Source organism: Leptotrichia shahii (assembly GCF_008327825.1).
GTDB classification, from domain to species: Bacteria; Fusobacteriota; Fusobacteriia; order Fusobacteriales; family Leptotrichiaceae; genus Leptotrichia; species Leptotrichia shahii.
This window is the reverse complement of record NZ_AP019827.1, coordinates 865,073-922,743: the sequence shown is the minus strand read 5'-3', so window position 1 is coordinate 922,743 and position 57,671 is coordinate 865,073. Positions and strand designations below refer to the sequence as shown.

51 protein-coding genes (2 of these 51 running past the window's edge) are annotated in these 57,671 nt (G+C 28.8%); 17 read left to right on the top strand and 34 right to left on the bottom strand.

Annotation, left to right across the window (positions count from 1 at the left end; genetic code table 11):
- The 12 genes from lepB to F1564_RS04260 form a co-directional block, all read right to left on the bottom strand.
- Positions 1-451 carry the beginning of a signal peptidase I gene (gene lepB, locus F1564_RS04315; protein ID WP_018450163.1) on the bottom strand. It extends 1,226 nt beyond the left edge of the window, so only the first 451 of its 1,677 coding nucleotides appear in the window; its start codon is at positions 449-451; its stop codon lies beyond the left edge, outside the window.
- A 189-nt stretch (positions 452-640) separates the two neighbouring features.
- The gene (rplS, locus tag F1564_RS04310; protein WP_018450164.1) at positions 641-991 is read right to left on the bottom strand and encodes a 50S ribosomal protein L19; all 351 of its coding nucleotides are present in this window, start codon (positions 989-991) and stop codon (positions 641-643) included.
- A 214-nt stretch (positions 992-1,205) separates the two neighbouring features.
- Positions 1,206-1,559 carry an arsenate reductase family protein gene (locus F1564_RS04305; RefSeq protein ID WP_018450165.1) on the bottom strand — a complete coding sequence of 118 codons (354 nt, stop codon included), beginning with the start codon at positions 1,557-1,559 and terminating at the stop codon, positions 1,206-1,208.
- 69 nt (positions 1,560-1,628) lie between these two features.
- Entirely contained in the window at positions 1,629-2,837 is a 1,209-nt protein-coding gene (locus F1564_RS04300) for a Fic family protein (RefSeq protein ID WP_018450166.1), read from the bottom strand.
- A gap of 98 nt (positions 2,838-2,935) precedes the next feature.
- Positions 2,936-3,361, bottom strand: coding sequence for a hypothetical protein (locus F1564_RS04295; protein ID WP_232053396.1), 426 nt, complete (start codon positions 3,359-3,361; stop codon positions 2,936-2,938).
- Positions 3,362-3,383: 22 nt separating this feature from the next.
- Positions 3,384-5,030, bottom strand: coding sequence for a signal peptide peptidase SppA (gene sppA, locus F1564_RS04290; RefSeq protein WP_018450168.1), 1,647 nt, complete (start codon positions 5,028-5,030; stop codon positions 3,384-3,386).
- A gap of 103 nt (positions 5,031-5,133) precedes the next feature.
- Positions 5,134-5,319 (bottom strand): hypothetical protein, encoded by a 186-nt coding sequence (locus F1564_RS04285; RefSeq protein ID WP_018450169.1) that lies wholly within the window; start codon positions 5,317-5,319, stop codon positions 5,134-5,136.
- A gap of 426 nt (positions 5,320-5,745) precedes the next feature.
- Entirely contained in the window at positions 5,746-7,719 is a 1,974-nt protein-coding gene (uvrB, locus tag F1564_RS04280) for an excinuclease ABC subunit UvrB (protein ID WP_018450170.1), read from the bottom strand.
- A 189-nt stretch (positions 7,720-7,908) separates the two neighbouring features.
- Positions 7,909-8,793, bottom strand: coding sequence for a GTPase Era (gene era / locus F1564_RS04275; protein ID WP_018450171.1), 885 nt, complete (start codon positions 8,791-8,793; stop codon positions 7,909-7,911).
- Positions 8,794-8,813: 20 nt separating this feature from the next.
- Positions 8,814-9,149 carry a zinc ribbon domain-containing protein YjdM gene (locus tag F1564_RS04270; protein WP_018450172.1) on the bottom strand — a complete coding sequence of 112 codons (336 nt, stop codon included), beginning with the start codon at positions 9,147-9,149 and terminating at the stop codon, positions 8,814-8,816.
- Positions 9,150-9,255: 106 nt separating this feature from the next.
- The gene (locus F1564_RS04265; protein ID WP_018450173.1) at positions 9,256-10,845 is read right to left on the bottom strand and encodes a ComEC/Rec2 family competence protein; all 1,590 of its coding nucleotides are present in this window, start codon (positions 10,843-10,845) and stop codon (positions 9,256-9,258) included.
- 1 nt (position 10,846) lies between these two features.
- A complete protein-coding gene (locus F1564_RS04260; RefSeq protein ID WP_018450174.1) occupies positions 10,847-11,392 on the bottom strand; it encodes a type II secretion system protein in 546 nt (181 codons plus the stop codon).
- A gap of 390 nt (positions 11,393-11,782) precedes the next feature.
- Between F1564_RS04260 and F1564_RS04255 the strand changes: the two genes are divergently transcribed.
- From F1564_RS04255 to F1564_RS04240, 4 genes are all read left to right on the top strand, one after another.
- Positions 11,783-12,445 (top strand): hypothetical protein, encoded by a 663-nt coding sequence (locus tag F1564_RS04255; protein WP_018450175.1) that lies wholly within the window; start codon positions 11,783-11,785, stop codon positions 12,443-12,445.
- Positions 12,446-12,737: 292 nt separating this feature from the next.
- Positions 12,738-13,811: a DKNYY domain-containing protein gene (locus tag F1564_RS04250; protein ID WP_018450176.1), complete on the top strand. Its 1,074-nt coding sequence runs from the start codon at positions 12,738-12,740 to the stop codon at positions 13,809-13,811.
- Between the two features lie 32 nt (positions 13,812-13,843).
- Complete coding sequence (locus F1564_RS04245) at positions 13,844-17,086, top strand: DKNYY domain-containing protein (protein ID WP_018450177.1); 3,243 nt, start codon at positions 13,844-13,846, stop codon at positions 17,084-17,086.
- A 27-nt stretch (positions 17,087-17,113) separates the two neighbouring features.
- Positions 17,114-18,805 (top strand): AAA family ATPase, encoded by a 1,692-nt coding sequence (locus F1564_RS04240; protein ID WP_018450178.1) that lies wholly within the window; start codon positions 17,114-17,116, stop codon positions 18,803-18,805.
- A gap of 293 nt (positions 18,806-19,098) precedes the next feature.
- On the opposite strand, the gene F1564_RS04235 is transcribed toward F1564_RS04240, so the two are convergent.
- On the bottom strand, positions 19,099-19,797 hold the full coding sequence (locus F1564_RS04235) for an esterase (RefSeq protein ID WP_018450179.1): 699 nt from the start codon (positions 19,795-19,797) through the stop codon (positions 19,099-19,101).
- Between the two features lie 462 nt (positions 19,798-20,259).
- Between F1564_RS04235 and F1564_RS04230 the strand changes: the two genes are divergently transcribed.
- The 6 genes from F1564_RS04230 (at position 20,260) to F1564_RS04205 (ending at position 26,197) form a co-directional block, all read left to right on the top strand.
- Positions 20,260-21,474 (top strand): M20 metallopeptidase family protein, encoded by a 1,215-nt coding sequence (locus F1564_RS04230; protein WP_018450180.1) that lies wholly within the window; start codon positions 20,260-20,262, stop codon positions 21,472-21,474.
- 12 nt (positions 21,475-21,486) lie between these two features.
- Positions 21,487-22,890 carry a 23S rRNA (uracil(1939)-C(5))-methyltransferase RlmD gene (rlmD, locus tag F1564_RS04225; protein ID WP_018450181.1) on the top strand — a complete coding sequence of 468 codons (1,404 nt, stop codon included), beginning with the start codon at positions 21,487-21,489 and terminating at the stop codon, positions 22,888-22,890.
- Positions 22,891-22,992: 102 nt separating this feature from the next.
- Positions 22,993-23,541, top strand: a complete 549-nt coding sequence (locus F1564_RS04220; protein WP_018450182.1) for a hypothetical protein — start codon at positions 22,993-22,995, stop codon at positions 23,539-23,541.
- Between the two features lie 55 nt (positions 23,542-23,596).
- Positions 23,597-24,184, top strand: a complete 588-nt coding sequence (locus F1564_RS04215; protein ID WP_018450183.1) for a cob(I)yrinic acid a,c-diamide adenosyltransferase — start codon at positions 23,597-23,599, stop codon at positions 24,182-24,184.
- Positions 24,185-24,203: 19 nt separating this feature from the next.
- On the top strand, positions 24,204-25,007 hold the full coding sequence (gene proC / locus F1564_RS04210; protein ID WP_018450184.1) for a pyrroline-5-carboxylate reductase: 804 nt from the start codon (positions 24,204-24,206) through the stop codon (positions 25,005-25,007).
- Positions 25,008-25,252: 245 nt separating this feature from the next.
- Entirely contained in the window at positions 25,253-26,197 is a 945-nt protein-coding gene (locus F1564_RS04205) for an ROK family protein (RefSeq protein WP_018450185.1), read from the top strand.
- 211 nt (positions 26,198-26,408) lie between these two features.
- Here F1564_RS04205 and F1564_RS04200 read toward each other — a convergent pair whose 3' ends face one another.
- From F1564_RS04200 to F1564_RS04160, 9 genes are all read right to left on the bottom strand, one after another.
- The gene (locus F1564_RS04200) at positions 26,409-26,765 is read right to left on the bottom strand and encodes a PepSY domain-containing protein (protein ID WP_018450186.1); all 357 of its coding nucleotides are present in this window, start codon (positions 26,763-26,765) and stop codon (positions 26,409-26,411) included.
- Positions 26,766-26,788: 23 nt separating this feature from the next.
- Entirely contained in the window at positions 26,789-27,076 is a 288-nt protein-coding gene (locus tag F1564_RS04195; RefSeq protein WP_018450187.1) for a PepSY domain-containing protein, read from the bottom strand.
- Between the two features lie 385 nt (positions 27,077-27,461).
- Positions 27,462-28,823: a sensor histidine kinase gene (locus F1564_RS04190; RefSeq protein ID WP_018450188.1), complete on the bottom strand. Its 1,362-nt coding sequence runs from the start codon at positions 28,821-28,823 to the stop codon at positions 27,462-27,464.
- A gap of 41 nt (positions 28,824-28,864) precedes the next feature.
- Positions 28,865-29,548, bottom strand: a complete 684-nt coding sequence (locus F1564_RS04185; RefSeq protein ID WP_018450189.1) for a response regulator transcription factor — start codon at positions 29,546-29,548, stop codon at positions 28,865-28,867.
- Positions 29,549-29,562: 14 nt separating this feature from the next.
- Entirely contained in the window at positions 29,563-30,267 is a 705-nt protein-coding gene (locus F1564_RS04180; protein ID WP_018450190.1) for a UTRA domain-containing protein, read from the bottom strand.
- A gap of 141 nt (positions 30,268-30,408) precedes the next feature.
- Complete coding sequence (locus F1564_RS04175) at positions 30,409-31,740, bottom strand: citrate/2-methylcitrate synthase (protein WP_018450191.1); 1,332 nt, start codon at positions 31,738-31,740, stop codon at positions 30,409-30,411.
- A gap of 15 nt (positions 31,741-31,755) precedes the next feature.
- Entirely contained in the window at positions 31,756-32,757 is a 1,002-nt protein-coding gene (locus tag F1564_RS04170) for an isocitrate/isopropylmalate dehydrogenase family protein (RefSeq protein WP_018450192.1), read from the bottom strand.
- A gap of 60 nt (positions 32,758-32,817) precedes the next feature.
- Positions 32,818-34,770, bottom strand: a complete 1,953-nt coding sequence (locus F1564_RS04165; RefSeq protein ID WP_018450193.1) for an aconitate hydratase — start codon at positions 34,768-34,770, stop codon at positions 32,818-32,820.
- Between the two features lie 273 nt (positions 34,771-35,043).
- Positions 35,044-35,577, bottom strand: a complete 534-nt coding sequence (locus tag F1564_RS04160; RefSeq protein ID WP_408610475.1) for a phosphatase PAP2 family protein — start codon at positions 35,575-35,577, stop codon at positions 35,044-35,046.
- 536 nt (positions 35,578-36,113) lie between these two features.
- Between F1564_RS04160 and F1564_RS04155 the strand changes: the two genes are divergently transcribed.
- The 4 genes from F1564_RS04155 (at position 36,114) to bioB (ending at position 40,074) form a co-directional block, all read left to right on the top strand.
- On the top strand, positions 36,114-36,761 hold the full coding sequence (locus F1564_RS04155; RefSeq protein WP_018450195.1) for a response regulator transcription factor: 648 nt from the start codon (positions 36,114-36,116) through the stop codon (positions 36,759-36,761).
- A complete protein-coding gene (locus F1564_RS04150) occupies positions 36,758-38,071 on the top strand; it encodes a HAMP domain-containing sensor histidine kinase (RefSeq protein ID WP_018450196.1) in 1,314 nt (437 codons plus the stop codon). The genes F1564_RS04155 and F1564_RS04150 overlap by 4 nt, the downstream gene beginning before the upstream one ends.
- A 298-nt stretch (positions 38,072-38,369) precedes the next feature.
- Positions 38,370-38,945, top strand: a complete 576-nt coding sequence (locus tag F1564_RS04145) for a biotin transporter BioY (protein WP_018450197.1) — start codon at positions 38,370-38,372, stop codon at positions 38,943-38,945.
- A 112-nt stretch (positions 38,946-39,057) separates the two neighbouring features.
- Positions 39,058-40,074 (top strand): biotin synthase BioB, encoded by a 1,017-nt coding sequence (gene bioB, locus F1564_RS04140; RefSeq protein WP_018450198.1) that lies wholly within the window; start codon positions 39,058-39,060, stop codon positions 40,072-40,074.
- A 92-nt stretch (positions 40,075-40,166) separates the two neighbouring features.
- On the opposite strand, the gene F1564_RS04135 is transcribed toward bioB, so the two are convergent.
- The 4 genes from F1564_RS04135 to pnp all read right to left on the bottom strand — a co-directional run bounded on the left by F1564_RS04135 (position 40,167) and on the right by pnp (position 44,642).
- Entirely contained in the window at positions 40,167-41,303 is a 1,137-nt protein-coding gene (locus tag F1564_RS04135) for a S1C family serine protease (protein WP_018450199.1), read from the bottom strand.
- A 114-nt stretch (positions 41,304-41,417) separates the two neighbouring features.
- Positions 41,418-41,687 (bottom strand): YggT family protein, encoded by a 270-nt coding sequence (locus tag F1564_RS04130; protein WP_018450200.1) that lies wholly within the window; start codon positions 41,685-41,687, stop codon positions 41,418-41,420.
- 40 nt (positions 41,688-41,727) lie between these two features.
- Positions 41,728-42,276, bottom strand: coding sequence for a CDP-diacylglycerol--glycerol-3-phosphate 3-phosphatidyltransferase (pgsA, locus tag F1564_RS04125; protein WP_026231219.1), 549 nt, complete (start codon positions 42,274-42,276; stop codon positions 41,728-41,730).
- Between the two features lie 266 nt (positions 42,277-42,542).
- Positions 42,543-44,642 (bottom strand): polyribonucleotide nucleotidyltransferase, encoded by a 2,100-nt coding sequence (pnp, locus tag F1564_RS04120; protein WP_018450202.1) that lies wholly within the window; start codon positions 44,640-44,642, stop codon positions 42,543-42,545.
- 400 nt (positions 44,643-45,042) lie between these two features.
- Here pnp and F1564_RS04115 point away from each other — a divergent pair, with 400 nt between their 5' ends.
- From F1564_RS04115 to F1564_RS04105, 3 genes are all read left to right on the top strand, one after another.
- Entirely contained in the window at positions 45,043-45,369 is a 327-nt protein-coding gene (locus F1564_RS04115; RefSeq protein ID WP_018450203.1) for a PTS lactose/cellobiose transporter subunit IIA, read from the top strand.
- Between the two features lie 152 nt (positions 45,370-45,521).
- Complete coding sequence (locus tag F1564_RS04110) at positions 45,522-46,874, top strand: hemolysin family protein (RefSeq protein WP_018450204.1); 1,353 nt, start codon at positions 45,522-45,524, stop codon at positions 46,872-46,874.
- Between the two features lie 45 nt (positions 46,875-46,919).
- A complete protein-coding gene (locus tag F1564_RS04105) occupies positions 46,920-48,302 on the top strand; it encodes an NCS2 family permease (protein WP_018450205.1) in 1,383 nt (460 codons plus the stop codon).
- A 101-nt stretch (positions 48,303-48,403) separates the two neighbouring features.
- Here F1564_RS04105 and F1564_RS04100 read toward each other — a convergent pair whose 3' ends face one another.
- From F1564_RS04100 to F1564_RS04065, 8 genes are all read right to left on the bottom strand, one after another.
- On the bottom strand, positions 48,404-50,449 hold the full coding sequence (locus F1564_RS04100) for a transglycosylase domain-containing protein (RefSeq protein ID WP_018450206.1): 2,046 nt from the start codon (positions 50,447-50,449) through the stop codon (positions 48,404-48,406).
- Positions 50,450-50,548: 99 nt separating this feature from the next.
- Positions 50,549-51,661 (bottom strand): 23S rRNA (adenine(2503)-C(2))-methyltransferase RlmN, encoded by a 1,113-nt coding sequence (gene rlmN, locus F1564_RS04095; protein WP_083917094.1) that lies wholly within the window; start codon positions 51,659-51,661, stop codon positions 50,549-50,551.
- Positions 51,662-52,055: 394 nt separating this feature from the next.
- The gene (locus F1564_RS04090) at positions 52,056-52,631 is read right to left on the bottom strand and encodes a hypothetical protein (protein ID WP_018450208.1); all 576 of its coding nucleotides are present in this window, start codon (positions 52,629-52,631) and stop codon (positions 52,056-52,058) included.
- A 28-nt stretch (positions 52,632-52,659) separates the two neighbouring features.
- Positions 52,660-53,154, bottom strand: a complete 495-nt coding sequence (locus F1564_RS04085) for a hypothetical protein (RefSeq protein ID WP_018450209.1) — start codon at positions 53,152-53,154, stop codon at positions 52,660-52,662.
- 167 nt (positions 53,155-53,321) lie between these two features.
- On the bottom strand, positions 53,322-54,842 hold the full coding sequence (gene gltX, locus F1564_RS04080; protein WP_018450210.1) for a glutamate--tRNA ligase: 1,521 nt from the start codon (positions 54,840-54,842) through the stop codon (positions 53,322-53,324).
- 86 nt (positions 54,843-54,928) lie between these two features.
- On the bottom strand, positions 54,929-56,245 hold the full coding sequence (locus F1564_RS04075) for a hydroxymethylglutaryl-CoA reductase, degradative (RefSeq protein ID WP_018450211.1): 1,317 nt from the start codon (positions 56,243-56,245) through the stop codon (positions 54,929-54,931).
- Between the two features lie 98 nt (positions 56,246-56,343).
- Complete coding sequence (locus F1564_RS04070) at positions 56,344-56,934, bottom strand: sugar O-acetyltransferase (protein WP_018450212.1); 591 nt, start codon at positions 56,932-56,934, stop codon at positions 56,344-56,346.
- A 27-nt stretch (positions 56,935-56,961) separates the two neighbouring features.
- A protein-coding gene (locus F1564_RS04065) for a hydroxymethylglutaryl-CoA synthase (RefSeq protein WP_026231221.1) crosses the window boundary here: on the bottom strand, positions 56,962-57,671 show its 3' portion. It continues 502 nt past the right edge of the window; 710 of the gene's 1,212 nt are visible here — the last part of the coding sequence; its start codon lies off the right edge, out of view; its stop codon occupies positions 56,962-56,964.

Sequence of the window (57,671 nt, the reverse complement as noted above, 5' to 3'; positions counted from 1 at the left end):
ATAAATCTCTAAATAAATAAATAAGAATCAATGAAATTACAACATTTATTATCAAATAAATATAAAAATTTGAATCTAAAATATTAAACATCAATTTCCCTAAAAATAACATAATAAGATTTAGCAGAAATATCCATTCATGCTGTTTTCTAAGCACATAAACTACAATATTCAAACCAAATACTCCATAAATTCCCCAAACCTTTATCCATATATTTGGATCCTTACTTTTATCTACAATCACGAAAAATACCGCTGTAACAACTAATGCAACTATTGTCAGTACATTTCCAGCCATAAAATTTTTGTCACTTTTTTCAAGCGAAACTTTTTTCAATGTTTCATCCTCTTTCATTCTTATCCACTGAATAACTTGCTTCTCTCTAATAAAGAAATATAGCAAAAACAGCGTCGCAATAATATAGAAAGCTCCCCATAATAATATATTCATAATTTTTCCCTCTCCTAATTTAAATTTTAAAATTTTCAGTTTTATAACAAAACTAATTTAAAACCGAACTCAAAAGTATGACTATTTTACTCAAACTCTAAGTTTATGTGATTTTTAACAGTTCAATTTTGAATGGGTTCGAGTATATGCCATAAAAAAGAAAAAGCTAGCATTTTGCTAGCCTTGAAGCTACTTTCTAATTTCTTTAATTCTAGCAGCTTTTCCTGATAAGTTTCTCAAGTAGTATAATTTAGATCTTCTTACTTTACCAATTCTCTTAACTTCGATTTTTTCTACTAATGGAGAATTTAAAGGAATGATTCTTTCTACACCAATTCCTTGCGATACTTTTCTAACTGTGAAGTTTTTAGCAACACTTCCACCAGAAACTCTAATAACTACACCTTCAAAAATCTGTATTCTTTCTTTGTTTCCTTCTTTTACTTTGTAGTGAACAGCAACTGTATCCCCTGCTTTAAATTGAGGTACGTCAGCTTTCAAGTAATTTTTTTCTACTAATTCGATTAATTTCTCTTTCAAGAAATTCACTCCCTTCTTTTTAAGACATTCTTTTTATCTATACCAGCCTTACCAATTTAAAAACTTTTTTTGCTTATAAATTTTATTCCTGAACTGGTAGCAACAATAAAAGCGGAATATCCCTTTATTCAATAACTTATTAAGTTTACCATATTTTCAATTAATTTTCAATACAATTATAAAAATTTTTTCAACTTTTTTAAAATTTTTTGAATTATTTCAATTTTTCAGCCCACTCAGCTTCCTTAAATCCAACCAGCACAAAATCCTTCCCTACTAAAAGCGGTCTTTTCAACACCATCCCATTGCTTGCAAGAAGCTCAAACTGCTCATTTTCTGACATTTCAGCTAATTTTTCCTTCAAGTTCATCTCTTTATAAACATTCCCGCTCGTATTAAAAAATCTTTTTAATGGCAATCCACTTTCCTTGTAATACCTCTTAATATCCTCCTTCGATGGAGTTTCCTCCACAATATGCTTATATTCATATTCAATGCCATTTTCATCTAACCATTTTATAGCTTTTTTACAAGTTGTACATCTTGGATAACAATATACTTTGTTCATTTTTTTATCTCCTTTCATAAATTTTAAAAATTCAAATTTTATTAAATGATTAATAAACTGTTGACCTTTTCAATCAAGAACTTCCTTCAATCCATCATCTATAACATGAATCATTGGATTCTTAGATATTTCTACCAAATAACCCTTTTTAATCAAGTTTTCTATATGGATTTTCAATTTAGTTCTGCTTATTTCCAATATTTTTGACAGCTCCTTATCTTTTAGAGGAAATTCAGAAAAAATATTATTTTGAATATAGATACACATTATTTTCTTTTCAGGATCATTTAATTCTAAATTACCCAAATAATCACGTGAAAAGTTTAATTTTTCTATTTTATTTTCCAGCATTTCCTTTATGCTTTTTTGTCCTTTTTTTATAAATTCCATCATTCCTTTTATAAAAAATGTCACTTCTCCAAAGTTTTTAGAACTGGAAGTGTTTAAAAATAATTTTGAATATTTTTCCTTTTCCGAAAAAATGGCATATGACAATGAAAGTCCTGTAAATATATCTAGTTTTCTAGCTAAATACATTGAAAAAATCATTCTTCCGCATCTTCCATTTCCATCATAAAAAGGATGAATGTATTTAAAATAATAATGTGCAATACAAGCCTTAAATAAAAAACTTATATCTTTCCTATTTGAAAATTTTATTAAATCTTCTATATGTTTTAAGATTATTTCTTCTGTCAAATCCCCCAAATGTATATTTTTAAATCCGTCTGTAATAAACACCGAATTTTTTCTAAATAACTTCCCGTCTAATCTATTTTCAGGATTAATCAGAATTTCTTCACCAAAAATTTCATCATATATTCTACGTATTTCCTTAGCTGAATCAATTTTTTCTATTTTTTTCTCAGTAATTTGCTTGTATTTTTTTATAATTCCAGATAACCTGTCTATTTTTGTGGAGTTCATACTGTTATACACATCTTTTTTTGTAGTATGAACCCCTTCAATTCCTTCACTTTTTGTTATCTCATTAATCATAATTTCTCTTATACAATATTTTTGAGCTATTTTTGGCAATTCACCAGATAATTTCAAAATTTCCTTACTATTTTGCATAATCTCATCTTGCAACATCAAAATATCATTTATTGGCAAAAAAAATAATTCAACTTCCTTTAAAACTCTTTCCCCACGTAAAATTGGCAAAATATACAACGAAGTTTTATATACACAAGGATTTTCAAGCCTTCTCCTTAACTCCTCCTCTATATTCACCTTCTGATAATATAATTTTGACAATTCTGAATAATTATTCATAAAAAAACTCCTATTTTACATTTTTTTACATTATATATCATTTTTGAAAAAAAATATATTATTTTTTTTATAAATTCAAAATTATTACAAATACTTTTTTATAAAAAATACCTATTCTTTTTTATTTTTTTCTTCCACAATAATCCTATCGAAAGAAATACATGACTCACTATAATAAATACATATCTTTCTTTTTCAGTTGGAGCAAAAAATGTACTATTGCTATCAGAAAAAATATATTTTATAACAAAATATGTAAATATCATTATCATCACAGGTATATTAATTTTAGGATATTTAAGTATTCTTTGTGCCAAAATTCCTGAATAGAATATTAATATTAAAGCCAAAATTAATATTAATGCAAAAATAATATATCCAGATGGATGTATTACTATTGCAAAAATCAATGCAATTCTTGTTAGCATTAGAGGATTTAAAAACTCTTGAATTAATACATATCCTAATATTAGAATAATAGCAACTAATCCTTTCAATAAAAAACTCGATATTCTATTTTTCATTTTAATTTTGCTCCTTAAACTTTTAAAGTTCAAAATCATTTTCATAATACAGAATCTGATTCATATTCCCTTGCAAAAATTCAATCTTTTCCCTAATTTCCTCAGATACAAACGGCATTTTTATATCTGACAGAGTTTCTTTTAAAGTTTGTGTTAACTCCACTATTTGCACTTTATATTTGTCCAGCTTCAAATCATTTGCCATTGCTTTTATACAATCTTCAAGAGTTCCGATTTCATCAACTAAATTAATATTTTTAGCCTCGCTTCCAAGCCACACTCTTCCCTGCGCAATTTTCTCAAGCTCATCTTCGTTCATTCCTCTAGCTGCCATTACGTGTTCTTTAAACTCGCTGTAAACTTCATTCATATTATAAATTATCTTTTCTTTTGAATCTTTACCCAATGTTTCTAACGGATTTAACATATCAAATCCTGCACCTTTTCCAAAGCCTTCCAAATTAATATCCAATTTTTTTATTGTTCCTGCAACTTCAGGATACATCATAACAACACCGATTGAACCTGTCAAAGTGAAGTTATTTGCAAATAATTTTTTTCCAGTTGTAGCAATGTAATAACCTCCACTTGCACACAAATCTCCCATTGAAACATATATCGGCACAGTCAATTTTTTTAATTTCTTGTATATTTTTTCAGAAACTAAAGCACTTCCACCAGGTGAATTTATTCTTAATACCAGCCCTTTCAAATTCTTTATTTCTTTTAATTCCTCAAGTTTTTCACAAACATTATCATAAGTAATATTTTTGTTGGGATTTTTCATATCAATAACGCCCTCAAGATTTATCACAGCAATTGTATCTTTCGCCTTTTCCTTCTTATTTTTTGACATTATAATGTAATCTTCAATTGAAACAGTGTCTTCCTTATAATTTATCCCAATCTCATCATAATCAGCAACACCGTCAATCAATTTATATTCCAAAGCCTTTTTCTTCCCAGCAAATATCAAATTCCCGCTCAATATTTTATTTTCAATATCTGTTCCTCTTTTACTTTTTACCAGTTCCACAAAATCTTTAAAAACTTTATCTTTTATATTTTTAATTGATTCCTTTTTCTCTTCCGACATTTGGTTATGGCTATATTTTTCTCCAGCCACCTTGTAATCACCAATATGAAGTACATTCATTCTTATCCCAAACTTTTCCAGAAATGACTTCAAATAAAATTCCTTATGCAAATATCCCCTAAAAATAATAGTTGACTGCCTTGTATCAAACATATAAATCTTATCCGCAAGTAAAGCCTGTCTATATCGGCTTTCCTCAAAAAGCGTCCCTATTGCCACAACTTCCTTATTTTTCCTAATCTTATCAAAAACTTTAGAAACTTCTTCCAGTTGTGAAAGTGTTAAATTTAACTTATCCACATCAATAATCACTTTTTTTATATTTTTATCTTCCAAAAGATTATTTAATCCTTGCAATATTTGATAATATGATAATTTCTCTTTCCCTTTTAATGCCGACATAGCCACATCTTCCTTTAATTTTTTCACATCAAATACAACAGTTTTTACCTTTTTTAAAGGCAATTTCTTCTTATTTTTTACTCTAAGAATCTTCTTCACAAGAATTAAATTTAAAATTACACACAAAATAATCATTATTACTATTTCTAACAACATTTTCAAAATAAACATCATATCAACTCCTTTTTTTTACTTTTAAACTATTTCACTGGTAATCCCAATCCAAATGCAATACAACATCTTATTAACAATAACAATTCTTTCGTATTGAAAATTAATATTGAAAAAATATTGCCAATTCAAAAAAATGAAGCAAAAATACTAATATCGGACTAGCACTATTAATTTCTATTATCACTTTCCTTGTATACAAAGCTATCGGATACAATACTAATTGTGAAATAAAAAACGGAAACAACGACATCCAATCTGGAAATTTTATTTTTTTGTTTTTATTCAATTTATTACTCCTATCAAAAATTTCAATACTTTATTTTAAATATTTTTTTAACAAAAAATTTTTTTTAAATCAATTAATTAAGCTACATACTACAATTAAATTAAACATGTCGTGATTTTTTGGGAATAAAAACTACTGTTTGAGCTTTTTCAAAAGATTAAAATTACAACCGTCTAAAGAGTTAGCAAAAACTCTTATTAAAAAGCGAGTTTAGTTTTTATTTCAAAAAAATTCTTAGACAAGCTGGGATTAGTGCGTAGCACTTTCGCCTATATCTAAAAATATTATAATTTGAAGAAATTAAAATAACTAATATTGCGAAATAAAAGGGGATGGCGACTGTTCCCCTTTGATTTATAAAAAAAAAATTAATAAAAATCATTAATCCAAAATTCTTAAATATGTATTTCTTATAAAAATAAAAAATTACAGTTCAATTAACAACTTCTTCAATTCATTCATTTTATCCCTCAATTTAATTGCTTCTTCAAAATTAAGCTCCTCAGCCAGTTTTTTAATCTGCTTATCAAGTTTTTTAATTTCCTTTTCCACGTCTTTTTCGCTCTTATACTGCTTGATTGCTTTGTTCGCTTCATTTTCTTTTTCAATTTCATAGTCTACGATTGACTCTGCGATTTCTCTTACGATTGATTTTGGATTAATGTTGTTTTCCAAGTTGTATTTTTCCTGAACTTCACGCCGTCTGTTTACTTCGTCAATGGCTTCCTGCATAGAGCCTGTTATTCTGTCGGCATATAGGATAATATGTCCTTCCACGTTTCTTGCGGCACGTCCCATTGTCTGAATTAAAGATCTTCTGGAACGCAAATATCCTTCCTTGTCTGCTTCCAAAATTGCCACTAATGAAACTTCTGGAATATCCAGCCCTTCCCGCAGCAAGTTTATTCCAACCAGAACATCAAATTCTCCTTTCCTCAAGCCTCTTATTATCTCTGTTCTTTCTAGCGTGTCAATGTCAGAGTGCATATATTTTACTTTTATTCCATATTCCAAATAGTAATCTGTCAGTTCTTCTGCCATTTTTTTGGTTAAAGTTGTAACTAAAATACGTTCTTTTCTTGCTGTTCTAGTTTTTATTTCATCCATCAAATCATCAATTTGATTTTTTGTTTCACGAATGTCGATACTTGGCTCTACAATTCCTGTTGGACGGACAAGCTGCTCTACAATTTCACCATTTGAATGTTCTAGCTCGTAATCGCTTGGAGTGGCTGAAATATACACAGCTTGTGGAACTTTTTCAAAAAATTCCTCAAATTTCAACGGACGGTTATCATAAGCGCTTGGAAGCCTAAATCCATTGTCAATTAAAGACTGCTTTCTTGCCCTATCTCCCTTATACATCCCATTTATCTGTGGAACTGAAATGTGCGACTCGTCCAGAAATACGACTAAATCCTCTGGAAAATAGTCAATTAATGTATCAGGTGCTTCTCCTTCACTCTTCCCAGTCAAATACCTAGAATAGTTTTCCACTCCTTTACAATACCCGATTTCCTCAATCATTTCCAAATCATACTTTGTTCTTTGCTCAATTCTTTGTGCTTCCAGCAATTTTCCTTCTTTCTGGAAAAAATGCACTCTTTCTTCCATTTCCTTTTTTATTGCCTCAAACATCACTTTTGTATCTTCATTTGTCAAATAGTGAGTTGCGGGCATTATTGTGATTCTTTTTATATTTCTAATTTTCTGTCCAGTAAGCGTATTAATCTCTGAAATGCTTTCCAAATCATCTCCAAAAAATTCAAAACGGTACCCTGTATCCTGATAAGACGGATGTAAATCAAGAATATCCCCTTTCACACGGAATTTTCCACGCTCAAAGGCAATGTCATTTCTCTCATATCTAAGTGAAATCAGCCTTTTTATAAGCTCATTTCTCTCAAACCCTGTCTCTACATCAATCGGAATTGATCTCTTTTTATATGCCTCTGGCGACCCCAATCCATAAATTGCCGAAACCGAAGCCACAATAATAACATCTCTTCTGTTCAAAAGTGCCGCTGTTGCCGCATGCCGCAATTTATCAATCTCATCATTAATTGAAGAGTCTTTTTCAATATACGTATCAGTTTGCATAATATACGCTTCAGGCTGATAATAATCGTAATAAGACACAAAATATTCAACAGCATTTTCAGGAAAAAACTGCTTATATTCATTGTAAAGCTGTGCTGCGAGTGTCTTGTTTGGTGCCATTATCAAAGCTGGACGATTTATTTTTTCAATAACATTCGCAACTGTAAATGTCTTTCCTGAACCCGTAACCCCAAGCAAAATCTGATCTGTAATACCATCTTCCAAGTTTTCTACAATTTTTTGGATAGCCTGAGGCTGATCTCCAGTCGGCTGAAATTTTGAATGTATTTTAAAATCCATCTCTACTTTTCCTTCTTTCTTATATAGTATTAGTCATTTGTAAAAATCAAAAAATGTAAATAAATACAGGTTTCTACAATTTAATTTTTCTTGTTTTCTCTACTGTCAGACAAGGTATCTTGACCTCTTGTTAAAGAGAAAGAATATTAAACTGCCAAGCAAGTCTAATTAAAAAAATAACTAAAGTTGCTATTTTATTTTATACCCCATTTCATCAAGAAATTTCTTGTTTTTTCTCCACTTTTTCTTAACTTTCACCCACAATTTTAAATTGACTTTCAAATCAATCAAATGCTCAATCTCACGTCTAGCCTCTATCCCAATTTTCTTAAGCATAGCCCCATCTTTTCCAATAATAATACCTTTTTGACTATCTCTTTCAACATAAATATTTATATCATATTTTCTAATTGTAGGCTTTGTTTCCACATTAATAATTTCCACAGCTACACTATGCGGAATTTCATCTTTCGTATGATGTAAAATTTTTTCTCTGACTGTTTCCACAACGATTTTATTTACTGGCAAATCTGTATAGTAATCTTCTGGATAAAACCACACATCATTTGACAAGTATTTCTCAGCAACTTCAAATATTTTATGAATCCCAATCGCATATTCCGCCGTAATAGTTATTATTTCATCAAACTCTCCCAATTTTTCATGAATTTCCTTTTTCTTCTCCTCAATTTCCTCATCCGACATTTTATCAATTTTATTAATGACAAGAACAATCGGTGTTTTCACACTTCTCACATTTTCATTGACAAAAATATCTCCAGTCGAAATTTCCTGTGTTCCATCCAGCATAAACATTATCAAATCCACATTTTCAAGTGCTTCCAATGCCACATTTGTCATATGTTCCCCAAGTAAATGCTTAGGTTTGTGAATCCCTGGTGTATCTACAAATATAAACTGATTTTCATTAATATTCACAATTCCCTTTATCTGATCCCTAGTTGTCCCAGCCTTATCCGACACAATCGCAACCTTTTCCTTCACAAGCTTATTCATAAGCGTAGACTTCCCAACATTTGGACGCCCAACGATTGTTATAAATCCTGATTTCATTCTTTCTCCAATTCTATTTTTTATATTTTTTTAACAAATTCCGATTTCAGCTTCATTGCCCCAAAACCATCTATTTTACAATCAATATTATGAATTCCATCATCAATTAATCTTATATTTTTAACTTTTGTCCCTCTCTTTAAATCTGATGAAGCACCTTTTACTTTTAAATCCTTTATAATCGTAACATTATCTCCATTTTGCAAGATATTTCCGTTTGCATCTTTTACTACAGCTTCATCACTGCTTTCTTCTTCAGTTTCTGCCCATTCATAAAAACATTCTGGGCAAACTAGCATATTTCCATCCTCATAAACATATTCCGATCCACATTTTGGACATTTTGGTAAACTCATATTTTATCATCCTTTCAAATTTTCATAGTTATTTATTATTATATCACGAAATGAAGAGTTAGAAAACATATTTATTATTTTTGATTTTGAACTTATAATCTATATATTAATTTTCATTTATATTAATTTTTGCAGTAAATAAAGGCATTACAAAAAACGTTGTGAAAAATAATACTCCATAATACAAAAAAACTGTCCACAAAGGAGCCTTTCCATTGATATTAAGCTGTAAAAGCGGTATTTTACTTCCAGCATAAATAAATCCTTCAAATGCTTTGAAAATAATTTCAGTTACAAAAACTACTATTCCATTGAATAATGATAATTTAAAAATATTTAAAAGTACAACAAAAAATAGGCATTGTATAACAACTGTTCCAATTGGAATTCCTACAATGTTCAGTAAAAATGAGAATAATGGCAATTTTTCAAAATAATATAAAAATAGTGGAATACTTGTGATTTGGATTGTCAGGCTTAAAAATATCAAATCAACGATATTTCTTAAAACTTCATTTTTTATTTTATCCAAAACTTTTTCCTGATAAAATTTTTTAAATTCAGGATTTACAAAGATTATTGCTACAACTGCGGCATAAGAAAGCTGCATTGAAATATCAAAAACTGAATAGGGATTTAACACGATTATGACAATAAATGATACTAGTAGAGATTTTTTACTTTCCTCTTCTTCAAAAAGGATTCTTGCTAAAATCATCATCGCTCCCATAATATAGGCACGTAAAATCCCTGGAGAGAATCCGATTAATGCACAATAGAAAGTAAGTGCCACAAGTGCCATTAAATACTTAAACCTGTATCCCAACGACAGCCCATCCAAAATTTTCACAATCCCAATCACAACTAGACTTATATGAGTTCCAGAAATTACAATTAAATGAGCCAGTCCTGTGTATTTAAACTTGTCTTTCATATCTTTAGAAACTTCTGCTTTTTCCCCTAAAACTGCAGCACGTGAAAAAGCATACAAATTTTCATCAGTTATAAACAATTCATCAAAAATATTCAAGATATATTTCCGAATTCCATTCAGCCGTGATTCCTTATATCCCAAAATTTTCCCATCAATTTTAACATTTCCATTTTTACTTATAACCTTCCTAATTTTATACCGCATAAGGTAAAATCCATATTCAAGCCCCTTCTTATTTTCAATGCTCGCCTGATTTTTCAAATATTTATTATTAACCTTCAAGACACTTCCACGATTTCCGTCAATTTTCACATAAAATATCTTTTCTCCAGAAAGTTCCTCCTTAAAAGTAACAAAATTCAGATAAAACATAAACAAAAAAATCCCTAATAGAAGAAAAATCCCAAATTGCCAAGTTCTTTTCACTTCCTCAATTCCAATTTTCATATTAAAAAACTTGAGTAAATTTTGTTTTCTTCGTAGAAGTTCAGATTTTATATACTTTTTCCTAGCCTCTTTCTCCCTCAATTTTTTCATTTCCAGAATATATTTATCAAATTCCTTATTTTCAAATTTAGTTACATTTTCTCGAGTTTTATTGCTGCCACTATTTTTACTTATTTTTGTACTCTCATAATTTTTAAAATTTTCTTTTCTATCTGACTTTTTCACAATTTTACGAAAACTTATATTTTTAAAATCTCTTTTTTTATTGCTTTCTTCTATTAATTCATTATCCTCAATTTTGCCCATTTTTTTCATCTTAAATTTCCTCCTCCCACAAATTAGCCTTTAAGTAGTCATCTGAAAGATTAATCGGCTTTTTAGCCCTGTAGATGCTTATAATTGGATATTTCGCAGCATTTATTGTGTTTGTGGAAATTCTATAATAAATTTTTTCGCCTTTTTTGTCTAACAAATAAATAGAAAATCCCCTTTCAAAATTTCCTTCATTTGTAGTTCTTCTCTTAAAATCAGCATTTTTATTGGAATTATTTGTCATATAAGATAAGTTTTTGGAAATCTCCATTTTATCAATAATATCCTTTTGCCCATTTTTTTCATCTAAAAAATAAGCCATCTTTTCGGATATCTTAAAATCCAGCACATATTCCTTCCTATTGTGTTGTGCATACTGCTGAATTTTCCTAATAAACTGGCTAATATTCCTCTTCTGAATTGCAAACTCCTGATTTTGCCTCTGCTTCTGCAAATTCACAGAAATCATCATAAACAAAATCGCCATAATCGAAATGTACAACAAAACCTCAATAAGCGTAAACCCATTGCTATCCCCTTTTATTTTCATTTTTCTCCCCCTGAAATTAATCTAATTGTTGAAACTATTTTTAATTATATTATACAACATTTTTTCAAAAAATCAATTTTTTTTTAAAATTTTATTAATTTAATATAAAAATAAAACATTTGATAATTAAAAATTTGAAATCAAAAATAATCTAAAACTTAAATTAAAATTTTTTAGAAATTTTGAAAAATATGTTATAATTTTATAGAAAACCTGTTTTAAAATTGAACTCAAGCTACATTTACGCTATTCCTTGTTAAAATAATAAATTTGTTAGAATTTCTGTTTTTAAATTGGAATTTAGTATTAAATAGCAAAATCGTTCAATATTAAAATTTTGAAAAAATTTGTTAAAACAAAAATATCTTATAGAGAAAAGGAATGATTAATATGACAAAAAAATTTAATTACAAACCATTAATTGAATATACAAATTATGAAAGAAAAAAATATATAAAACCTGAAAAAGCTGGAGATTTAAAAGAAGATATGGAGCTTTTTAGAAAAAACGGACAAAGTGCTAGAAAAGTTTTTACGGAAATTGCAAAGGCTTTGGAAGAAAAAACGGATGGATTTCATTTGCAGAAAGTTAGCAGCTGGATGAATCAGGCTCAAATTGCAAGACCTTATCTTTGGGTGTTTTTGCGGCAAGATGGGGATAGCGATACTGAATCTGGAATTGCTTTGAGAGTTTTTAAAAATGAAAGAACTAGAAAAGTTGGGATTTCGCTTGAAGTGAGTTTTGTTGAAAGAAAAATTGGTGAAAATACTCTTAAGAATCAGAATAAAGTTTTGGAAGTGCCAATTAATGAACCGCTTTATTATTTTGTGCAATTTGCGAAAAGTAAGGAAAATTGTGCTTTAGATAGATTTGAGGGGAATGAAAGTAATAGAGAAAGATTTCTTAAAGAGTGGAAAAATGGGGGAATTAGGAAAGTTTTGGTTAAGTTCGATGTGGAAGAGATTGAAAGATTTGAGAGTTTGGATGAGCTTGTTGAGAAATTTTTAGAAGGAGTTAGATTACTTATGCCTTTTTATGCTGCTACTCACTAAATAATAAATTTGTTTAAATTTAGAGAGATTTAGGACTATTAAATAAAAAACTAAAAAATTTTTTGCAAGATAAATAAAATATTATTTTTATCTTTTATATTATTTTGAAAAAAAACTTGGGAATTGATGATATTTTGTTAGATATTAGCGGGAATGAAGATAAAGAAATTATGGAAGAAAATGAATTAGAGTTTTGGAATTAGAAAAATAAATTTTAGGCGATTGTAAAAGTAAAAAAAGGAATTATCGGATAGATCTGTTAAAAATTAAAAATAAAAAAGGAGCAAGTATTATGAAAAGAAAAAATTTGTTAAAAATTTTGATTTTATTTATTTTAGTAGGAAGTCTTGCAAATGCAGAATATATAAAAAGAAATGGAGAAATTTATTATCGTGAATGGAGCGAAGAAAAACCTAAAATATTAAAAAATATAGATAAAAAATCATTTGAAATATTGGAAAATGATTTTGCAAAAGATAAGAATAATATTTATTATGAAGGGGAAAAGATTGAAAAAATAGATCCTAAAAGTGCTAAAATATTTGGAAGTCATTTTGTGAAGGATGAGAAAATGGTTTTTGATGCTGATGAAAAAAAGGAATTGAAAGATGTGGATACACAAACGCTTAAATCAGTTGGAGATTATTATTTTAAAGATAAGAACAATGCTTATTTTGATATGGAAAAAATTGATGAAAAAGTTGATTTAGAGACGTTTGTTTATTTGGACTATTTTTATGCTAAAGATAAGAATAATCTGTATTTTTATGGACAAAAAGTGAAAGGTGTAAGTCCGAATAATTTTGAGTTTTGGACTTTGTTAAGCAGTGTTCCTGACAATATCATTAAAAGTGGGAATGATTTTTATCTTGTTTATGAAAATAATTCGAATGAAAAAATATATGCTAAAAAAATGGATTTTCCGAGTGACAAGGATACTTTTGAAAGTTTTTCCATGAGGGTTTATAAAGATAAAAATAATTTTTATTATTATGACGATACTGATGATATAAAAAAAGGAAAAACGCTTATTAAATTTAAAAATGAAGCTGATATGAAAACACTTAAATTTTTGAAGGAAAAAAATGGCGAAAAAAGTGATGAATATATAAAAGATGAAAAGAATGTATATTATGTGGATGAAGAAAATGTAGAAATAAAAAAGATAGAAAATGCTGATTACAAAACCTTTCAAGTTATTGAATACTTATATGCAAAGGATAAAAACAATGTTTATTATCAAGGGAAAAAGTTAAATAATGTTAATCCAAATTACTTTAAAATTGTAGACAATGAAATAAAATATAATAATGAGTTTTATAAAATTGATGACAATATGAATCTTATAAAAATAGAAAGAGAATAAAAGATTGATAAGATAAAAAAGGAGCAAGTATTATGAAAAGAAAAAATTTATTAAAAATATTAGTTTTATTTATTTTAGCTGGAACTATTGCAAATGCTGAATATTTTAAGGAAAATGGGGAAGTTTATTATGAAATGCCATATCTTGAAATTAAGTCGAAAGTGAAAGGTACGGATGCAAAGACTTTTGAGAATGTGGGAGAAGATGAAATGGAAACGATTGGATTTTTTGGAAAAGATAGCAAGAATGCTTATTTTCTTGGAAAAAAGATAAAAGATGTTTCGCCTAAAGGATTTGAGATTTTGGATACAAAATATGTGAAAGATGACAAAAATTTGTATAAATTTGAAACTGATTCGTTTCCTTATTTTTCAAGTAGTGAAATAAAAACGAGAAAAGTTTCGATTGACGGACTTGATGTGAAAAGTTTTAAAGTTTTAGAGAACGCTAAAGATTCCTACACAGACTATTATGTAGATAAAAGCAATGTTTATATGGATAAAGATAATTTGAAAAAAATAACAGGAGCGGATAGGAATTCTTTTGAAATTTTAGGATATTCTATTGCTAGAGATAAAAATAATGTTTACAACGAAGGAGAAAAACTGGAAAATGTAGATATTGCAAGTTTTAAATATTTTGACTATGGGATAGCGAAAGATAAGAATAGAGTTTTTTATATCGATAGGCATAAAGACATTGAAAATGCAGATGCAAAAACTTTTGAGAGAATGGGAGAGAGCTACTATTTTAGGGATAAAAATAATGTTTTTACTTTAAAAAATGATTATTCTGACTTTAATTATAATTCTGGCTTGGAAGTGTTGAAAAATATTGATAGGAATAGTTTTGATATTTTGAATAATGAAATTGGGAAGGATAAAAATGGAATTTATTATTTTGGGAAAAAAATAGATGGAATTCCTTCAAATAATGCTAAAATTGTTGAAGAATTAGGAGATAACGGCTATATTCTTAAAAATGGAAAGGATTATTATTTGATTACTGTAAACGCAAGAAATTCTCATTATGAATCAAATGGTGATGAAAAAGAAAAATTTAAAATAAAGAAAATAAATGGCTTGAACATTGATTATGATACATTTAAATATTTTGAGATATACGATTTGTATAAAGATAAAAATAGTTTTTATTATCATTCGGATAACGACTTGAAAAAAATTAAAAGTGATATTAATATTCAAAGTGCTGAAAAAATAATTGAATTGAATGATTTTATAAAAGATAAAAATAATATTTATTATTTTTCTGATGGAAAACTTGAGAAAATTAATTTAAAAATTGATGTAAATAATTTGGAATATTTGGATGATGGAAATTCTACTTTTAGTAATTATTTGATAGACGGGAAAAATGTTTACTTTGTGGACAATGAGCATGGAAAAATAAAAATTGTGAAAAATGCTGATAGGAATACATTTAAAGTTGTAAACGGAAATTATGGAACAGATAGGAAAAATGTTTATTATTTTGGAGAAAAGTTGGATTTTGTAGGACTAGATGGGCTTAAAATCTTTAATGATATTTATTTGAAAGATAAGAAGAATGTTTATGAAATTTCTGTAAATAATAACGATAAAGTTAAAATAAAGCCGATTAAAAATCTTAATATTGATGTTGTGACTTTTGAAAATATTTATGAAGGATTTTATTATAGAGATAAAAATGCTATTTATTATGTGGACACAGATGAAAATAGTGAGAAGAAAACTTTAAAAATATTAAAAGGAGCAGATCCATCTACATTCGAGCTTGGAATTATTTCAATAGATAAAAATAGTGTTTTTATTGAAAATCAAAAATTGGAAGGTGTGAGTTCCAAAGGGTTTGAAATATTAGATAATGAGTTTAATTTTGTGAAAGATTATAAGAATGTTTATTATTTAGATAGAGAAAGTGATGGAATTACTTATAAAGTGGAAGTTTTAGATACAAAAGGAGTTGACATTCCGACTTTTGAATTTTTGGGGGATTTTTACAACAAATATTACAAAGATAAGAATAACATATATTTTTTGAACGATAGAGATGACAAAATGAAACTTGAAAAATTGAATTATGCAGATCCAAAGACATTTGAAATTATTAATGGTAACTTTGCAAGAGATGATAAAAATCTTTATATTTTTGGGTACAAAATGGATGGAATTGATCCAAAGACATTCGAAACATTAAACTATGAAATGATAAAAGATAAAAATGGAGTGTACTTTTTGGAAAATATTTCAGAAGAAAATGAAAATTCAGAAATAAAAACTAGAAAGTTGAACTTAAAAGGATTGGATTTGAGAAGTTTTAAAAAAGTTGATGATAGCGATTATTATTTTAAAGATAAAAATAGTATTTACTACGAGGATTCTGGAAATTTACATAAAATAGAAAATGCTGACCTAAAAACATTCAAAGACTTGGATTATAATTTTGCGAAAGATAAAAATAATATTTATTATAAAAATAAAAAATTGGATGGAATCGATGCTGCAAGTTTTGAAAAAATAGTATTTAATTTTATAAAGGATAAAAATAGACTTTATAAAATCGACGAAGATGAAGAAAAAAATGAGATAAAATTAATTCCAATCAATGAAAAAGTCAATCTTGAAAATTTTGAAGAAATAGGCGGAAATTATTATAAAGACGATAAAAATCTCTATTATTTTGGAGAAAATGAGTTTAAGAAAATAGAAGGAGCAGATCCAAATTCATTTAAATATGAAAACGAAAATTATACTTTTATTGCAAAAGACAAAAACAATGTTTATTTTGAAGGAGAAAAAGTAAAAGGAATAGATGTTAAGAGTGCCGAAGGAATAGACGGGCTTTGGATAAAAGATAAAAATAGTGTGTTTTATCGAGGGAAGAAATTGGAGAAAATCAGTTCAAATAACTTTAACTATTTTGATGGCGGAATTTCGTATGACAAAATTTTGATTGACAAAAATGGAGCTTACAAATTGCTAGAAAGTGAAAACCAGAAAGATAAAATAATTCCACTCGACAGCAAAAATATTGATTTAAAAACTCTTGAAAGAATCGAATCTCCAGTGGATAGCTCCAATTATTTTAAAGATAAAAATGGAGTTTATTTCTTGAATGGAGAAAAATTTGTGAAAATAAATGGAGCGGATATAGATAGCTTTGAAGTGACAATGAGAGGCAAATATGGGAAAGATAGGAGTAATGTTTATTTTGAAGGGAAGAAAATGGAAGGGGAGAATCCGAAGAAGTTTGAAGAAATGGATATTAATGATTAGTAAAAATGAAAGGAGGGGATATTCGATATGAAAAACAGCAAAAAAACAAAACTGCCAATTGGAATATCCAATTTTAAAGACATTATTGAAAAAAATTACTATTATTTTGATAAAACAAAATTTATAGAAAATATTTTAGAAGATGGCTCTCAGGTGAAATTGTTTACTCGTCCTAGACGATTTGGAAAAACATTGAATATGTCGATGCTTAAATACTTTTTTGATGTTAAGAATAAAAATGAGAATAGAAAATTGTTTGAAGGTTTGCATATTTCTAAAAGTGAGTATTTTGACATGCAGGGAAATTTTCCTGTGATTTCGGTTTCATTCAGAAATTATGATGAAGAAAACTGGGAAAATGGATTCAAGGCTATCAAAGGAATTGTAAAAAGGTTATATTCAGATTATAAATTTTTAATTGAAAAAATGGATGAAATTGAAATTGAAGAATTTAATTCTGTGCGAAGAGGATTAGATTCGGTAGAATGGGAGACTTCTTTACTCAATCTGTCAAAATATTTGTATGAATATTATGGAAAAAAGGTGATTGTGTTGATTGATGAATATGATCAGCCTATAATAAATTCGTATATAAAAGAGAATTATGAAAAAGCCATAAGTTTTTTTAAAAGTTTTTATGGATTAGTTTTAAAAGATAACGAGTATGTTGAAATGGGAGTTATGACTGGGATTTTGAGGGTTGCTAAGGAAAATATTTTTTCTGGATTGAATAATTTAGAAGTTCATACAATTTTAGATGATGAGTTTACAGAATATTTTGGAATTATGGAAAACGAAGTGGAGAAATCAGTCGAAGATTTTGGTTTGGAATATGAATTGAAAGATGTCCAAAAATGGTATAATGGGTACTTATTTGGAAATAGGAAAGTTTATAATCCATGGTCTATTGTCAACTTTTTAAAAAATGGAAAATTGAAACCTTATTGGGTAAATACAAGTGGAAATGCTCTTATTAAATTATATTTGAAAAAGCTAAGAGACAGTATTTTTGATGATTTCACAAAACTTCTGGATAAAAAAAATATCTTAAAAATTATTAATGATAATATGACTTTTGGTAATTTGGAAGCTAATTTTGAAAAAAATATTTGGAATTTATTTTTTCATAGCGGTTACTTGACTTTGGCAGAAAAATACAATGAAAATGATGTTTATTTGAAAATACCAAATGAAGAGATATTGAAAATGTTTTCGGAAATGTTTATAGAGATATACTTTGACGATTATGAAAAATTTTTGTATATGTCAGATGCTTTAAGAAAAGGAGATATTTCAAATTTCAAAAAATATCTAAAAGAAATTTTATTGGAAAATACTGGAATATTTGATGTGAGTGGAACTTACAAAGAGCAATTTTATCACGGGTTGATGCTAGGATTGGTTTTAATTTTGAAAAATGAATACGAAATTACATCGAATAATTTTGCGGGAAAAGGAAGATACGATTTACTTTTAAAACCTAAAAATATTTTGGAAGGAAAAGAAGGAATTATTATTGAATTGAAAATTATTAATGGGACAGAAAATTTAAGTAATGATAAAATTCATGAAAAACTTGAAAAGGAATGTGAAGTTGCGTTGAATCAAATTGATGAGAAAGGATATAGTTATGTTTTGAAAAATACTGGGATTGAGAAAGTCTTGAAAATTGGGATTGCATTTTTTGGGAAAGAATTTGAGGTGAAATTTGAAAAATAGTTAGAAAATACAATATTATTGCTTTTCATAAAAAAATATTGTATAATTAATTTAATAAATGAAATAAAAAACTTATATTCATTGTTAAAAAAAGACCAATTTAAAGAGAGTTTTGAAACTCTCTTTGTTTTTTATTATAATAATTTTAATGAGTTCCAATAACTCATACTTTATTTATAGCAATGAACAGCGATACTTCTAGTTATTTTACAGACTGACTAGATAGTCGAAAAATATCGAATTTCACCTCTACCTCTACCCTTAGGGGAGTTAAATTATTTAAATTAATAAAATCAACAATTTTCTGTAATCCATACAAATCCTTTTCCCATTCGTATATCAGAATCCCTAAAATGATTCCCCTCATTCCATTCCAAAATACATTTTTCCAAATCTTCAGAATTTCTCAAAATCTCAAAATATTCCCTTATATTATCCCCAATCTTCGATAAAACCTGATGTTTAGTCTTTTCTTCTAAATCTCCCAGACTTAAATAAACATTTTTTACCAAAATCTTATTATTTTTCACAAAATCTAGCCAATCCTTATACCAAACCGATGGTGAAACTCCAGCTATTCCATCAAAAATATCTGTCTGATAACCGCTCCAAAGTGAAAATAACCCAGCAAGAGAATATCCACCTAAAATATACTTCACATTCTTTTCTTGAATATTCATAAATTCTGCCAAACTTGGAATCAGTTTATCCTTTATGAATTCTAATGTTTTACCAGCTCCATCGCCAAAATTTCCTTTTCCACGAAGAAGTGGCATTTCCCAAGGTGTCAGCTCGCTATTCCAGTCTTCTATTTTGAAAGCTACCAAACTAAAATTTTTATCCGTATTTTCATAAATATATTTCACTTCATTGTCTAAAAGTTTCATATCATGCTCATCGACAGGATGTATTAAAATATATTCTATCTTTTGATTTTGGTTTGTATATAAAATACATTCTTTTTCTTCTATTTTGATGTTTAATTTTTTCATATTTGCTCCTTTTTGTGTCTATTGAATTTTGAATTTTTTTGATAAGTTTTTATTAATATTATTATAACATATATTTTTATGAAATAATCATCTATTTGATTATCTCGAAAATCGTAGTAAAATTAAAAACAAAAAACAAAAACTTTACAGAAAAGGAAAATAAAAAATATTTCTAATAAAGAATTTACAGCTTTAGATGTTGCAGTTAGAACTCTAGAAAATTTTATCTTAAAAACTACTAATACTATTTCCTATTAGATTAATGGATTTATTATAAATTCTATTTAGCAGTAAGTCTTGACCTCTTGCAATGGAATAAATAAAATATATTTTCTATTTTTCAAATGCGATTTAGTATAAGGATCTATATTAAATACTTATTTATTTCTCAAAAATTTACAAAGCCAATATTTTTTGATATAATGAAGTTATATAATTTTTTAGAAAGTGAAGTGAGAAAAAATGAATTCACAAGAGATAAATAAGTTTATAAAAGAAAATGTTGATAAAATTTATCATGAAATGGTAAAAGTTAGAAGAACTATTCACGAAAACCCTGAACTTGGGGATGAAGAAATTGAAACGAGTAAATTAATAAAGAAATTTTTGACGGAAAATGGGATTGAATTTTTTGAAATCATAAATACTGGAGTGGTTGCGACAATTTATAATGACAAAGAAAATATGAAAAATAAGACAGTTGCTACTCGTGCAGATATTGACGCATTACCAATTTTGGAAGAAAATGAAGTTGAGTACAAGTCAAAAAATATTGGGAAAATGCATGCCTGCGGACACGATGCACATACAACTATTCAACTTGGAGTAGCAAAAATTTTAGCAGAAAATAAGGATAAATGGAATGGAACTGTAAGATTTTTCTTTCAGCCTGCCGAGGAAACTTCTGGAGGATCAGACAGAATGATAAAAGCTGGAGCATTGGAATTTGAAAAGGAAAAAGATAAAAAAATAGATGCTTTTTTTGCATTACACATGGCTCCAGAAATAGAACTTGGGAAAATTGGGATAAAGTATGGAAAAGCACATGCTTCATCAGCAAGAATACACCTTACGATAAATGGTACTTCTGCCCACGCTGCATTACCACACAAAGGAGTAGATGCAATTTTAATCGGAGCAAAAGTTATGGAATACCTACAGTCAATAGTTAGCCGAAGAATTGACCCAAGAGAAGAGTCTGTAATTACAATTGGAGCATTTAATGGAGGTTTTGCTGATAATGTTGTCTGTGACAAAGTGGAAATGAAGGGAACAGCTAGAACAATGTCCGAAGAAACACGAACATTTATAATTGAAACATTGGAAAGAGACTTGCCTAAATTTGTAGAAGCATTAGGTGGAACAGCAAATGTTGATATTGTACGTGGTTATGCACCTGTAATTAATAATGACGAAATGACAAAAAGAGTGGAAAATAATATTATTGATTTGTATGGTAAAAATGCTTTGGAACTAATAAAGCAGCCTAGAATGGATGTTGAAGATGTAAGTTATTTTTTAAATGAAATTCCTGGATGTTTTTTTAGACTAGGAACAAGAATAGAAGAAAAAGGTTTAATCTATGATTTGCACCATCCTAAATTTAATATTGATGAGGAAAGTTTAAAAATTGGAATGGGATTACAATTGAAAAATATTTTGGAATATTTAAAATAAAAAAGGAATAAGATGAATAAAATAAAAAACAATTATGAAGTTGGGCAAAAACTGGAAATTGAGATAGAAAAAATAGTGTTTGGTGGAGAAGGACTTGGGAGAATTGATGGATTTACAGTATTTGTGCCGATGAGTGTGCCAGGAGATAAATTGGAAGTGGAGATTATCTCGGTAAAGAAGTCGTATGCAAGAGGGCTTATAACTAGGATAATTGAACCATCAAAAGACAGAATTGAGGATTTGTCCAAAATTAGTTTTGAGGATTTTGATGGCTGTGATTTTGGAATGCTTAAATATGAGAAACAGCTTGAATATAAGGGTAAGATGCTTGAAGAAGTACTTAAGAAAATTGCTGAAATTGATTTGGAAAATTTACAAATTGAAAATATTATTGGAAGTGATAAAAAAATTAATTATAGAAACAAGACGGCTGAGCCATTTTTCAAAAAAAATGGAATTATTCAGACGGGATTTTATTCAAGAAAGTCCCACAATGTGTTTTCAGCTAAAGAAAGTCTTCTAAAATCAGAAATTGCCAAAATAATTATTGATAAATTTTTGCAGAAAATAAATAGTTTTGCAGGTACAAAAAAGGAATTTAAAGTTTTTAACGAAGTGAATAATACTGGATTTTTGAAGCAGATAATGGTTAGAAATAATGAAAAAGATGAAGTTATGATAGTTGTTGTCGTAAATAAAAATTCGCAGTATAATCAGCTTTCAAAAGTACTGGAAGAAATGTATGATGAAAATGACTGCATAAAATCAATCTATATTTCTGTAAAAACTGAACAGAATAACGTAATTTTAGGTAAAAATGTCCATTTATTTGGAAGCCAGTATTTGGAAGAGGAAATGGAAGGATTAAAATTCAAGATTTATCCAAATTCATTTTTCCAAATTAATAAAAAACAAGCACTTAAATTGTATGATACAGCGATTGAATTTCTAAATGAAGAAAAAAATAATAAATTTTATGAAAAAACAGTAATTGATGCATTTTCAGGGACTGGAACAATTGCAATGATGCTTTCCAAAAACATAAAAAAAGTTATTGGAATTGAAAGTGTAGAAAGTTCAACACTTGCTGCAAAGCTAACTTCTTATGAAAACTCCATTCAAAATGTAGAATTTGTAAATGGAAAAGTTGAGAAAGAACTACCAAAAATTTTGAAGAGAGAAAATGTCGGAGCAATAGTTTTTGACCCGCCAAGACGAGGAATTGAAGAATCAGCCTTAAAAAGTGTTGTACAGAATAAAATCGAAAAAATTGTCTATATTTCCTGCAATCCTGCCACTTTTGCACGAGATGTGAAGATTTTGGCTGAAAATGGGTATGTATTAACAAAAGTTACTCCTGTGGATATGTTCCCGCAGACTGGGCATATTGAGGTAGTAGGATTATTGGAAAAATAAGGAAAAGTAAATATTGGTCTAATATTTTATAGAAAAAGCGTGGAAATTGTTAGCAAATGAAATAAAAAAAATAATAATAAATAGGAGAAAATATAAAAAACGATGGAGTATTTTGAACTGGATAAAAGAAAAAATTTTGATGAAAGAAAATATTTATCAACAGAATTACTTGATAAATTAGGGTTAAATAAATACAGAAAATTGATAGAAGAAAATGACGCTATTTATTGTTCTGGAAAATATGGTTATAAATTAAAAAATGAAACTTATGAAAAAATTAAAGAAATTTTATGCGAAATGTATAAAGATGCTTACGATTTGGAAGATGAAGAAGAAAAAGAAATGTTTAATGAAGAAATAGAAGCCTTTTTTTGTGATAAAAAATTATTAAGTGTATGGCGATTATTCTTTGAAGATAGAGTTTTAGAGGAATGTGTGGAAAATTGGAAACATTCTCCTCATATTGGATTAGATAACGAGGAAAAATTAAGAGATGATTTGATTCCGCTTGATTTAATTGAAAATAAAGAAGATGAAATTTTTCTTTTACACAAAGTGAATGGAGGAATTTATTTTTATTACGCATTTACATTTGTTATAAAAATAGCGGATAATTTTGATGAATTTATAGATAATTTATATGAAATTTAAAAATTAAAAAATTATTGTAAAATAATAAAAATATATTAAAGAAAGTTGAGAATTTATGAAAATATACACAAAATATGGTGATGAAGGCTTTACAAGGCTTGCTGGTGGAAAACATGTGAGCAAAACTAATGTGAGAGTGCAGGCATACGGAACAATGGATGAAGTCTGTTCACTACTTGGAGTTATTGTAGCTGAAATTCGAGAAAATGATAAATTAAATAAAGTTTTGGGAGAAATTCGCAAGGAATGTGAAAATATTCAGCAGCAATTATTTGACTGTGGAAGCGATCTTGCAATACCTCATGGACTGCGAGAATATAAGCAAAAAATTGATGATGTGAAGTGGCTTGAACAAAGGATGGATGAATATATTCCACTACTTCCTAAACTTGAGTATTTTATAATTCCAGGTGGAAGCAAAATTTCTAGTATGTTTCATTTGATTCGGTCAAATACACGAAATCTTGAAAGAAGAATGGTTGCTGTAATTGAAGAAAATGAAAAAATAAACAAAATTGGACTTCAATATATAAATAGGCTTTCAGATTATTTTTTTGTAATAGCATGTCTTGTAAATTTAAAATTGGGAGTTAATGAAACTATTTATAAAAAAAGTAAAAAGATTTTTAAAGTAAAAGATTAAAAAAAGGAGCTGATTTAAGGTGGAATTAGGAATTATTGGAGCTGGAAATATGGGATGCTCGATATTAAAAGGTGTTATAACTTCTAATTTTCTTGTAAGTAATAATATAACTGTTTTTGACTTAAATCAAGAAAAAGTTGAAAAATTAGTGAAGGAATATGATGTGAAAAAGGCGAAAACTGAAAATGAACTTGTGGAAAAAAGTAATATTATTATTCTTTCGGTAAAACCAAATATTGTACCAATAGTTTTGAAAAAAATTAAAGATAAATTGAATAAAAATACTATAATTTTATCAATTGCAGCTGGAATTAGTATTAATTTTATTGAAAAAAATATTGGAAGTGATAAAAAAGTGGTAAGAACTATGCCAAATACACCTGCTCAAGTAATGGAAGGAATGACAGCAGTTTCATTTAATCCAAACATTGAAGAAACTGAAAAAAAAATAATCTTCAAATTACTGGATAGTTTTGGAAAAAGTATAGAAATCGAAGAAAAACTTATGCATGTTTATACTGGAATTAGCGGTTCTCTTCCAGCATACGTCTATGTATTTATAGAAGCTCTTGCTGATGGAGGCGTTCTAGAAGGTATGCCAAGAGAAAAGGCTTATAAAATCATTGCTCAAACCGTTTTAGGTTCTGCTAAAATGATACTTGAAACAAAAAAACATCCAGGTATTTTGAAAGATGAAGTAACTTCCCCTGGAGGAACTACGATTGCAGCTCTAAAAGCACTAGAAGACGGAAAATTTAGAGGAACTGTGATACAAGCAGTAAAAGCCTGCACAGAAAAATCAAAAGAAATGGCACAAGAATAATTTTAATATAATATTGACAATGATAAATAAATGAGGTAGACTTATACTGAAATATAATAATTTATATTTAATTTAAAAAAGATTTTGAACGATACTTTCATAGTAAAACTATAGTTAATCCACTTAAAAGTGTACTAAAAATATATAAGAAACAATGGATTGGCTTATAAAATATAGCCTAATTTTTTAGTGATACTTAAAACTAGGATTGCTATAAAATAAAAAAATTATAATTAGGAGGTCTTATGAAATATTATGTTGGAATTGATCTAGGAGGAACCAATACAAAAATTGGACTTGTAGATGAAAAGGGAAATATTATTTTCAAAACTATTGTAAAAACTGATTCAATGGAAGGATTTTCTGAAACAATCCAAAGATTATCAAAAATTTTGCTTAACCAGATTGAAGGAAGCAATATCAATTTTGATAATGTTTTATCAATTGGTGTTGGCGTTCCAGGTCCTGTACTAAATTCTAGAATCGTTAAATTCTGGGCAAATTTTCCTTGGAAAAATGGAGTTGACCTTGCATTAGAATTTGAAAAAAATCTTGGGAAACCAGTAAAAGTTGACAATGATGTTAATGTTATTACACTTGGAGAAATGTGGAAGGGTGCAGCCAAAGGATATAAAAATGTATTAGGACTTGCTGTTGGAACTGGAATTGGTGGTGGAATTATTGTCGATGGAAAACTTGTCAGCGGTGAAAACGGAGCTGGAGGAGAAGTCGGACATATAAAGATCGAGTTAAATGGAAAACTATGCGGATGCGGACAAAAAGGATGCTGGGAGGCTTATGCTTCTGCTACTGGAATAATTCGTGAAGCAAACAGCCGTCTTGCAGTAAACAAACAGAATTTACTTTATGAAATGACAAAAGGTAGAGAATTAGAAGCAAAAGATGTCTTTGATGCAGCTAAAAAAGATGATAAATTTTCTCTTGAAATTGTAGACTATGAAGCTGAACAGTTAGCTTTTGGTATTGGAAACTTGCTTAGTACATTAGATCCTGAAATTGTTGTAATTGGTGGCGGAGTCGCACTTGCTGGAGATATTTTATTTGACCGTGTAAAAGAAAAACTAAAAGATATTGCATTCCCATCAACTCTTGAAAACTTAAGACTTGTTACAGCTACTCTTGGAAATGATGCAGGGATATTAGGTGCAGCTTATCTTGGAATGATGTAATAAATAAATTTTAGCAAGGGGTCTTTATCCCTTGTTTTTAGTTTATCAGTAAATAAATAAAATAATAAATTTTTGTTGATATAATAAAAAAAGACTATTTTTAAAATCTTAAATAGTCTTTATTTTTTACTTCTTAATTTTTTCATTTTTTCACTTTTATTTTTATACTTTAATTTACATTTTTTAATCTTTCTTTTTTCATTTACTCCAATTATCTTTTTTCAAATTTCATAATTGAACCAGTTTTTGCATCAATAATAAATTCATATCTGGATTTATTTGCAATAAACTCTATTTCATAGACAGATTTTCCATTTTTATTATCCAATTTAATTTTTTTGAAATTGGCAACTGTTTCTTCAATTCCAGCATGTGCCAATGCAATCTCTTTTGCTTTATTTGGTGTTATTTGCGTGTCAGAAGTTTTTATATTAATTTTGGGTATTAACTTTATTTCATTTTTTTGTTCAATAACGCTTCCTTTTGTCAAAAAACTGACAGAAAGGAGAAATATTATTAAAGTAATTATATAATTAATATATCCTTTTTTTATTATTCTATTTATCATTTTTTTCTCCATAAACTCTTTTTTTATTTATCACTACTTTTTTCTTCACTCCAATTAATTACTTTTCCAGTATAAACATCTATTTCAAAATTATAAGCAACATTTCGATAATTAATTTTCCCTTTATAAAATTCATTATTTTCCATATCAAATTCAAGGACATTTGCAAATGTCGCTCCGGGAACTTTGGCTAGAGCAATTTGTTTTGCCTTGACTGCTGTCACTTTTCTTCTTTCCTTTCCAACTGAAAAAACTAATAAACTAACTGATAACATTCCAAGCAATACTATTTTTAAAAATCTAATTTTCATAAGCCTTTTTCCCTTCCTTTCTAAATAATGTTTATAATGTTTATTTATCTATAACTTTTACTTTTTTCTTCATAATATACAATTACTAAAATTTAATAATACTAAAACTTCTCCCTTCTTAATAAATATATTTTTTTCATTTTTACATAAAATCTTTAACCAAATTTTCAAAAGATATTATTTTACTCGAGTAAATAAGTTTGATACTTAAGTTGAGCTTTGTATCATTTTTTCTGACATGATAATAATACCATATAAACATTAAAGAAAAATGAGAACTTTTAATTTTTTTAAATTTTTTGAAAAATTTTTTAGTTTTGTATATTAATCTTTATTAATCGGCATTTTAGTGTGATAATTTTTTCAATACTTATTTTTTTAAACTTTACAAAATTACTGTAAAGGTCGTCCCAGCTCCAAATTCGCTTTCTACAAAAATTTCCCCATTATGTAATTCTACAATTTTTTTTACCATAGAAAGTCCAAGTCCTGAGTTATCTCCACTCTTAGACGGATCTACTTGATAAAATCTCAGCCATATTTTGTCCAGTTCATCTTCTGGTATTCCTATTCCATCATCAGAAATTTTGCTAATAACTTTATTTTCATCCTTTCCTAAAAATAACTCAATGGTAATTGTTCCATTTTGCTTTCCATAGGAAATTGCATTTGAAATTAAATTTGTAAAAACTCGCATAATCATCATCTCATCAATTTTTGCATAAAGTTCAGGAACAATTTTTGTAATGAATTTCATATTTTTATCTTCTGCGGCAGAAATTTGAGTTTCAATAGTCATTTGTAACAGCTCACTTAAATTGATATTCTCTAGATTCAATTTTTGCTTTCCACGTTCCATACGTGCCAAAATTAGTAACTGTGACACCAGTTTTGACATCTTTTGCCCTTCCTTTTCAATAATTCTAAAGGATTCTTTTGCTTCTCCAAGTGAATTTATGTAACTTTTTCCATATTCTGCCTGTGTTTGGATAACTGTGATCGGTGTTCGTAATTCATGAGAAACATCTGAAGTAAATTGGACTTCATTTTCAAAGGAAGTCTGAAGTCTATCAAACATCACATCAAAAGTATTGGCAAGTGTATGAAGTTCATCTTTCCCTTTACCAAGGTTAATACGTTGTGATAAATCATTTCCTTCATTAATTTTTTCTGCAATTTTTCTAATTTTTTCAATTGGAGTAAAGGCATTTTTTGTAATAATATATCCTCCTATTGCTGAAAGTATAAGAAAAAATGGTAAGATTATAAAGGAAATATGGATTACTGTCTCAATAGCGTTTGATTGTCCAATATTAGGCATTACTCCTCGAATCCACACTTTTCCATAACTTCCAAGATTAATCATTTTATTATATACATACCATTTTTGATTATGACTTCTTACAATTATAATTTTATCATCCTTTGATTTCTTATTATCCATTTCAAATCCATTTGGTGAATTTCCATAAAGAAATTTAAAATCCTTATCATAAATGGAAATTTCCACATTTTGAATCATTGTGTCAAAATTACTGTCAATTATAATTTCTCCATTTTTTATTGTTAAATAATCAAGTCTGTGAATTACGACATCTTTTAGATAAGTCCGCACACTTGAATGAATAATATTTTCACTTATATAAAATACAATGTATAATGAAGAAATTACGAGTAAAATCATAATTCCCATATACCACAAACCTATTTTCAGCTGTATCGAACTGTTATTAAAATATCTTTTCATATTTTTATTATTTTAGTCCTTTTTTTAATTTTTTATTGTAATTATTCAACTTTTAAGACATATCCAACTCCACGAATCGTATGAATTAATTTAGGCTCAAAATTTTTATCAATTTTTTTTCTTAAATACCTGATGTAAACATCAATAACATTTGTACCGCCCTCATAATCATAATTCCAAATGTGTTGCTCAATTTGTTCTCTTGATAGCACTCGTTCCTTATTTCGTATCATATATTCCAAAATTGTAAATTCTCTTGTTGAGAGTTTTATTGGGACATCATCACGAAAAACATCGTGAGAGTTACAATTTACTGTTAAATTTGCAATCGAAAATACATTACTTGCATTTGAATTTCCATTTGTTGAATTTCTCCGTAATAGCACTCTTATTCTCGCCATTAACTCATCAAAGGCAAATGGTTTTACTAAATAGTCGTCAGCTCCATAATCAAGCCCTTTAACTCTATCTTCAATCCCATCTAATGCAGTCAGCAATAAGACTGGCGTTTTTATCCCTTTTTCTCTTATTGTCTTTAAAATCTCAAATCCATCTATTCCAGGCAACATAATATCTGAAATAATAACATCGTATTCAGCGGAAAAAATATAATCAAGTGCATCATCTCCATTAAAACAACTATCTACTCCGTATTTTTCCATCACTAACTTCTTTACAATTATATTGTTTAAATTTTTTTCATCTTCAATTACTAAAATTCTCACAAATTTTCACCAACCTATCTTTTTGCTATGGTTGAAAATACAAATTTATCTGGTCTATAGGAATTTATACCATATTGAAATAATGTTCCATTAGACAAGTAAGTGTGACTTTCAACTACTATAACTGTATTAAAATCCTTTAAATCCATATATTTTTTTTCATCTTCAGTTGCATATCTAAATTTTATTTCACGCCGTGAATGAGATATTTTCAAATGTAATTTTTTTTCAAGATAATCATAAGTTGAACTTTCTGCGATTTTTTTATCCAGAAATGGAACAATCCTCATATCAAAATAAGTTGTTTCATACTCAAGAGCTTCTCCATCCAAAATACGAGTACGTGAAACCTTATAAAATGAAACTTCTTCAGGTACTTCAAAAATATCTATAATTTCCTTAATTCCGCTAACAACGCTTAATTCAATTAAATTAGTAGTAATATCAATATTTTCAATTTTGTTAAGTTCCTTTGAAGTTCTAAGATTTGATAAGCTATTTTTAAACCGTCCATTTTCTAAAACCATTGAATTTTTCCCTTTAGTTTTTTGAATATATCCATCTAATTCAAGCATAGAAAGCGCCTTTCTTATCGTATCCTTAGAATACGAATATTTACGTGCAAGTCCAGATTCGCTTTCTAAAAATTCCTTTGCCTTGAATGTTCCATTTGTAATTTTTTCTTTTATGTCATTATAAACTTCTTTATATTTACTCACAGACATATCTCCTTTCAAGAAATATCAATTTATTATATCCCATAAATGAGAAAATAACAATGGTTAGAATAAATAAAAATTAATTTATAATAAAATTTATAATAAAAAAGGAGAATAAAATTTTCTCCCTAACCTAAAAATTTACAAAAAGACATTTCCATTTTCATCAATTGCCTTGTATGCTGGTCTAATCAATTTTTTATCAACTAAAATTTGTTCCATTCTATGTGCATTCCAGCTAGCAATTCGTGAAAGTGCAAAAAGTGGAGTAAAAATATTTTGTGGAATATTCAAAAGTTTGTATACGAAACCTGAGTATAAATCAACATTCGCACAAATTTCAAATTTATCTCCTTTTAATTCTTTCCCAATTTCTTTTGTAAGTTTTTCAATATTTGAAAATAATTCAAATTCTTCAAGTGCATTTTTTTCTTTAGCCAATTCATAAGCTTTTTTCTTTAGCAATACAGCACGGGGATCTGAAATTGTGTAAACAGCATGTCCCATACCATAAATTCTACCTTTTTTATCAAATGTTTCTTTATTAAATATTTTTTTCAAATATTCCTTCAGTCTAACTTCATTATATGGATCAGTATTTTTTTTAATATCTTCCACCATTTTTGTAACCATCGAATTTGCTCCACCGTGCATAGGTCCTTTTAAAGCTCCGATTGAAGCTGAAATTGATGAATATGTATCGGTTCTAGTCGAAGAAACTACATGAGAAGTAAAAGTTGAGTTATTTCCTCCTCCATGTTCCGCATGAATAACCAGAATCAAGTCTAGCACTTCAGCTTCCAATTCTGTAAATTGATTATCACTTCTAAGCATGTGGAGGATATTTTGTGCAATACTGTATTCTTCAACTGGATTGTGAATGATCAAACTCTTGTTAAAATGCTTATAATTACATGCTTGATAACAATAAACAAGAAGACTAGGAAATTTTGCAATCAAATTTAAAGATTGGTCAATTAAGTTTGAAAGACTGACATCATCTGGATTTTCGTCTAAAGTATAAAGACACAGGACAGACCGTTGAAGCTGATTCATTATATCAGTACTCGGCTTCCTCAATATAAAATCTTCAATAAATTCATCTGGCAAGTTCTGATATTCTTTCAAAGTACTAATAAACATTTTTAATTCAAAATTAGAAGGAACTTTTCCAAAAAGCAATAAAAATATCGTCTTTTCAAAGCAAAAAGTCTTTTCCTTTTTAAATTGAGCTACGAGTTTTTTTATAGGAATACCACGATAATAAAGTTCTCCTTCGGCTGGAATCTTTTTTCCGTCTTTATCAATTGAATATCCTAAAACAGAACCAATTTTTGTTAATCCAACGAGAACTCCTGTTCCGTTTTTATTTCTGAGACCTCTTTTTACATTCAATTTATTGTAAATATCATCTGAAATAGAATTATTTTCGATAAACATAACTCCCAGTTCATTAATAAAATCACTCTTCATATTTTTCACAACTCCCTATTTCAGATTTTTAATAATTTTATCCGTAAACTCAGTAGTTGTAATATTTCCACCTAAATCAGCTGTTTTGCAGCCATCAGTTAATGTTTTTAAAATTGCTTTTTCAATATTTTTGGCAAAATCATCAAGTTTTAAATATTTTAACATTTCAATTGAGGAAAGCAACAACGCAAGCGGATTTGCCTTATTTTGTCCTGCAATATCAGGAGCCGATCCGTGTACTGCCTCAAAAATAGCAATATTATCTCCGATATTAGCTCCAGGTGCAACTCCAAGACCTCCAACAAGTCCAGCTACTAAATCAGACAAGATATCTCCATATAAATTCATTGTAACAATTACTTTAAATCTTTCAGGATTTGTAACAAGCTGCATACACATATTATCAATAATAAGTTCTTCTAACTCAATATTTTCATATTCTTTTGAAATTTCTCTTGCAATATCCAAAAACATTCCATCAGTAAATTTCAAAATATTTGCTTTATGAACAACTGTTACTTTTGAAATCCCATTATTTTTTGCATATTCAAAAGCACTTTTAATAATTCTTTTACTGCCTTTTCTTGTAATCCTTTTCACAGCAACTGCACTAGTTTTTTCTTCATTTTCATATTTTTCTTCACCAATATAGATTCCTTCAGTATTTTCACGGAAAATAGCCAAATCAATATTATTATATCGAGTTTCTATTCCAGGCAAATTTCTTGAAGGTCTAAAATTTGTGTATAAATCGTATTTTTTTCTAAGATACACGTTTATACTTCTAAATCCTTTTCCAATCGGCGTAGTAATAGGTCCTTTTATCGCAATCTTATTCCTTTCAATACTTTCATAAAGACTTTCTGGTATAAGCTCTCCCGTTTTTTCATAAACATCCAACCCTGCATTTTCAGTCTCAAACTCTACAGGAACTTTTGCTGCTTCAAAAATTTTTACTAGGCTATCAGAGATTTCATATCCAATTCCATCTCCAGGTATCAATGTAATTTTTTTCATAATATTTTCCACACTTTCTAAATTATTTTTTTAATAAGGAATTACGGTACTTCTTGCATTTTAACTCAAAAATTCATCACTTGTAGCAAATTTCAAATATCCACCAAATTTCAAGATTTTAAGTTCTCTTTCTGAACCATTGAATCTAGCAGGAAATTCAATATTTTTAGTTAGATTTTTTACAGTAAATCTTCCATTTGCCAATGAATCTGGGATATTTGACAATTGTAACTCATCGTATTCATCAATTTTATTATAATCATCTGTATTTTCAAATTCTAATGGTATGATTCCACTGTTTATTAAGTTTGCTTTGTGGATTCTTGCGAATGATTTTGCAATAACAGCTTTTATGCCAAGATAAAGTGGCAACAATGCAGCATGTTCACGGCTCGATCCCTGACCATAATTTTCTCCACCAACAACAATTCCACCATTATTTTTTTCAGCTCTTTCTTTGAAATCAGGAATAATTGTTTCAAAACAGTGTTCAGATAATTTAGGAATATTTGAACGGAACGGCAATAATGCAGCGTTTGATGGACAAATGTCATCTGTTGTAATGTTATCTCCTGTTTTTAGAATAACTTTTTTAGTAAAGCTGTCTTTTAATTCTTCACCAATTGGGAATGGCTGAATATTAGGCCCCATAACAATTTTTACAGCTTCTCTTTCCTTTTTGGCTTCCTCTTCATTAGGATTTGGGAAAATGAAGTAATTATCTGATACTTCAAATTTTTCTGGATCTTCAATGATAATTTCTTCTCCTAACTCTCTAGGATCTGTCAAATATCCTGTGATTGCAGATGCAGCAGCTGTTTCTGTACTTACTAGGTAAACTCCTGCACTCATTGTTCCACATCTTCCCTTGAAGTTTCTGTTAAATGTTCTAAGTGAAATTCCATCTGTTTTTGGTGCTTGTCCCATTCCAATACAAGGGCCACACGCAGCTTCTAGCAATCTCGCACCAGCCGCTATAAATTTAGCCAATGCTCCATTTTCTGAAATCATTTTCATAATATTACTTGAACCTGGCGATAAAACAAGACTCACATCTGGATGAACTTTTTTCCCATCTAAAATCGCCGCAAGTTTCATAAAATCTGAATAAGATGAGTTGGTACACGAACCAATCGCAATTTGATCAACTTTCAATTTTTTATCTTTTGGAATTTCATGCACGTTATCAGGGCTATGAGGAAAAGCTGCAAGCGGTACCAATTCATCTAAATTAACGATTAATTTTTCATCATAAACTGCATCTTTATCAGGCAGCAGCTCTACAAAATCTTCTCCACGTGATTGTTTTTCCAAGAAAATTTTCGCATTTTCATCACTTGGAAAAATTGAAGTTGTAGCTCCTAGTTCAGCTCCCATATTTGTAATAGTGGCTCTATCCTCAACAGATAGTGATTTTATACCATCTCCAGTATATTCCATTACAAATCCAACTCCACCTTTTACTGTCAATTCTTTCAATACGTGCAAAATCACATCCTTAGCTGATACCCAAGGCTGTAATTTCCCTTTAAGTTCGATATTATAAACTTTTGGTACTTTTAAATAGTAAAGCCCTCTCGCCATACCAATTGCAACATCAAGCCCACCTGCTCCAATCGCAAGCATTCCAAGTCCTCCACCAGTAGGAGTGTGACTATCCGAACCAATCAATATTTTCCCTGGTTTCCCAAATCTTTCTAAATGTAATCTATGACAAATCCCATTTCCGGGTTTTGAAAAAACAATATTATGTTTTTCAGCTGATGTTTTAATAAATTCATGATCATCTGCATTCTCAAAACTTGATTGCAGCATATTGTGATCAACATAAGCCACTGAAATTTCTGTTGCTACTTTATCAATATTCATTGCATTTAGCTGTAAATATGCCATTGTTCCCGTGGAATCTTGTGTAAGTGTCTGATTAACTCTTACTGCGATTTCGTTACCTGCTTTTAATTCTCCTTTTAAAAGATTTTTTTTCAAAATCTTGTACGTTAAGCTCATACCCATTTTTTATCCTCCTGACATAACTTCTTCCAATTTAATTTTTCAACTATGTTTTAATTATAATACCAATCTCAAATTGTGTCAACGATATATAATATATATTTTTTTTATGATTACATATATATTATATATAATTTAAAAAAAGCCAATAAACATTGACCTTTTCTACTATTAGAGTTATTTCTCCTATATAAATTTTTTTCGTTTGTATATCAAATAAATCGTCTTTAGAAATATTTAATAGATTATTTTCTAAAAACACTAAAAAGTTCTGAACTATATTCCATTTCTTCTAAAAATTTTAACACTTATTTTTCTATAATATGAAATTAAATTTCTTTTTACAATTTTTTCTTTATTTTTAAATATTTTTTTATATACAAATTTTGCAATAAAATATGAAATAATAACACTCGCAATCACATCAGTAATCCAATGACGTACTAAATAAACACGGCTAATTCCGACTAAAATTCCTAAAATAAATAATGGAATCTTGATAAATCTGCTCTTTATATAAAAAGATAAAATCCAAATTGTTCCCCAAGCTGTAATCGTGTGTCCTGAAGGAAAGGATGTATAGCTGCCTTTACGAAATGAACTATTTTTAATTAAAGTCATTATTCCATAAAATCTTTCAGGATTTACAGTTATTGATGGTCTTGCTCTTGCAAATAATATTTTCATTAAGTTTACTGTAATTTGAGTGAAAAGCAAGGTAAAGATTATTGCTAAAATACATTTTTTTAAATGACTATATTTCTTTTTATTTATTAAAAAGAACGATAATAACACAACAATCAGTAACAATTCAAAATATCCTTCCCCAAAGTTAGTAATAAAACGAAAAAATTTTTTAACACTTTCTGAATGACCAAAAATACTTGATTCTGAAATATATGATAAATGCTTAAAAAAGAATCTGTCGATAGAAAAAATATTAGTTGTTAATTGCAAAAAAAATCACCTTCTCCTTACTTGTTTTTGTTCTTAAATTACAATATTAATTGCAACATTTTACCAAATTTTTATTTTTATAAAACTAAGATGTAATCTTTTGATAAGTATATAATATCATAAAAATAAATTTAAAATGAATTTAAACTGAATAAATTTTTAGCAAGAAGGAAAGAATTCTTGTCTACAAAAATACAACTTCTATTTTTCTTTTTGTAAATTTTAGTATTAGTCGACTAAAAAAAAAACAAAAATTAATGTTTTATTTTTAAAATTACTATTTTTATTAGTTATTTAATTTACATCTTTTATTTTTGTTGTAAAATGTTAAATATAATATTTACTACGAATAATAATACTACAAAAAATAAATTTTGAAAAGAGGAAAAATGGGAAAAATATTAGTTGTTGAAGATGACAAAAAAATATCAAGGATTTTGAAATTACAGCTGGAGCGGGAAAATCATGAGATTGTGATAATTGAAAATGGAATTGATGCTTTGAATGAAATTGATAAAAAGAGAGAATTTTATGATTTAATCCTTTTAGATTTAGGACTTCCTTTAATGGAAGGGAATGAAGTTTGTAAAAATGTTAGAAAAATATCGGAAGTTCCAATAATCGTTATTTCAGCGAAAAATAATATTGAAGAAAAAGTCGATTTATTAAAATCAGGAGCAAGTGATTATGTTACAAAACCTTTTGATTTTCTTGAACTTGACGCAAGAATTAATATAAATATCAGAAAAGAAAAAATTTCTCAGGTTGTTTATAAAAACTTAAAATTAAATATGGAAAATTATTCTGTATTTTTAGATGATGAACCCATCTTGCTGACAAAAACGGAATTTGAATTGGTTAAATTATTGATTGAGAATAAAGAGGAAATTGTTTCACGAGATAAAATTATTGAAAAAATATGGGGCTGGGAAGCAAGTGATAATCTGCTCGACAGCACGATGAAAAAAATTAGGCAAAAATTAGGAAAAGAAAAAATTAAAACTGTGAGAGGAATTGGATACATTTTAAAAATATGAAAAAAATAAGACTAAAAAAAATAAAAGATAAAATAATTTTTGCAAATACAGTAAGCTTAGTATTTATCTCATTTATAATTATTTTGGGAATGACTATATTTTTAATTCATACAGCTGTTAAAGCAGAAACAAAAGAAATGGACAAACTTGTTTTATCAGCCATTGATAAATTGAAAAATCTCCCAAGTAATAAATTGAAAGAAACTTACAAAAACTATGATTATGCCGACAAAGAATATATTTCTCTTGCTGTCAAAAAAAATGGAACTTTTATTTATTTAACAAATGATGAAAATAATTTTGATTTTAAAAAATTTGAAGTAAATAAACTTGAAACAAAATGGGATAGATTTGTTTACAAAAGGATTTATACTGTGAACAATACAAAATATTATGCAATAAGAAATTTTGAATATATGGAAGCACATGAAGTTTTGTATGTTATGCTTTTAATGTTTATTTTAATTACAATTTCTATTATCATAATTTCAAAAATTGTAGCAGAATATGTATTAAATCCTTTAACAAACATAATTTCTCAAAGCAAGGAAATAAATAATCACAATATCGACGCACAATTGACAAAAACAAGAGATGACGAAATTGGAGAGCTGATTGATGTTTTAAATGAGACTTTTAAGAAAAAAGAGGAAATTATAAAGAGTCAAAAAACTTTTTCCTCTGATGTGTCACACGAATTAAAAACCCCGCTTGCTATAATGAAAGGATATTTGGATGTCTTAAAATGGGGAAAAGATGACGAAAAATTATTAGAAGAAGCTATTGAAAATATGGATATCGAAGTAAAAAATCTTGAAAGAATTATAAATACGCTATTTTTAAGTTCCAATCTTGAAAAAATTACTATCAAAAAAGAAATTGCCAATGTAAAACAACTTTTTGAAAAAATAAAAAAAGATTATGAACTTTTAAATATCGAAAGGAAAATTTTAGTAAAATCCAATGACAATGTGAATATTTTCATTGATAAAAACCTAATTTCAGAAGTTTTGCGTGGATTAATTGACAATAGCATAAAATATTCTGCTGGGAATATTGAGTTAATTGCCAAAGAAAATGAGACGGCAGAAATTATCGTAAGAAATTATGGAGAAGGAATTCCTGAAGAAGAAAAGAAAAAATTGTTTAATCGTAATTTTCAAGGGAAAAACGCTAAAAAAGGAGCGGGACTTGGACTTTCAATTATAAAAGATATAATTTTATTAAACGACGGAGAAATCTATTTGGAAAATAGGGAAGATGGACTTGATGTAAGAATGGAGTTTAAAAAGATTGAAATAGAAGAATAGAAACAAAAATTTAAGAATAAAAATTATGAATAAAAAATTAAAAGGCTATTTCAAGATTTTTGAGAAAGCCATTTTTTATAGCTTTTGATTTAAATTATTTTTTTCTTCTTCGCTGTCTTGTTTCCTTTTTGTAACTAAATGATTCCAGCTTTATTGAAATATTTTTTTCTTTTCCATTTTATGCAATACCGTTCCCCTAATTTTCTTAAATGTTTAAACATCTATCATAAAATTTTATTGACTTTTTATATAACAGGTGTTATAATACTATAAAATTAAAAATAGTGGAGGTATTTTTATGAAACAAAATATTTTAAATGATGTCATAAAAATAAAAACAAAGGAAAAAGAATTTTTTAAAAGTATTTTTTTTGTATTGAGCGGAGTTATATTTTTATCAATAATGTCTCAGCTTATAATACCGCTTTATTTTACTCCTGTACCTATTTCACTAGGATCATTTGGAGTAATGTTAATAGCATTGTTATATGGTAGAAAATTGGGAACAGCAACTGTACTTTCCTATGTTGTGGCAGGTAGTTTCGGGGCTCCTATTTTCGCTGGATTTAAAGCAGGTTCCTTATTTTCTCCAACAGGAGGATATATTTTAGGATATATTGCAGCTGCATTAATTTTAGGATTTTTATTCGATAAAGGTATTGCAAAATCTTATGTGAAGACATTTCTTTCACTATTACTTGTAAGTGTCATTATTTTTATATTAGGTGCATTAGTATTGATGTTATTTGTGCCTATCAAAAATGTATTTATGGCTGGTGTGCTTCCTTTTATTCCTGGAGATATGCTAAAAGTAGTTGCGGCAACTCTTTTATTTCCAAGATTATGGAAATTTATTAAAAAAAATAAAAATTAAATTATTTGTTAAACAAAGAATCTCCTTTAAAGCAATTTTTAGGAGATCTTTTATTTAATTACCATATTTTTACTTAACACAATTTTTTGAACGCAAAGAAAGGAAAAAAGAAATGTTAAAAAATAATAATCAAATTGAACTAGTTAAGTTTATATCGCATTTAAAAAATAAAATTATAAATGAAAAATATGATATAACTTATGAAGAAGCAATCTTTTTATCAAAAATTCCTAATGATGATATCGAAACTTTAAACTTGCTTTTTGAAGCAGCAAATCAAATTAGAGAAAAATTCTGTGGAGAAAATTTTGATTTATGCACTATTATTAATGCAAAATCTGGGAAATGCTCTGAAAATTGCAAATTCTGTGCACAGTCAACTCATTTTAAAACAGCAGTAAATGTCTACGGTCTTATTTCAAAAGAAACAGCACTTTGCGAAGCCAAAAGAAATGAAAATCAAGGCGCTCATAGATTTTCACTCGTAACAAGCGATAGAGGATTTAATGGAAATGAAAAAGAATTGAATAAATTAGCTGAAATTTATGAATTTATGCGAGAACACACTAATAAATTAAGTCTTTGTGCCTCTCATGGTATCTGTACAAAAGAAGCATTACAAAAATTGGCTGATGCAGGTATTTCAATGTATCATCATAATTTAGAAACATCAAGAAGATTTTATCCTAATGTCTGCACATCTCATACTTATGATGATAGAGTTAATACGATAAAAAATGCAAAAGCAATCGGATTAAACGTTTGCAGTGGAGGAATATTTGGTTTAGGAGAAACTATTGAAGATAGAATTGATATGGCATTTGATTTAAAAACATTGAAAGTTAATTCTGTTCCGATAAATATTTTAACTCCAATTCCTGGAACTCCATTTGAAAATAATGAAGCATTAGAACCATTAGAAATTTTAAAGACTATATCTATTTATCGTTTTATTATGCCCAAAACTCATTTAAGATATGCTGGAGGAAGAATTAAACTAGGAAATTATGTAAAAACTGGCTTAAAATGTGGAATCAATTCCGCCCTTACAGGAAATTTCTTAACAACTGTAGGAACAACAATAGAAAAAGATAAAACTATGATAATAGAATTAGGGTATAAAATTTAAAGATTTTCTAGAAAATAAATAAAAAGAAAAAAGGCTATCTCAAGATTTTCGAGAAAGCCCTTTTTTTTAGATTTTGATTTAAATTATTTTTTTTATCTTCTTTGCTGTCTTGTTTGTTGTTGATAACTAAATGATTCCAGCTTCATTGAAATATTTTTTTCTTTTCCATTTGATGCAACTTTTAAATTAACTGTTTCCCCAATTTTCTTAGCTGCAAGTTCCCCAATAAATGATCCAGCTGATGTCACAGGTTTTCCATTGATTTCAAGAATTATGTCATTAACTTTAAGTCCATATTTTGCTGCTGGTGAATTTGGATAAACTTGTTGCACTAAAATACCAGTTGAATAAGAAATTCTTCTTTCTTTTTTCAATTCTGAGCTTAAATCAAGTACTGAAATTCCAATATATGGACGTTCATATTTTCCACTTTTTATGATTGAATCTCTTACATTTTCAGCCAAGTTTGAAGGAATTGCAAAACTTAATCCTACACTTCCACCATTTGGAGAATAAATTGCAGTATTTACACCAATTACATCTCCATTGATGTTAAGAAGTGGTCCACCACTATTCCCTTGATTAATAGAAGCATCTGTTTGGATAAAATTTTCAACTTGCTCAATTCCAAGTGAACTTCTTCCAGAAGCTCCAATTACACCAACAGTCATCGAACTATTAAGTCCTAACGGATTTCCAAATGCAATTGCCCAATGTCCTATTTTTATATTATCTGAATTTGCAAATTTTAACGGTTTAAATGTTCTGTTGGCATTTACCTTTAAAATAGCAATATCAACTTCAGGCGATGTTCCAACTAATTTTGCCAAATATTCATGTCCATCAGCTAATTTTACGTAAATTTCATCAGCACCCTCAATAACGTGATTATTTGTCATCATATATCCGTCACTTGAAATTATAAATCCTGATCCCAAACTTCCAGATTCACGTCTTTGTTGTCTTACTCCAGAAGTTCCGAACAAAAATGCCTCAAGCGGATTATAAGTTTCTACAACAATTGTCTTTTTTGTTCTTATATTTACAACAGAGTCTTTAGCTTTATCATAAACAGAAGCAAATGCATCTTGAGCACTATACATATCTCCTGTAACATTTGTATTTTGAACAATTTGCTTATTTTGTAAAAAATCTGTCTTATTTACTGCAGCAGTGGCTGTAAGGGCGGCTGCCATAAATGATGTAGTTATAATTTTTTTTAATTTCATATTTTAAGGTCTCCTTTTTTGTAAAATTTATATTTTTTTTAATATTTAATGTCAATTATTTTACTCCCCTTTTCTTAGAAAAAATAATATTCTCTTTTTTTTTATCCTTAGATTTTAAAGCATACCTAATGAAGCAGTTCTTATAAATATTGCCCTTATCATTTCTATAACCATAAGTCCCAAAATAGCCGAAACATCAAAATTCATATTCCCAATCGGAATTACTATCCTAAATATTCTCAAATACGGCTCTGTAATTTTTCTTATCCATTGAAAAATTATTATTTGATTATATGGATCAATCCATGTTCCCAAAATATTTACTAAAATAAGAAGAGCATATAAATCCAATACTTTTAATATTAATTCTATAATAATATCCAAAATTTTACCTCCAAAACTTTAAAAGGTCTTTTTTATTTTTTTATTTATTCAAGATATTTTTACATTTTACGATATATTCAATTCCCGAAATTACTGTCAATATTAGCGGAATAAGTAACAAAATATTATTTATTGTAAAACTGAAAGGTATCAAAATTATTAACGTAAGTGACACCATTTGAGTTGCAGTTTTCCATTTTCCAAGACTTTCTGCCGCAATTACAGTTCCTTCAGCCGCTACAATTGAACGAAGTCCTGTTATTAGCAATTCCCTAAATATTATAATTATTACAAACCACAAACTAATTTGATTAAACTTTGCAAGTGTGACTAAGGCTGAAATAACAAGAATTTTATCAGCCAATGGATCTAAAAGTTTTCCTAAATTTGTAATCATATTATATTTTCTTGCAATTTTTCCATCATAATAATCTGTGATTGCCGCTCCTACGAAAATAATCGTTGCAAGTATTCTTAACATTATACTAATCCCCGTATTTTCTGAAAATTCCAAAGCTAAACTTAAGAAAATCACAAACGGAATAACCAAAATGATTCTCAACGTTGCTAATTTGTTAGGTAAATTCATTTTCATCACTTCCACACTCCTCTATAATTATTTTTAGTCATTTGTAAAATTCTAAAAATTACGACAAGCATTGTATTTTTTATGTTTCTGACAAGGGGTCAAAACCCCTTGTGATTATAAATACTGCTATCATTCAATCTTTATATTTTTTACTTCGACAATTGCCTAAATTTATTATTTTTACTTTTTTTAATATTTAATTATTTTGACAAGGTTGAATCTCCTTGCAGCAGAATATTTATTTTAATTACATATAATCAAATCTATTATAACAATGCCTTTATACTTAAATTGAATTTATCTTCATTTTCCATTGAGATTAATTTAACTCTTACAATCTGCCCTTCTTTTAGTGCATCTTCAGTCTTTTCAACTCTCTTATTGCTTATTTCTGAAATATGCAAAAGCCCTTCCTTTCCTGGCAATACTTCCACAAATGCACCAAATTTCATCAATTTTGTAACTTTTCCTTCATAAATTCCATTTAACTCAACAGATTGTGTTTGATTTTTTACAAGTTCCAATGCTTTTTTCATATTTTCAGACTCTTTTCCAAAAATTGAAACAGTTCCATCATCATCAATATCTATTGAAACTCCAGTTTCATCAATAATCGCTCTAATAACTTTTCCTCCAGGTCCAATAAGTCCTGCAATCTTATCTGGATTAATTTTGATAACTTCAATTTTCGGTGCATTTTCAGAAACTTCAGCTCTAGGTTCGCTTATTACAGCTTCCATTTTATCAATAATGAACATTCTTCCTTCCAATGCTTGTTTTAAAGCAATTTCCATTATTTCTCTTGTAATTCCTTCAATTTTTATATCCATTTGAATAGCAGTAATTCCATCTTTTGTACCTGCAACTTTAAAGTCCATATCTCCCAGATGATCTTCAAGTCCTTGAATATCAGTAAGTACAGTAAATGTGTCCCCTTCTTTTATAAGCCCCATTGCAATTCCTGCAACTGTTGATTTTATAGGTACTCCAGCTGCCATTAATGCAAGCGATCCTCCACAAATTGTTGCTTGTGATGAAGATCCGTTAGATTCTGTAATTTCAGAAACAAGCCTTACTGTATACGGGAATTTATCTTGGTCTGGCATAACATGCTTTAATGCTCTTTCAGCTAAATTTCCATGTCCTAGTTCACGTCTTCCAGGTGCTCTCATGAACCCAGCTTCTCCAACTGAATATGGCGGAAAATTATAATGCAAGAAGAATTTTTTACGTGTTTCATCTTCCATTCCATCAATAATTTGTTCATCTTCTTTACTTCCAAGTGTTGCAACAACCAATGCCTGAGTTTCTCCACGTGTAAATAATGCTGAACCGTGCGGTACTGGAAGTGTGTCTATTTCCACATCAATTGGACGGATTTCAGTAGTTTTTCTTCCATCAGCACGATATTGCTTATACAAAATAGCATTTCTGACAAGTCTTTTTTCCACATCTCTGTAATATTTTTTAAATTCCTTTTCAAGATTTTCGTCAATTTCTCTTTCTTCGCTTTCAAGTTTTTCAATATATTTTTCAAAAAGTTCTATTTCCAAATTGTCAATTGCTTCATATTTTTCCAATTTACCAGGTGTCATAATCGCATTTTCAATTTCATTTTCAAAGCTGTCAATAAACTCTTTAATTTCAGTCTCTACTTCTTTTTTCTCAAATTCATATTTTTGTACGTCAAATTGTGCCAAAAATTTATCCTGCTCTTCACAAATTTCCTTAATCTTTTCATGTCCAAACATAATAGCTTCTAGCATTACTTCTTCAGAAACTTCTTTAGCTCCAGCTTCTACCATTGTTACAGCATCTTTTGTACCTGCAACTGATAATTGGATTTCACTTTCCAAAAGCTGATCTCCAGTTGGATTCAAAATATATTCTCCATTAATATATCCAACTGTAACTCCAGCCACAGTTCCCGCAAACGGAATATCTGATAATCCTAACGCAGAAGAAACTCCAATTGTAGCCAGATTTTCAGGATAGTTCACCTCATCATAGGAAAGTACCGTAATTACAATATGAACTGCATTTAAAAATCCTTCTGGAAATAACGGTCTAATCGGTCTGTCAACCAATCTTGAAATCAGGATTTCATCAGTTCCTGGCTTAGTTTCCCTTTTTATAAATCCTCCTGGAAATTTTCCAGATGCGTAAAATTTCTCAATATAGTCAACTGTAAGCGGAAAAAAATCCTGTCCTTCCTTGACATCCTTACTTCTAGTTGCTGTAACTAAAAGCACAGTTCCCCCACATTGCACAATAACTGATCCCCCAGCCTGACGTGCAATCTTTCCAGTACTTATTTTAATTTGCTGGTTTCCTAAATTAAAACCATAAGTCTTTTCATCAAACATTTTTCCTCCTAAAAATTTATTTTTTTAAGAAGGGAGCAAATAATAGTAAAATTCTTTATTCACTCACATTTACAATTTAAATTAATAAAAAACTTTACAATTACTTACTCAAAATACCTTCTTAAAATTTCTATAATTATACCATTTTTTCTAAATTTTTACAAATTTTTTAAAAAATAAGATAGAATAAAATCTGAAAAATTGACATATTTATAAACGTATGTTATAGTAAATTTTGTTAAAAATTATACTGCAAGATTATATCCTTTCTGCTTGAATCCAAATTTTTTTTGATTTAGGTTAATCCTTTAAATAGATTTGAGCATATAACAAAATAAAAAAAAATTAGTATAAAATTTAGATGAAATATAAAATAAAAATAAGTTTAGGAGGTATCATTATGACTAAAAAAATATTAGATGTTGAGATGATTGCAATGACATTAATTGGATATGCAGGTGAAACTAAGAGTCTGGCTTATCAAGCTATGAGTGTGGCAAAAGAAGGAAAATTTGATGAAGCAGAAGAACTTATGAAACAGGCAACTGAAGAAATGTTGAAGGCTCACGAATTACAGACAGATCTTATCGTTAGAGAAGCTGGAGGAGAAAAACTTGATGTTGGCTTAATTATGGTTCATTCTCAGGATCATCTGATGACAGCAATTTTATTTAAGGAATTGGCAAAGGAATTTATTGACATTTATAAAAGACTGGCACAAAAATAGGTAAGAAATAATTTAGAATAACAAAAAAATAGATTAGAATCAGAAGGAAAATTTTTTTTAAAGTTAAATTCAAAATTCCAAAATCAATTTTTAAATTTTTTAAAAATATGTTATAATATTCGTAAGTTTAAAAAAATTAGGAGGAAAAATAAATGTCTGAGGGCAGTTTATTATTACAAATTGTAATAATAATAATTTTAACAGGAATTAACGCTTTCTTTTCCAGTGCGGAAATGGCGATTGTTTCGTTAAATAAAAATAAATTAAAAATATTAATTGAAGAGGGAAATAAAAAGGCAATTTTACTTGATAATCTACTAAAAGAACCGAGCAAATTTTTATCTACTATTCAAGTCGGAATTACACTAGCAAGTTTTTTTGCATCAGCATCAGCGGCAACTGGACTATCACAGTATCTTTCAAATACCTTAAAACCTCTGAATATTCCATATAGCAATCAAATTTCAATGATTTTAATAACCTTTATACTATCATATATTACGCTAGTTTTTGGAGAATTGATTCCAAAAAGAATCGCACTTAGAAATTCAGAAAATATTGGACTATCATCAGTTGGGGTTATTGTTTTTATTTCAAGAATATTTTCTCCATTTGTAAAATTTTTGACATTTTCTACAAATTTGGTGCTTACAGTTTTGAGAATGAAAGAAGATAATATTGAAGAGAAAGTATCAAAAGAAGAATTACGTTCACTTGTGGAAGTTGGAAAAGAACATGGAGTTATTAATGAAACTGAACAGGAGATGATTGAAAATATTATTGAATTTGATGAAAAAATCGCACGTGAAATAATGATCCCGAGAACAAAGGTATTTTTAATTGATAAAAATATTTCAATTCATGAACTTTTTGAAAACAAGGAAATTGGAAAATATTCACGTATTCCTGTTTATGAAAATGAAGCTGACAATATCATTGGAATTCTGCTAACAAAAGATTTGATGATGGAAGCCTATAAAAAAGGATTTGACAATATAAAAGTATCTGATTTGGTTCAAGAAGCGTATTTTGTTCCTGAAACTAAAAATGTAAATAATCTTTTTAATGAAATGCAACTTGAAAAAAAGCACATTGCTATATTAATTGATGAATATGGAGGATTTTCAGGGATTGTTACACTTGAAGATCTAATTGAAGAAGTTATGGGGAATATTGATGATGAGTTCGATGATGAGGATTTATCAATTCATCAAATCTCAAAAAATAAGTACCTAGTTAGCGGGGAAATTTCACTAAATGACTTAAATGATAACTTTCACTTTGAACTTGAATCTAAATATTATGATACTTTAAGTGGTATTTTAATTGAAAATCTTGGATATATTCCAGAAGATAACGAAAATATTGAACCAATTACAATTAACGGAGTAATATTCAAGCCACAACGAGTCCGAAATAAAAAAATTGAAAAAGTAGTTATGACATTTGACAAGGAAAAATTGGAAGAAGAAAAAATAAAAAATAAAGAAAATGAAGATGAATAAAATATTAAAATAAATAAAAAATAGAAATGGAGTTGATTAATCAAAATGAATACAGCTAATATTCAAAAAACAAGGGGATTAAAACGAATTTTTCCGCTTCTGGCAAATGAAAATGTCAATATGAAAAAGGAAATTATGGCAGGAATTACAACTTTTCTTACAATGGCATACATAATAGCTGTAAATCCAAATATTTTATCAAAAACAGGAATGAATGCAGGTGCATTAGTTACAGCAACTTGTTTTTCAGCTGCAATAGGCTGTTTTCTTATGGGACTTATCGCAAACTTGCCTTTCGCTCTTGCCTCAGGTATGGGATTAAACGCATTTTTCGCATTTACAGTTGTATTAAAAGGCGGCATCAGCTGGCAAACTGCTCTGACTGCTGTATTCTGTGAAGGAATTATATTTATATTTTTAACACTTTTTAAAGTTCGTGAAGCTGTAGTAAATTCCATTCCAGAAAATATGAAACATGCTGTTACTGGTGGAATTGGGGTATTTATCGCATTTGTAGGTTTTTCAGGAAGTGGACTGATTGTTTTAAATGAAGCTACAAAAGTTAGCATGGGACATTTTTCTCCAGCGGTTATTATTTCCTTTATTGGATTATTTTTAATAGCTATTTTAGATAAAAAAAACGTACGTGGCTCGATTCTTTATGGAATCGTTCTTAGTTCCCTTCTAGCTTGGGGGTATGCTCTTATAAATCCTGCACATGCAAAAGAATTAGGGATTTATCTGCCATCTGGTATTTTTAAATACGAATCGATGATGCCTGTTATGGGAAAATTGGACTTTAACTTATTTACGGATTTTAAAATATTTGGAAATTTATTTGTCATAGTTTGTACATTTTTATTTGTAGATTTTTTTGATACTGTCGGAACATTGATAGGGGTATGCTCAAAAGCAGATATGCTGGATGAAAACGGAAATGTGCCAAACGTAGGACGAGCCTTAATGGCGGATGCAATTGCGACTACAGCTGGTGCCGCACTTGGAGTTTCAACAGTTACAACTTATGTAGAAAGCTCAACAGGAGTTATCGCAGGTGGAAGAACAGGATGGACAGCCATTACAACAGGAGTTTTATTTTTAATATCAATGTTTTTCTCACCAATATTTATTTCAATACCAGGATGTGCCACAGCTCCAGCTTTAATTTACGTTGGTTATTTAATGCTAATCTCAATTAAAAATATAGATTTACATGATATTTTAGAAGGACTTCCTTCATTTATTACAATTACAGCAATGGCTTTGACTTACAGTATTGGTGATGGACTAACATTAGGAATTTTATCTTATGTATTAATAAATTTATTTTATAATCTATTTTCAAAAAGAGAAGATAGAAGACCTATTTCATGGATAATGATTATTTTAGGAGGATTATTTATAGTTAAACTGTTATTTATGTCATAATTGAAACTTATAAAGTTTATAATAAAAAAATATGATTTCTTGTATATTAATTTGTAATTGAAATCATATTTTTTATTGCCTTCTACTTCGATTTTCTTTTTTTAAAAAGTGACTCCTCTTCTAAACTTATTTTCATATTCAACTGGTTCGGTTCCCACTTTGAACAATGCTGTCCGTTTATTCACTCCATCCTTATCAAGCAATCCTATTTGAAGATCAATATCTCTTGTTGTCAGATCTTTTCTCGTAATATAATCATCTATAAATTCAAAAACTCCGACATTATAATTTGGTAAATCAACTACTGCCTGCATATAATTCTTCCAAATTGGTGCAGCTGCAGCTCCTCCTGTCATTCCAGGCCCCATCGACTTATTATCATCATTTCCAACATAAACAACTGTCGCAAGAGTTGGCGTATATCCTGTAAACCATGCTGAAACATAATCTGAAGTTGTTCCTGTTTTTCCAGCCATTGGAATTAATTTTCCATCTTTAAATACTTTAGCCGGCTGACCAGTCCCATAATTTACAGCATTTTCAAGCATATAAGTCAGTATTGCAACATCCTTAGAATCGTATACCTTTTTCATTTTAGGTTTTGCTTCATAAATAACTTCTCCATACTTATTTTCAATTTTGTAGATGTACTGAGGTTGTACTTGATAACCTCCATTTGCAAGTGCCGCATAAAACATTGCCATGTCTACTGGTCTTGTAGAAATTGAACCAAGTGCCAATGTATAATTTTTTGGAAAATCTCCACCAACAATTCCAGCATTACGCCATATTTTTTCAGCTGAATTAATCCCTACATATTGCAGTAATTTTACTGGTATCACATTATTTGAAATTTCCAATGCTTTAGCAAGCGTCATGCTGTCCCTGTAAACTCCATCATAATTTTTTGGGCTCCAATTTCCAATTTTTACTGGAGAATCTTCCATAACGCTATTCATTGCCATATTTTTCTGCAATGCGGCAAGATAAACCACTGGCTTAAAGGATGACCCTGGCTGTCTTAATGAACTCATTGCACGGTTAAAGTTACCTTTTTTATAATTTTTTCCTCCAACCATCGCTTTTACAAATCCATTACTTGGATCAATCGAAAATAAGGCACCATTTAAGTTCGCACGACTTTTTAAGTTATAGTTATTATTAAATGCTGTATAAGCCGCTCTTTGTAAATCTAAATCGACTGTTGCGTAAATTTTATATCCATCAAACAAGAATTTTTGATCTTCTTCAGGTATTTTCAGTATTTTTCTTACTTCACTTAACACAACTGTCGTAAATTCAGGAGCAACATTTGAAGTCGAAATTTGTTCTTCTTCATTACGGCTTTTTATATTGCCACTTACAAATTTAATTTTTTCATTAATCGCCTCATTATACTCTTCATCTGTTATAAATCCATAATTTCTCATTTGATTAAGCACAATTTTTTGCCGTTCCAATGCGTTTTCTATCTTTGAATATTTTGTTGGCGACTTTGGAAGACTGGCTAAAATAGCTGCTTGTGCAATAGTTAGCTGTTTTGGCTGCTTATTAAAATACTTTATTGCAGCATTTTTTATTCCATAAGCCCCTTGTCCAAAATAAATCGTATTCAAATAATTTTCCAGAATTTCATCTTTTGTATATTTTCTTTCAATTTCTATCGCCAAAATCGCTTCCTTAATTTTTCTTGTCATTGTCTGTTCAGGCGATAAAAAGGCATTTTTTGCAAGCTGCTGCGTAATTGTACTTCCACCTTCACGACGTCTTCCTGTAAGTGTCAAAAAAGCCGCTCTTGCTGTTCTCACAAAGTCAAATCCGTGATGAGTTCTAAACTTTCTATCTTCTATCGCTAAGAAAGCATCTTGAACATGCTGAGGAATTTCTCCTATCCCTATCGGCGCACGATTTTGAACCATTATAGTGTCAATTTGATTCCCGTTTATATCATAAATTACCGAAGGTGATACAGGAGCATAGCCATCTATCAAATCAACAGGCGTTTCCTTGCTCACTGTATACACCAAATATGCCCCAGCTCCAATTCCAATCACAAACAGAAATAAAAAAACTTTGAAAAAAAACGAGAGTAAGCTAAATTTTTTCCTAGGTTTTTCCACTTTTACTTTTTTATTATTCTTTTTCATTACTACCTCTTTTCGTAACTGCTACAATATTTATTTAAATTTTTTTATTTTTTCAAAAATCTTCAACTAAATTGCTATAACATCCATTTCTCAATTTATCTAAACATTTTGAGAAGAATCCATCTGTTTTTTTGCCTTTAGCTGTCCACAAGCTGCCGCAATATCCTGCCCTTTAGTTTCACGCAATGTTACATTAACATTTTTATCTTTTAATAATTTATAAAATTCTCTTTGTTTTTGTTTTGAAGGAGTTTTGTACGGTTTTCCGCCAACAGGATTATACGGAATTAAATTAACAAGGCACGAGAACGAATTTAAAAATCCAGCTAATTCTCTCGCATCTTCAGGCTCACAGTTCAAGTCATCAATCAAGATATACTCAAATGTAATCCGATTTTTAGTTTGCTTTTGATAATCTAAAAGTGCCTCCTTTAGCTGTTTTACTCCCCACCTCTTATTAATCGGCATAATTTCACTTCTCACATCGTCCCTTACAGAATGTAATGAAATAGCCAGATTTATCTGATTTTCATTTTCCGTAAATCTTTTTATCCCATTTACAATCCCACTTGTAGAAATCGTAAAATTTCTTTTTGAAAAATTTTGCCCTTTCGGAGAATTTAACATATTAATAGATCCAAGAACCGCATCATAATTCAAAAATGGCTCTCCCATTCCCATATAAACCACATTACCCAGCTTTTCTCCACGTTGCAGCAAATGTTTTTGTACATAATAATATTGCAATAAAATTTCAGAAATTGACAAATTTCTTTCATAAGTCATTGTCGCCGTTGCACAAAAATCACATCCAATAAGGCAGCCAATTTGCGACGAAACACAAAGCGTATGCCGATTTTTATGAGAAATAAGAACACTTTCAATCAGTCTTTTATCTTTCAGCTCAAACAAAAATTTTTCAGTATCTCCATCTTCTGAAACCTGATGTGTCTTAAACTCAAGTTTTGCTACATAAAATCTTTTTTTCAAAATTTCCCTATCCTTTTTAGAAATATTAGAAAACTCATCAAAATCAAACACCAGTTTATTATGCAACCAGTCAAATACTTGACTAGCATTAAATTTTTTAAGCCCTATCTCAACAAATTTTTCCTGCAAACTTTCCAAACTCATTCCTAAAATATCAATCTTTTCAATTGTATCTATACTTTTCACATTTCCGTCCATCATTTCACTATTACTTCTCTCCATATTCTCTGTTCTTTTCAATTTCCTCCTTTTATCTCTTGAGTTTTAATTGCCTATATCATACCATATTTTTGGAAAATATTACATCATTATTTTACATTATATTTAAACTTATTTTAAAATTATATATAACCATTGATTTTGCTAAAAAAAATAATATTATTCTTCTACAGGCATAATTTAGTATATATACCAGACCCCTCCATTCTTTATTAATTTCTCTTTATATTTTTAAATTTACTGTCTTGCATTCATTATACCATACATAATTTTAAAAAACTATTTCAATTATAAAAACTTACACAAAAAAATAATAGAGATTTCTTTAAATTACAGTAATCCCTATTTTTATTTTAATGAATATATTATTTCACTATCTCATTTATTTTTTTCTGATTTATTTTGATTCATCAATTAACCATTTTCCATTTTGTTTTACAAGTTTTAATGTTATTTCTGTTCCACCTTGATAATTTTTCGTACCATTAACGACAAATTCTTCCTCGTATTTATCTTTTAAATAAACTGTTTTAGACTTAGAATCATATTTTTTCAATTGAAATCCACTTTCTTCTCTTATATCCATTATTCCTGATCCTAATAAAGCATCATAATCATAATTAATATCATCATTTTCTTTTAAAAATTTCTCATCAGCAGGAGATAATTTTCCTTCAAGTGCTTTTTCACTTAATTCTATATATTTTTCTCTTCTTCGGTATTCTTTTCTAAATTTTTCTGTAATTGGAGCTTTTGCAAGCCATTTATCAAGCTCATCAGGATCTCTAATTTCTATATATTCGTTCATAAAGTTTATTGCCGTATTAACTGCTTCTTTATCCTCGCTATTTAATTTTGTATTTACCTGATTACTTTCTTTAACTGTTTTTTGAACTTTATTCGTTTTTGATGTATTTGCTGCAATTCCTAAACTTGCTGCAATTAACATAGCTATTCCTACTTTTTTTAACATTTTAATCACTCGCTTTCATTGTTTGTATTTATTCATAATTTTTCAAACTACTATTTAATTTCCCGGCACTATAAAGAGCAACATTTATAAATGTGTGATCTATTACTCTATATATTTCAATTATTTTTTTTGAATTATATAATAGTAAAGCTCCTTTACGTTCTTTTATACTCATCTTTTCTTTAGAAATCTTACTTATATTTTTTTTATAAGTTTCAATTATTTTCGCATGTTCCTCATCTGTTGTAGCCGAATCAAAAATTGTCGAATACAGCTTATTTTCAGAAAAGGCAAAACTGTTAAATTGTCTTTTTACACCTAACGGATCCTCTACGTTTGCATAATAATAAACAGCATAACTTCCATCATCATGTGAATTTGATAACGGCTCACTTTTCACAATATTTCTCAATTCTTTTGGAGAAATCCCAAAATTGATTTTATTTGTAACTTTCACATTAACAGTTCCTGCAAATACAGTTGCTGAAAATAACATCACCATAAATAATAAAATTTTTTTCATTTAATCACTCCTAATAAATTATTTTTAAAATTGATTCGATACAAGTATACTACATAAGAAATGAAAATTTAAATAAGAAATTCCTAATAAAAAAGAAATCCGAACTCAAATCTTCAAATTTCTTTTTTCTTTTCAATATCCTAAAGTTATAATTATTTTCAAAAAAACTATTTAATTTTTTCCAAAGTATTTTGAACTCTCTTCAAAGTTCTCTCTTTTCCAATAATTGCAATTACAGTATACAAGTCCGCTCCTCTAGCTTTTCCAGTAACAACTGCTCTAAGTGGCATTAATACTGCTGCTGGTCCTTCCCCTAGTTCATCTTGCAATCCGTGTAAAATTTCTTTTGCTTCTTCTTCAGAGATTTCTTCATTTAAAGCATTAATTTTTTCTACAAATAATTCGATAGATTTTTTACCAACTTCTGTTTCCAATGAATTTCTCAGTTTTTCAACAGATTTTCTTGCTTTTTTGTTCATTCCTTCTTCAACAACTGGCAATTCAAACTCATCTTCAAAGTAAATTGATGAAATTTCAGGCAATTCTTTCAAAGTATGTGCTCCCTCTCTTGAAATTTCTACAATTCTTCTCAATTTAGCAAATTCGTCATCAGACAAGTTTTCATTAGCATAATATCCAGCTTTCACGAAATATGGAATCGCTAATTTAGTCAATTCGTCTAAATCTTTCAATCTCATATGATGATTATTCACCCAACCTAATTTAACCAAGTCAAATACAGGGCCTCCAAGCGAGATTTTATCAAATGAAAAGTTTTCAATCATTTCTTCAATTGTAAAAATTTCTTTGTTTTCTCCAAAGCTCCATCCCATTAAAGCCAAGAAATTTAAAATCCCTTCCTTCAAATATCCTTCTTCTTGGTAATAATTCAATGAAACTGGATTTTTTCTCTTAGAAATTTTAGTTTTATCCGCATTTCTCAAAAGTGGCATGTGATACCATTTTGGCTCATCCCAACCAAACGCTTTGTACAATTGAATATGTTTAGGCGTAGACGAAATCCATTCTTCAGCTCTAATAACATGTGTAATTCCCATCAAATGGTCATCCACAATATTTGCCAAATGATAAGTAGGGAATCCATCAGATTTTAACAATACTTGGTCATCAATTTTACTATTCTCAAATCTAATTTCTCCTCTTAAACCATCATTTACAATTGTTTCCCCTTCATAAGGCATTTTCAATCTAATTGTATAAGGTTCTCCTGCAGCCAATTTAGCTTCAACTTCCTCTTTAGAAAGGTTTCTACAATGACCGTCATATCCAGGTGCTTGTTTCATCGCAGTTTGTCTTTCTCTCAATTTTTGCAATCTTTCAGGTGTACAAAAACAGTAATATGCCTCACCTTTTTCTACCAATTTTTCAGCATATTCTTTATATATTTCAAATCTTTCAGACTGTCTGTAAGGACCTCTATCCCCACCAACGTCTGGACCTTCATCATAATTAAGCCCTAGCCATTTCATCGCATCAAAAATTTGCTGTTCCGAATCCTTAGAAAATCTAGTTCTATCTGTATCTTCAATTCTCAATAAAAAATCTCCGCCATTATGTTTTGCAAATACATAATTAAAAAGACCAATATAGGCAGTTCCCACATGTGGATCTCCAGTTGGAGATGGTGCTATTCTAACTCTTACTCTTTTGTTATCATTATTTGACATTTTTTCTTTTTTTCTCCTATCTATTTGTTATTCTTTTTATATTATATAATAAAATGAGTTATTGTGCAACAACTATTGTATAAAATCTAAGGTAATAATATGTTAAAATTTTCTTTTTTAATTTTTATTTCTTCCAAAATTTTCCCCACGTTTTCCAAATTAATACTTTTTCCGCTTTCCAAAAGCCTTTCTACAACAATATCAACTTCTCTTCCTTTCGCACCAGCAAAAAGTGCTAAGGAACGAGCTTGCAATTTCATATGTCCATGCTGTATTCCAGTTGTAACAAGTGCCTTTATTGCGGCAAAATTCTGAGCAAGACCAACAGAAGTGATAATACTTGCCAAAGTTTTCGCACTGGGATTTCTCAAAATATTAAATGCAGCTTTTACACTTGGATTTAGCCCTATTGAGCCACCTACACTTGCAATTGGCATAGGGAGGATAAGCTCCCCTCTTAATTTATTTGTGCTTTCATCAAAAGTCCAAGTTGTAAGACCTTCGTATTTTCCATTTTTCACGGCAAAGGCATTTCCACCAGCTTCAATTGCACGCCAATCGTTTCCAGTAGCGATTACCACAGCATCAATTCCATTAAAAATTCCTTTGTTATGGGTTGTGGCACGGTAAATGTCAAGTTTTGCAAATTTGCTTGCAAGTTCAATTTTTTTGGCAGTTTCAATAGATGTTTCCATTGAGGTGCTAAGAAGCTTTACATTTACTTCACATTGGGCTTTTACAAGAGATTCAGTTGCATAATTTGATAAAATTGCCATTAGGCTTTTTCCGTTTGTAATATTTTCAAGCGGTATTTTTATTGCCTCAAGCATTGTATTCAAGATATTTGCTCCCATAGCCTCCTTCACATCGGCAATCAAATAAACAATCAAAAATTCATCAATATTTTTCACCTCAATATTAATTGCACCACCGCCACGTGCCACAATAGAAGGATGAGCATCATTTGCAATTTTCAAAATCTCATTTTTATTTTCCAAAATCACCGAAACAGCATTTTCAAAGTCCAAAATATCATACAATGCGACTTGCCCAATCATTTTCCTATCTAAAATCTCTGTTGTAAAACCACCAGATTTTGCAATAATTTTAGCCGCATAGCTGCAACCAGCCACAACAGAAGGCTCTTCCGTAACCATTGGCACAGCATAATCTTTCCCGTCAATAACAAAGTTTGGAGCAATGCTGAATGGCAAGGCAAATGTTCCAATTCCATTTTCAGCCATCTGATTTGCAGTTTCTAGTGGTAAGTTTTCATTTTTTTTCAGAATTTGTTCAAATTCATCATTTAAAAAGTCATTGGCTTTTAACATCTGTATTCTTTCAATCCGCTCTTTTTTTTGAAATCCAAGCCAGTTTAATTTTTTTTGATTTTCTTTTTTCATATTTAAAATCAGTTCCTTCCGTTTTGAGTTTATAATAAAACTCAAGCACTTAAAAAATTGTCAAATTCTAATGCTTGAGTGAAAATATAGTTTAAATTTTAAGGTTTATAGCCAGTTTTATCTTTTTCTGTTATTTTTCTGATAACTTTGCACGGTACTCCTGCAGCAATTACATTATCTGGAATATCTTTTGTAATAACGCTTCCAGAGCCAATAACAGTGTTGTTTCCGATTGTAATTCCTTGATTAATGTGGACTCCCGCACCAATCCAGACATTATTTCCGATTTTTACAGGCTTGGCATAACATCCTCCGTTTATTCTTTCTTCTGCATCAATGCTGTGATTGGAAGTATAAATTCCCACTCTTGGACCAAAAAGAACATTATTTCCAATTTCAATTCCGCCACCGTCGAGCATTACACAGTCAAAATTTGCATAAAAGTTATTTCCTATTGAAATATTAAATCCAAATTCACATCGGAATGTTGGCTCAAAATGTACGTTTTTACCAATTGATTTTAAAAGCTCCTTTAGGATTGCTTCTCGCTCTGCTGAAGGTTTTCCAAAACTTTCGTTATATTTATTTGTTAAAAAAACGGTATTTTCTCTAGCCTTTATGAGCTCTGGAGTTAAATCATTGTAAACTTTTCCTGATAAAATAAATTGTCTTTGTTCTTCTAAGTTCATAGCTGTTCAATCCTTTCCAATTATAATTTATTTTATTTTTTTGTAAATTCTTTTATGATTTTCAATCTTTTCCAGTACAAAAGCATTATCGCTTTCCTGAATAAATTTACTATTTGAAAAATCACAATTTCCTTCTTTATCTAAAATTATCTTTTCAAAAAACATAGCTTCATATTCTTCTATTGATAATTGTTTCCTATTATTAAAATCGTTTAGCCTGTCATTTCTTAAATGATTTTTGAAGCCTTCTGCAAGACTTAGATTAAAAAATTCACAAACAGCACCACTTCCATAGCTATACATTCCAATCTTGTCACCAGCTTTCAAGTTATCACAATTTTCAAGTGATGACAATAGACTTAGATAAAGTGAACCTGTATAAATATTTCCAACACGTTTTCCATAAACTATTGAAGTATGAAATTTTTCCAAAAAAATATTTTTAATGTTCTTTTCCACATTTTTTTCTAAAAGGGAATTAATTGCCTTTAATCCAAGTTTTGGAAATGGAAGATGAAAACAGAAAGCACTAAAATTGGATAAATCTTGACTATATCTTTTTTTGTATTCATCAAATGTTGTTGTAAGGCAATCAAGATACTGTTTTGTTGAAAAATGTCCGTCTACTATCGGGAAATCTGAGTAGTTTGGGCGCCAGAAGTCCATGATATCACGTGTTTGGCATACATTTTCATCGTTTATCACAGCGATTTTGGGATCTTTTTTTATTAGCATTG

Bases quoted from the DNA above. Each gene is read 5' to 3' on its own strand.
- F1564_RS04085 (WP_018450209.1), bottom strand. From the start codon at position 53,154: ATGAAAAAAATTTTATTATTTATGGTGATGTTATTTTCAGCAACTGTA.
- F1564_RS04105 (WP_018450205.1), top strand. From the start codon at position 46,920: ATGAATACAGCTAATATTCAAAAAACAAGGGGATTAAAACGAATTTTT.
- F1564_RS04235 (WP_018450179.1), bottom strand. From the start codon at position 19,797: ATGAAAAAATTAAACATCAAAATAGAAGAAAAAGAATGTATTTTATAT.
- F1564_RS04150 (WP_018450196.1), top strand. From the start codon at position 36,758: ATGAAAAAAATAAGACTAAAAAAAATAAAAGATAAAATAATTTTTGCA.
- F1564_RS04215 (WP_018450183.1), top strand. From the start codon at position 23,597: ATGAAAATATACACAAAATATGGTGATGAAGGCTTTACAAGGCTTGCT.
- pnp (WP_018450202.1), bottom strand. From the start codon at position 44,642: ATGTTTGATGAAAAGACTTATGGTTTTAATTTAGGAAACCAGCAAATT.
- F1564_RS04200 (WP_018450186.1), bottom strand. From the start codon at position 26,765: ATGATAAATAGAATAATAAAAAAAGGATATATTAATTATATAATTACT.
- F1564_RS04135 (WP_018450199.1), bottom strand. From the start codon at position 41,303: ATGAAATTAAAAAAAATTATAACTACATCATTTATGGCAGCCGCCCTT.
- bioB (WP_018450198.1), top strand. From the start codon at position 39,058: ATGTTAAAAAATAATAATCAAATTGAACTAGTTAAGTTTATATCGCAT.
- F1564_RS04090 (WP_018450208.1), bottom strand. From the start codon at position 52,631: ATGTTAAAAAAAGTAGGAATAGCTATGTTAATTGCAGCAAGTTTAGGA.
- F1564_RS04240 (WP_018450178.1), top strand. From the start codon at position 17,114: ATGAAAAACAGCAAAAAAACAAAACTGCCAATTGGAATATCCAATTTT.
- sppA (WP_018450168.1), bottom strand. From the start codon at position 5,030: ATGTTTATTTTGAAAATGTTGTTAGAAATAGTAATAATGATTATTTTG.
- F1564_RS04305 (WP_018450165.1), bottom strand. From the start codon at position 1,559: ATGAACAAAGTATATTGTTATCCAAGATGTACAACTTGTAAAAAAGCT.
- F1564_RS04175 (WP_018450191.1), bottom strand. From the start codon at position 31,740: ATGAAGAGTGATTTTATTAATGAACTGGGAGTTATGTTTATCGAAAAT.
- F1564_RS04250 (WP_018450176.1), top strand. From the start codon at position 12,738: ATGAAAAGAAAAAATTTGTTAAAAATTTTGATTTTATTTATTTTAGTA.
- F1564_RS04230 (WP_018450180.1), top strand. From the start codon at position 20,260: ATGAATTCACAAGAGATAAATAAGTTTATAAAAGAAAATGTTGATAAA.
- F1564_RS04265 (WP_018450173.1), bottom strand. From the start codon at position 10,845: ATGAAAAAAATGGGCAAAATTGAGGATAATGAATTAATAGAAGAAAGC.
- F1564_RS04270 (WP_018450172.1), bottom strand. From the start codon at position 9,149: ATGAGTTTACCAAAATGTCCAAAATGTGGATCGGAATATGTTTATGAG.
- F1564_RS04110 (WP_018450204.1), top strand. From the start codon at position 45,522: ATGTCTGAGGGCAGTTTATTATTACAAATTGTAATAATAATAATTTTA.
- F1564_RS04255 (WP_018450175.1), top strand. From the start codon at position 11,783: ATGACAAAAAAATTTAATTACAAACCATTAATTGAATATACAAATTAT.
- F1564_RS04115 (WP_018450203.1), top strand. From the start codon at position 45,043: ATGACTAAAAAAATATTAGATGTTGAGATGATTGCAATGACATTAATT.
- F1564_RS04100 (WP_018450206.1), bottom strand. From the start codon at position 50,449: ATGAAAAAGAATAATAAAAAAGTAAAAGTGGAAAAACCTAGGAAAAAA.
- F1564_RS04300 (WP_018450166.1), bottom strand. From the start codon at position 2,837: ATGAATAATTATTCAGAATTGTCAAAATTATATTATCAGAAGGTGAAT.
- F1564_RS04165 (WP_018450193.1), bottom strand. From the start codon at position 34,770: ATGGGTATGAGCTTAACGTACAAGATTTTGAAAAAAAATCTTTTAAAA.
- F1564_RS04145 (WP_018450197.1), top strand. From the start codon at position 38,370: ATGAAACAAAATATTTTAAATGATGTCATAAAAATAAAAACAAAGGAA.
- F1564_RS04070 (WP_018450212.1), bottom strand. From the start codon at position 56,934: ATGAACTTAGAAGAACAAAGACAATTTATTTTATCAGGAAAAGTTTAC.
- F1564_RS04260 (WP_018450174.1), bottom strand. From the start codon at position 11,392: ATGAAAATAAAAGGGGATAGCAATGGGTTTACGCTTATTGAGGTTTTG.
- rlmN (WP_083917094.1), bottom strand. From the start codon at position 51,661: ATGGAGAGAAGTAATAGTGAAATGATGGACGGAAATGTGAAAAGTATA.
- pgsA (WP_026231219.1), bottom strand. From the start codon at position 42,276: ATGAATTTACCTAACAAATTAGCAACGTTGAGAATCATTTTGGTTATT.
- F1564_RS04205 (WP_018450185.1), top strand. From the start codon at position 25,253: ATGAAATATTATGTTGGAATTGATCTAGGAGGAACCAATACAAAAATT.
- F1564_RS04295 (WP_232053396.1), bottom strand. From the start codon at position 3,361: ATGAAAAATAGAATATCGAGTTTTTTATTGAAAGGATTAGTTGCTATT.
- F1564_RS04075 (WP_018450211.1), bottom strand. From the start codon at position 56,245: ATGAAAAAAGAAAATCAAAAAAAATTAAACTGGCTTGGATTTCAAAAA.
- gltX (WP_018450210.1), bottom strand. From the start codon at position 54,842: ATGTCAAATAATGATAACAAAAGAGTAAGAGTTAGAATAGCACCATCT.
- F1564_RS04190 (WP_018450188.1), bottom strand. From the start codon at position 28,823: ATGAAAAGATATTTTAATAACAGTTCGATACAGCTGAAAATAGGTTTG.
- F1564_RS04220 (WP_018450182.1), top strand. From the start codon at position 22,993: ATGGAGTATTTTGAACTGGATAAAAGAAAAAATTTTGATGAAAGAAAA.
- F1564_RS04195 (WP_018450187.1), bottom strand. From the start codon at position 27,076: ATGAAAATTAGATTTTTAAAAATAGTATTGCTTGGAATGTTATCAGTT.
- F1564_RS04155 (WP_018450195.1), top strand. From the start codon at position 36,114: ATGGGAAAAATATTAGTTGTTGAAGATGACAAAAAAATATCAAGGATT.
- F1564_RS04170 (WP_018450192.1), bottom strand. From the start codon at position 32,757: ATGAAAAAAATTACATTGATACCTGGAGATGGAATTGGATATGAAATC.
- uvrB (WP_018450170.1), bottom strand. From the start codon at position 7,719: ATGGATTTTAAAATACATTCAAAATTTCAGCCGACTGGAGATCAGCCT.
- era (WP_018450171.1), bottom strand. From the start codon at position 8,793: ATGAAATCAGGATTTATAACAATCGTTGGGCGTCCAAATGTTGGGAAG.
- F1564_RS04245 (WP_018450177.1), top strand. From the start codon at position 13,844: ATGAAAAGAAAAAATTTATTAAAAATATTAGTTTTATTTATTTTAGCT.
- rlmD (WP_018450181.1), top strand. From the start codon at position 21,487: ATGAATAAAATAAAAAACAATTATGAAGTTGGGCAAAAACTGGAAATT.